The organism is Ferruginibacter lapsinanis (assembly GCF_020783315.1).
Lineage (GTDB): Bacteria > Bacteroidota > Bacteroidia > Chitinophagales > Chitinophagaceae > Ferruginibacter > Ferruginibacter lapsinanis.
In genome coordinates this window covers 2,585,242-2,642,912 of sequence record NZ_CP086063.1, presented here as the reverse complement: position 1 = coordinate 2,642,912, position 57,671 = coordinate 2,585,242, and the positions used below count along the sequence as shown (strand labels likewise).

The 57,671-nt window shown below is 36.8% G+C and carries 47 protein-coding genes (2 of these 47 only partly in view); 18 read left to right on the top strand and 29 right to left on the bottom strand.

What is annotated here, in order from left to right:
• Positions 1-1,497, bottom strand: partial view of a ribonuclease R gene (rnr, locus tag LK994_RS11130; protein ID WP_229760157.1) — the 5' portion only. 507 nt of this gene lie to the left of the window's left edge; the window shows 1,497 of its 2,004 coding nt (coding positions 1-1,497); the start codon lies at positions 1,495-1,497; the stop codon falls past the left edge of the window.
• Between the two features lie 113 nt (positions 1,498-1,610).
• On the opposite strand from rnr, the gene LK994_RS11125 reads away from it, so the two are divergent.
• The 5 genes from LK994_RS11125 to LK994_RS11105 all read left to right on the top strand — a co-directional run bounded on the left by LK994_RS11125 (position 1,611) and on the right by LK994_RS11105 (position 3,996).
• A complete protein-coding gene (locus LK994_RS11125; RefSeq protein ID WP_229760156.1) occupies positions 1,611-1,916 on the top strand; it encodes a phosphoribosylpyrophosphate synthetase in 306 nt (101 codons plus the stop codon).
• A gap of 7 nt (positions 1,917-1,923) precedes the next feature.
• A complete protein-coding gene (locus LK994_RS11120; RefSeq protein ID WP_229760155.1) occupies positions 1,924-2,442 on the top strand; it encodes a hypothetical protein in 519 nt (172 codons plus the stop codon).
• Between the two features lie 154 nt (positions 2,443-2,596).
• Positions 2,597-2,854, top strand: a complete 258-nt coding sequence (locus LK994_RS11115) for a hypothetical protein (RefSeq protein ID WP_229760154.1) — start codon at positions 2,597-2,599, stop codon at positions 2,852-2,854.
• 32 nt (positions 2,855-2,886) lie between these two features.
• Complete coding sequence (locus LK994_RS11110; RefSeq protein ID WP_229760153.1) at positions 2,887-3,069, top strand: hypothetical protein; 183 nt, start codon at positions 2,887-2,889, stop codon at positions 3,067-3,069.
• A 270-nt stretch (positions 3,070-3,339) separates the two neighbouring features.
• Entirely contained in the window at positions 3,340-3,996 is a 657-nt protein-coding gene (locus tag LK994_RS11105; RefSeq protein WP_317206750.1) for a class I SAM-dependent DNA methyltransferase, read from the top strand.
• 108 nt (positions 3,997-4,104) lie between these two features.
• Here the strand turns inward: LK994_RS11105 and LK994_RS11100 are convergent, their stop codons facing one another.
• Positions 4,105-5,376, bottom strand: coding sequence for an NAD(P)/FAD-dependent oxidoreductase (locus tag LK994_RS11100; RefSeq protein WP_229760151.1), 1,272 nt, complete (start codon positions 5,374-5,376; stop codon positions 4,105-4,107).
• 122 nt (positions 5,377-5,498) lie between these two features.
• A complete protein-coding gene (gene serA, locus LK994_RS11095; protein WP_229760150.1) occupies positions 5,499-6,737 on the bottom strand; it encodes a phosphoglycerate dehydrogenase in 1,239 nt (412 codons plus the stop codon).
• 53 nt (positions 6,738-6,790) lie between these two features.
• Here serA and LK994_RS11090 point away from each other — a divergent pair, with 53 nt between their 5' ends.
• Complete coding sequence (locus LK994_RS11090; RefSeq protein WP_229760149.1) at positions 6,791-8,077, top strand: serine hydrolase domain-containing protein; 1,287 nt, start codon at positions 6,791-6,793, stop codon at positions 8,075-8,077.
• A gap of 45 nt (positions 8,078-8,122) precedes the next feature.
• On the top strand, positions 8,123-10,198 hold the full coding sequence (locus tag LK994_RS11085; RefSeq protein WP_229760148.1) for a T9SS type A sorting domain-containing protein: 2,076 nt from the start codon (positions 8,123-8,125) through the stop codon (positions 10,196-10,198).
• Between the two features lie 56 nt (positions 10,199-10,254).
• Here the strand turns inward: LK994_RS11085 and LK994_RS11080 are convergent, their stop codons facing one another.
• The 5 genes from LK994_RS11080 to LK994_RS11060 all read right to left on the bottom strand — a co-directional run bounded on the left by LK994_RS11080 (position 10,255) and on the right by LK994_RS11060 (position 16,635).
• Positions 10,255-11,655 (bottom strand): nucleoside recognition domain-containing protein, encoded by a 1,401-nt coding sequence (locus LK994_RS11080; RefSeq protein ID WP_229760147.1) that lies wholly within the window; start codon positions 11,653-11,655, stop codon positions 10,255-10,257.
• A 98-nt stretch (positions 11,656-11,753) separates the two neighbouring features.
• Complete coding sequence (locus tag LK994_RS11075) at positions 11,754-12,299, bottom strand: SRPBCC family protein (RefSeq protein ID WP_229760146.1); 546 nt, start codon at positions 12,297-12,299, stop codon at positions 11,754-11,756.
• Positions 12,300-12,446: 147 nt separating this feature from the next.
• On the bottom strand, positions 12,447-14,351 hold the full coding sequence (dnaK, locus tag LK994_RS11070) for a molecular chaperone DnaK (protein WP_229760145.1): 1,905 nt from the start codon (positions 14,349-14,351) through the stop codon (positions 12,447-12,449).
• A 124-nt stretch (positions 14,352-14,475) separates the two neighbouring features.
• Positions 14,476-14,970 carry a GtrA family protein gene (locus LK994_RS11065; protein ID WP_229760144.1) on the bottom strand — a complete coding sequence of 165 codons (495 nt, stop codon included), beginning with the start codon at positions 14,968-14,970 and terminating at the stop codon, positions 14,476-14,478.
• A gap of 39 nt (positions 14,971-15,009) precedes the next feature.
• Complete coding sequence (locus LK994_RS11060; RefSeq protein ID WP_229760143.1) at positions 15,010-16,635, bottom strand: ABC-F family ATP-binding cassette domain-containing protein; 1,626 nt, start codon at positions 16,633-16,635, stop codon at positions 15,010-15,012.
• A 202-nt stretch (positions 16,636-16,837) separates the two neighbouring features.
• On the opposite strand from LK994_RS11060, the gene LK994_RS11055 reads away from it, so the two are divergent.
• Together LK994_RS11055 and argS are read left to right on the top strand one after the other, a co-directional pair.
• A complete protein-coding gene (locus tag LK994_RS11055; protein ID WP_229760142.1) occupies positions 16,838-18,505 on the top strand; it encodes a DUF4139 domain-containing protein in 1,668 nt (555 codons plus the stop codon).
• A gap of 68 nt (positions 18,506-18,573) precedes the next feature.
• Positions 18,574-20,475 carry an arginine--tRNA ligase gene (gene argS / locus LK994_RS11050; RefSeq protein ID WP_229760141.1) on the top strand — a complete coding sequence of 634 codons (1,902 nt, stop codon included), beginning with the start codon at positions 18,574-18,576 and terminating at the stop codon, positions 20,473-20,475.
• Here the strand turns inward: argS and LK994_RS11045 are convergent.
• On the bottom strand, positions 20,453-21,064 hold the full coding sequence (locus LK994_RS11045; protein ID WP_262907797.1) for a pseudouridine synthase: 612 nt from the start codon (positions 21,062-21,064) through the stop codon (positions 20,453-20,455). The genes argS and LK994_RS11045 overlap by 23 nt on opposite strands.
• A gap of 117 nt (positions 21,065-21,181) precedes the next feature.
• Here LK994_RS11045 and LK994_RS11040 point away from each other — a divergent pair, with 117 nt between their 5' ends.
• The 3 genes from LK994_RS11040 to pyk all read left to right on the top strand — a co-directional run bounded on the left by LK994_RS11040 (position 21,182) and on the right by pyk (position 24,468).
• The gene (locus LK994_RS11040) at positions 21,182-21,694 is read left to right on the top strand and encodes a hypothetical protein (RefSeq protein WP_229760139.1); all 513 of its coding nucleotides are present in this window, start codon (positions 21,182-21,184) and stop codon (positions 21,692-21,694) included.
• Between the two features lie 267 nt (positions 21,695-21,961).
• The gene (gene pfkA / locus LK994_RS11035; RefSeq protein ID WP_229760138.1) at positions 21,962-22,948 is read left to right on the top strand and encodes a 6-phosphofructokinase; all 987 of its coding nucleotides are present in this window, start codon (positions 21,962-21,964) and stop codon (positions 22,946-22,948) included.
• A gap of 29 nt (positions 22,949-22,977) precedes the next feature.
• Positions 22,978-24,468, top strand: a complete 1,491-nt coding sequence (pyk, locus tag LK994_RS11030) for a pyruvate kinase (RefSeq protein WP_229760137.1) — start codon at positions 22,978-22,980, stop codon at positions 24,466-24,468.
• A gap of 132 nt (positions 24,469-24,600) precedes the next feature.
• On the opposite strand, the gene LK994_RS11025 is transcribed toward pyk, so the two are convergent.
• Both LK994_RS11025 and LK994_RS11020 read right to left on the bottom strand, forming a co-directional pair.
• Positions 24,601-25,074, bottom strand: coding sequence for a nuclear transport factor 2 family protein (locus LK994_RS11025; protein WP_229760136.1), 474 nt, complete (start codon positions 25,072-25,074; stop codon positions 24,601-24,603).
• Positions 25,075-25,092: 18 nt separating this feature from the next.
• Complete coding sequence (locus tag LK994_RS11020) at positions 25,093-26,760, bottom strand: sodium/sugar symporter (protein WP_229760135.1); 1,668 nt, start codon at positions 26,758-26,760, stop codon at positions 25,093-25,095.
• Between the two features lie 123 nt (positions 26,761-26,883).
• On the opposite strand from LK994_RS11020, the gene LK994_RS11015 reads away from it, so the two are divergent.
• Entirely contained in the window at positions 26,884-27,450 is a 567-nt protein-coding gene (locus LK994_RS11015; protein WP_229760134.1) for a GNAT family N-acetyltransferase, read from the top strand.
• A 68-nt stretch (positions 27,451-27,518) separates the two neighbouring features.
• Here LK994_RS11015 and LK994_RS11010 read toward each other — a convergent pair whose 3' ends face one another.
• The 12 genes from LK994_RS11010 to LK994_RS10955 all read right to left on the bottom strand — a co-directional run bounded on the left by LK994_RS11010 (position 27,519) and on the right by LK994_RS10955 (position 46,454).
• Positions 27,519-28,568, bottom strand: a complete 1,050-nt coding sequence (locus LK994_RS11010) for an outer membrane beta-barrel protein (RefSeq protein ID WP_229760133.1) — start codon at positions 28,566-28,568, stop codon at positions 27,519-27,521.
• A gap of 81 nt (positions 28,569-28,649) precedes the next feature.
• Positions 28,650-30,047 carry an ammonium transporter gene (locus LK994_RS11005; RefSeq protein WP_229760132.1) on the bottom strand — a complete coding sequence of 466 codons (1,398 nt, stop codon included), beginning with the start codon at positions 30,045-30,047 and terminating at the stop codon, positions 28,650-28,652.
• Between the two features lie 332 nt (positions 30,048-30,379).
• Positions 30,380-31,855, bottom strand: coding sequence for a glutamate synthase subunit beta (locus LK994_RS11000; RefSeq protein WP_229760131.1), 1,476 nt, complete (start codon positions 31,853-31,855; stop codon positions 30,380-30,382).
• Between the two features lie 82 nt (positions 31,856-31,937).
• Positions 31,938-36,449 (bottom strand): glutamate synthase large subunit, encoded by a 4,512-nt coding sequence (gene gltB / locus LK994_RS10995; RefSeq protein WP_229760130.1) that lies wholly within the window; start codon positions 36,447-36,449, stop codon positions 31,938-31,940.
• A gap of 102 nt (positions 36,450-36,551) precedes the next feature.
• Entirely contained in the window at positions 36,552-37,805 is a 1,254-nt protein-coding gene (ilvA, locus tag LK994_RS10990) for a threonine ammonia-lyase IlvA (protein WP_229760129.1), read from the bottom strand.
• Between the two features lie 87 nt (positions 37,806-37,892).
• Positions 37,893-39,377, bottom strand: coding sequence for a ketol-acid reductoisomerase (gene ilvC, locus LK994_RS10985; RefSeq protein WP_229760128.1), 1,485 nt, complete (start codon positions 39,375-39,377; stop codon positions 37,893-37,895).
• An 88-nt stretch (positions 39,378-39,465) separates the two neighbouring features.
• Complete coding sequence (gene ilvN / locus LK994_RS10980; RefSeq protein WP_229760127.1) at positions 39,466-40,131, bottom strand: acetolactate synthase small subunit; 666 nt, start codon at positions 40,129-40,131, stop codon at positions 39,466-39,468.
• A gap of 11 nt (positions 40,132-40,142) precedes the next feature.
• The gene (gene ilvB, locus LK994_RS10975; RefSeq protein WP_229760126.1) at positions 40,143-41,891 is read right to left on the bottom strand and encodes a biosynthetic-type acetolactate synthase large subunit; all 1,749 of its coding nucleotides are present in this window, start codon (positions 41,889-41,891) and stop codon (positions 40,143-40,145) included.
• Between the two features lie 26 nt (positions 41,892-41,917).
• The gene (gene ilvD / locus LK994_RS10970; protein WP_229760125.1) at positions 41,918-43,597 is read right to left on the bottom strand and encodes a dihydroxy-acid dehydratase; all 1,680 of its coding nucleotides are present in this window, start codon (positions 43,595-43,597) and stop codon (positions 41,918-41,920) included.
• Between the two features lie 63 nt (positions 43,598-43,660).
• On the bottom strand, positions 43,661-44,776 hold the full coding sequence (gene leuB, locus LK994_RS10965; RefSeq protein WP_229760124.1) for a 3-isopropylmalate dehydrogenase: 1,116 nt from the start codon (positions 44,774-44,776) through the stop codon (positions 43,661-43,663).
• Between the two features lie 23 nt (positions 44,777-44,799).
• Positions 44,800-45,258: a DinB family protein gene (locus LK994_RS10960; protein WP_229760123.1), complete on the bottom strand. Its 459-nt coding sequence runs from the start codon at positions 45,256-45,258 to the stop codon at positions 44,800-44,802.
• 32 nt (positions 45,259-45,290) lie between these two features.
• Positions 45,291-46,454: a 2-isopropylmalate synthase gene (locus LK994_RS10955; protein WP_229760122.1), complete on the bottom strand. Its 1,164-nt coding sequence runs from the start codon at positions 46,452-46,454 to the stop codon at positions 45,291-45,293.
• Positions 46,455-46,657: 203 nt separating this feature from the next.
• Between LK994_RS10955 and LK994_RS10950 the strand changes: the two genes are divergently transcribed.
• A complete protein-coding gene (locus tag LK994_RS10950; protein WP_229760121.1) occupies positions 46,658-48,208 on the top strand; it encodes a hypothetical protein in 1,551 nt (516 codons plus the stop codon).
• A gap of 2 nt (positions 48,209-48,210) precedes the next feature.
• Here the strand turns inward: LK994_RS10950 and LK994_RS10945 are convergent, their stop codons facing one another.
• On the bottom strand, positions 48,211-48,981 hold the full coding sequence (locus LK994_RS10945) for a DUF6089 family protein (RefSeq protein ID WP_229760120.1): 771 nt from the start codon (positions 48,979-48,981) through the stop codon (positions 48,211-48,213).
• A 310-nt stretch (positions 48,982-49,291) separates the two neighbouring features.
• Here LK994_RS10945 and LK994_RS10940 point away from each other — a divergent pair, with 310 nt between their 5' ends.
• The 3 genes from LK994_RS10940 to LK994_RS14545 all read left to right on the top strand — a co-directional run bounded on the left by LK994_RS10940 (position 49,292) and on the right by LK994_RS14545 (position 51,634).
• Positions 49,292-50,116: a universal stress protein gene (locus tag LK994_RS10940; RefSeq protein ID WP_229760119.1), complete on the top strand. Its 825-nt coding sequence runs from the start codon at positions 49,292-49,294 to the stop codon at positions 50,114-50,116.
• Positions 50,117-50,309: 193 nt separating this feature from the next.
• On the top strand, positions 50,310-51,389 hold the full coding sequence (locus tag LK994_RS10935; protein WP_229760118.1) for an AI-2E family transporter: 1,080 nt from the start codon (positions 50,310-50,312) through the stop codon (positions 51,387-51,389).
• A gap of 110 nt (positions 51,390-51,499) precedes the next feature.
• On the top strand, positions 51,500-51,634 hold the full coding sequence (locus LK994_RS14545; RefSeq protein WP_262907795.1) for a hypothetical protein: 135 nt from the start codon (positions 51,500-51,502) through the stop codon (positions 51,632-51,634).
• A 357-nt stretch (positions 51,635-51,991) separates the two neighbouring features.
• Here the strand turns inward: LK994_RS14545 and LK994_RS10930 are convergent, their stop codons facing one another.
• A complete protein-coding gene (locus tag LK994_RS10930; protein ID WP_229760117.1) occupies positions 51,992-52,498 on the bottom strand; it encodes a hypothetical protein in 507 nt (168 codons plus the stop codon).
• A gap of 216 nt (positions 52,499-52,714) precedes the next feature.
• Between LK994_RS10930 and LK994_RS10925 the strand changes: the two genes are divergently transcribed.
• The gene (locus LK994_RS10925) at positions 52,715-53,692 is read left to right on the top strand and encodes a YARHG domain-containing protein (RefSeq protein WP_229760116.1); all 978 of its coding nucleotides are present in this window, start codon (positions 52,715-52,717) and stop codon (positions 53,690-53,692) included.
• Positions 53,693-53,908: 216 nt separating this feature from the next.
• On the opposite strand, the gene LK994_RS10920 is transcribed toward LK994_RS10925, so the two are convergent.
• The 4 genes from LK994_RS10920 to LK994_RS10905 all read right to left on the bottom strand — a co-directional run.
• Positions 53,909-54,910, bottom strand: coding sequence for a chorismate synthase (locus tag LK994_RS10920; RefSeq protein WP_229760115.1), 1,002 nt, complete (start codon positions 54,908-54,910; stop codon positions 53,909-53,911).
• Positions 54,911-54,949: 39 nt separating this feature from the next.
• Positions 54,950-56,233 (bottom strand): 3-phosphoshikimate 1-carboxyvinyltransferase, encoded by a 1,284-nt coding sequence (aroA, locus tag LK994_RS10915; protein ID WP_229760114.1) that lies wholly within the window; start codon positions 56,231-56,233, stop codon positions 54,950-54,952.
• Between the two features lie 17 nt (positions 56,234-56,250).
• A complete protein-coding gene (gene aroB / locus LK994_RS10910; RefSeq protein WP_229760113.1) occupies positions 56,251-57,270 on the bottom strand; it encodes a 3-dehydroquinate synthase in 1,020 nt (339 codons plus the stop codon).
• 242 nt (positions 57,271-57,512) lie between these two features.
• Positions 57,513-57,671 carry the final stretch of a chorismate mutase gene (locus tag LK994_RS10905; RefSeq protein WP_229760112.1) on the bottom strand. It continues 930 nt past the right edge of the window, so 159 of the gene's 1,089 nt are visible here — the last part of the coding sequence; the start codon falls outside the window, past its right edge; its stop codon occupies positions 57,513-57,515.

Genomic DNA, 57,671 nt, shown 5'->3' with positions numbered 1-57,671 from the left:
ATGACAATAATGTTCAAATCCTAAACCATAATGACCGATATTTTCTGACGTATACACAGCTTTGGCCATCGTACGTATGCCTAACTGCTCCAATACATGTTGCTCTGGTTTTCCACTTACATCTTTCAATAACTTATTAAATGAACCGGCTACAGCTGCTTCGTCTTTAATATCAAATGTGTAACCAAATTTTTTTGCAAAAGCTGCAAATGGTTTTAGTTTTTCTTCATCAGGTGTGTCATGTATCCTATATGGAAAAGGGATAGGTTGTTTATTTATTTTTATCTTGGAGATATATTCAGCTATAGTTCTGTTTGCCAACAACATAAATTCCTCAATGAGTTTATGTGCGTCTTTACTTTCTTTCACTACAATACCCAAAGGCTTACCATTTTCATCTAATGTAAAACGAACTTCCTGTGAAGAGAAATTGATCGCTCCATTATCAAACCGCTCTTTACGGAAACGTTTTGCCAGGTCATTCAATAATAAAATGGCTTTAAAATTTACGCCATCCTTTGTTTCGATGATCTGTTGTGCATCTTCATAAGTATACCGATGGTTACTATTGATAATAGTACGACCGATCCACTTATGTTTTATCTCTGCTTTATTCGTAATTTGAAATATCACTGAGAAAGTGTATTTATCCTCATTAGGACGAAGAGAACATAATTCATTACTGATCTTTTCGGGTAACATCGGATTTACTCTATCGGGCAAATAGACACTGGTAGCCCTTTCATAAGCCGCTTTATCCAACACACTATCCGGTTTTACAAAATGACTGACATCAGCTATATGAACGCCGATCTCATAATTGCCATTATCTAAATTTCTTATTGAAATAGCGTCATCAAAATCTTTTGCATCAACGGGATCAATGGTAAAAGTTAATATGTCTCTGCAATCTTTACGTTTCTTTAGCTCCTCCCTGGTAATTTTATCAGACATCTGCTTTGCCTCCTTCATCACCTCATCAGAAAAAGATAAAGGGAAACCTCCATCTATGAGCAATTCTTTCATCGCCATATCATTCAGATCCTCTGCTTTCAAAACGTTCAATACTTCACCCTCGGGCTTCTTATCTGCTTTATCCCATTTAACTAATTTCACTACTACCCTGTCGCCGTTTACAGCTCCGTTCAATTTATCTACCGGCACATAAAAATCAGGAATCGGTTTTTCTCCCGCTGCAACAAAAAATGCAAAATTCTTATTAGCTTCTATATTCCCTACAAATGTTGTTTTACTTCTTTCGGCTACATCCACCACTTTACCTTCTGTGCGTTTGCTACCGCCACCTTCTTTATTGATCTGCACCCGTACAATATCCCCATGAAAAGCTCTTCCAAAATCGTTAGGTCTTACAACAATATCTTTTTCAACTCCTTCTACAATTACAAATCCCATTCCGCTACGACTGATATCTAATCTCCCCTTAACTATAGCTGTTTGTGATGATTTTTTTGAATTTGATTTTCTGTCTTTACTCATATCGTGCAATTTACATAAACTATTGCTTTAGAAGGAAATTATGACCAGAGTATTAGCGAAATATTGAAATATCATGAACAAATATGCTGTAACTTTAGGATAAACTTAAACAAATGGAAACATATGAAACCGTAGTGGATGCATTAAATGGGCTAAAAGCAAAAGGGTATACACTCGACTTTAATATTGCATTTGACAAATTAATGTGCTCTAATAATGAAATATGTCTTAATCCGAATGAGTTTGAAATAACTGAAGTATATCGTTTTGAAGGAGAAACCAACCCTTCGGATGAAGATATTGTATATGCTGTTGAAGCCAAAGAAGGGAATATTAAAGGAGTAATCACCAGTGCATTTGGAATGTATGCCGATGCCTTAAGCACAGAAATGATACAGAAATTATCCATGCATAAATAGTCAGGTGTTGGCAGCATTTAATTTAATCGACGAAATAATAAAAGAACATACAAAAGCTCAATGTGAAAAAATTGTACATTGGGTAGGTGCTTCGCAACTCAGATTTGATCAGCTTTTTAATTTGTTTTTACAGAATCAGGGAAAAATAACACAAAGATCAGCCTGGCCGGTAAGCTATTGTATAGAAGCTCATCCTGAATTGATACAAAAACATTTTCCAGCACTATTAAAAAACTTACAGCATACCAATTTACATGATGCTGTTAAACGAAACAGTATCCGATTGCTTCAATATACTGACATCCCTAAAAAGTACCAGGGCCGTGTTATGGATATTTGCTTTCAATACCTTGCTTCTCCTGCAGAAGCAGTAGCCGTTAAAGTATTTTCGTTATATGTATTGATCAAACTTTCCAGGCTATACCCCGAAATCTTACCCGAAATAAAATTAATGGTAGAAGAACAGCTTCCTCATCAAACAGCAGCATTTAAAAGCGCCGCTAAAAAAGTATTGACGAAAAAGTAAAGTTATAACCGGGATCTACCTCTACCCCATCATCCAATACCTGTCCCAGGTATGTGAATCTTATAACTATTTTTAAAAATTGTGTAACGATTTACCCGAATAAACTTTGCATTTTTACCTGACAATAATTTCAAGTAAATAAATTAAACGCAAAATGGAAACAAATCAAACAGGTGGCCACGGTCTGCATACAGATCACAACCTGAATAGAATAATAAACGAAGATTATAAAGATAAACAACCTGAACCAACTGCACCAAAACCAGACATCAAAAATCCGGACGAAGCGGACGATGGCACGAATGATGACGAAGAGGTTACGGCCAACACTACTAACGGTAATAAGGAGTTGCAGGAAGACGAAGCAGACAATACTGAAATAAATGAGAACTTCAACGCAGAAACGATATAGATAACAAGGTTCGTTTTATTTTCTTATAATCTATGAAAAATGCAAATCGTCATATAATTTTCATATTGGTCTCTATCTCTTTACTGGTCTCTTCTTGCAAAGATGCAGGAGAAATCCTCAATGAAGGGATGAGTATTGTGATTGCCATATTATTTGTGGTGGTAGCAATCATTTTTGTAATAATAATGCGTATCAGAGAAAAAAAAGACATTTGAAAACAAATTAATAGTTTTAGAAATCGACAGTTTTAAACATACTAGAAAAGTGAATTATTTATGAATAACTTATTCAGAGGACTGATTGCAGGAGTTGGCGCAAAAAAGATGGGATTTGGATGTGTTGGTACTGTATTAGCATTTATTGTCATCTGGGTTATACTCGGTCATTGCAGCTAGCATTGAATATATTTTGATATCAATCGTGATACACACATTATCACAATTTTTTTTTGCGTCGAACTATAACTCCCATTCTAAAAAGTCTGTATTTTTATTACACAAATAATTGCAACAGAAATGAATGTACAGCAAGCATACAATATCTGGGCTGACCAATACGATACTAACGATAACAAAACCAGAGACCTTGAGGCCATTTCATTAAAGGAAAGCTTGGCTAATATTACATTTAATAACTGTCTTGAAATTGGTTGCGGAACAGGAAAAAATACCGAATGGCTAATTACAAAAGCTACTCACATTACAGCAGTTGATCTTTCGGATGAGATGCTGGCAAAAGCAAAAAGTAAGATAAATGCAGACACGATCGAATTTCACAAAGCTGATATTACTCAAGAATGGGAATTCATAAATAAACAATATGATCTGGCCACTTTTAGCCTTGTGCTGGAGCATATAGAAGATCTTGATCCTATCTTTAAAAAACTATCTACTGCAATTATTTCCGGTGGTCATGTATATATCGGAGAACTCCACCCATTTAAACAATACGGTGGATCAAAAGCCAGGTTTGATACCGATAACGGTCAGCAGATCGTAACTTGTTACAACCACCACATATCTGATTTCACAGATGCCGCTACGAATAATGGTTTTGCTATTGTTTCAATCAAAGAATATTTTGATGATAATGACCGAAAAAATATTCCAAGAATTCTTACGATACTTTTACAGAAGATATAAAAAAGTATAGTTACACTTTGCTTTTTGAGGATTAATTAAATGCAACACCTGCTATTATCTCCATTTACCTATACAATTAAGACTATACTCTATTAAAACTAAATTCTGTTATTTCTTCTTATCTGCTTTTACATTAAATATCAGTCTCAAACTCTGATCGTAAGTAAAATAATTATACAACCAGTTACAAAACACAAAGAAGCGATTTTTTACCCCAAGAATCAGCATCAGGTGTAATCCCATCCATATGAGCCAGGCAGGGAAACCGCCGATACTTAATTTTGGCTTTGGCAGATCAACTACCGCAAGATTTCTGCCAACAGTTGCCATACTACCCTGATTGTTGTATGTAAATTCCTCCAGCAACGCATTGCTGCTTTTCATTTCTATCCGTTTCAAATTATTAGCAATGGTATCTGCCTGTTGCATAGCCACCGGCGCCACTTGTGGATGACCGTTAGGATAAGCAGGCTCTTGCATGTAAGCCACATCTCCTATCGCATAAATATTGTCGAAGCCCTGTACACGGCAATGCCTGTCAACCTTAATTCTGTTTCCTTTTGCTATCAATTCCTGATCAATACCATTCGGCACATTGCCTTTAATACCCGCTGCCCAAATAACAATATTGGCAGGAATAATATTTCCGTTTTGCAATAAAACAGCCTGTCCGTCGTAATCTTTTAAAATACTATCCGTTAATATAGTTACTCCTAATTCTTCCAAATATTTTTTTGAGCGTATACTTGATTTTTCCGCCATAGCCCCCAAAACCTTAGAAGAACCTTCTAACAGATAAATTTTCATTTTGCTAAAATCCAATTCGGGGTAATCTTTCGGCAATACAAATCTTTTCATATCTGCGATAGCACCACTCAGTTCTACACCCGTTGGCCCACCTCCCACGATAACGATATTCATGAATCTTTGCAATGCTTCCGGCTCTTTAACCAATAAAGCATCTTCAAAATTTTGCAACAGTTTATACCGCAACTGTAATGCTTCTACCGAACTTTTCATCGGCAAAGCATTATCTGTAATATTTCGATTGCCGAAAAAATTAGTATCTGCACCTGTGGCAATCACCAATGCATCATACTCAAAATTACCAATATCAGTCACCACCATTTTTTGTTCAGATACTATTTGCTGCACTTCAGCCACCCTGAAACGAATATTTTTCGATTGATGAAAAACCTTTCGCAGCGGAAAAGAAATATTACTGGCATCCAGCCCTGCTGTTGCGACCTGATAGAACAACGGTTGAAACTGATGGTAATTAAATCTATCTAATAAAGTGATCTCAAAACCGGCTTTGTTACTTAGGCTACGAGCCAATCTTAACCCTCCAAATCCTCCACCTATTATTACGAGTTTCATATACAGAATTTTATACCACAAATATACAATATTTTCAATAAATTTTGAAAACTATGGAAATTGTGGAAATTTAAAACCCTGCTGGCAATAGCAGGGTTTTATTAAAAAGATAAATAGAGAGATCAGTACAACACTCTCACTTTTATAGTAGCTTTTACTTTCTTTAATAGTTCTACGGCATTTTTACTGAGTCCTTTATCTACGTCCAGCACTACATATCCTATAGCATCGTTCGTTTTAAGGTATTGACCTAAAATGTTTATTTTATGCTTAGATAACTGAGTATTGATCTCTGAAAGCACTCCCGGAACGTTATTATGTATGTGCAGAATGCGATGAGTTCCTTCCAAAGGTGGCAAACTTAATGCCGGTACAGTCAGTGATCCGCTACTGATACCTTTTTCCAGATAGTTGAATAATTTAGCACTCACATCATCCCCAATATTATGTTGAGCCTCTTGGGTGCTACCACCAATATGCGGCGTAAGCAATACATTACTTAATCCCTGCAACGGCGAAGTGAATGTATCTCCATTTTTTTCTGGCTCCCAAGGGAATACATCTATAGCAGCCCCACCTAATGAACCATCCTTAAGGTATTTGGCCAACGCATCCAGGTCAACCACTTCTCCCCTTGCATAATTGATCAATATCGCTCCTTTTTTGAAATATTTCAGATTGGTCTTATTGATCAGATTACGGGTGCTTGGTAAATCCGGTACATGCAAAGAAACCACATCTGATTTATTCAATAATTCCTTTAGTGAATTACAATCTGATGCATTACCCAAGGGCAATTTGGTTTCAGTATCATAAAAAATAACTTTCATTCCCAATGCTTCTGCCAGCACACTCAATTGGCTACCGATATTACCATAACCAATGATCCCTAAAGTCTTGCCTCGCAATTCGTAGCTGCCTGTGGCATCTTTCATCCAGATACCTTTATGAGCTGCTATATTTTTGTCAATGATCTTTCTTATTAAAATAATTGCGGCACCTATCACTAATTCTGCCACACTTCTTGTATTACTGTAAGGTGCATTATACACCGCAATGCCATGTTTCGTCGCCGCTTTCAGGTCAACCTGATTGGTGCCGATACAAAAACAACCAATTGCCTGTAATTTTTCTGCAGCATCGATCACTTTTGCTGTCATCTGTGTTTTACTGCGGATACCTATTAAATGAACATCTTTAACGGCTTTAATTAATTCCTCTTCGCTCAATGCCCCATTTAACTTGCGTACGTTTACATAACCTGCTGCATTAAAGTATTTTACAGCTACATCGCTTATGTTTTCTAAAAAAAGGATATTGATCTTGTCTTTTGGATAACTTGTTATTTTTTTGTCTGCCATGATTATTACACCTTATTTTGCACAAAGATATTTCATCTACGTTTAATTATTTTATGTTATCGGCAATTATATCACTTTTCAATCAAATTTCATCTCATACTTATCGTATACTTATTGCTGTAAAACCTTACAGGCCCTTATTTTTAATTGTTTTTTCCTGTTCGGCCTGCAATCTTGGCGGCGCTAAAAATAATGCCGGAGAAAACGAAAAAATTGTCATTATTGATCTGCCAGTGCCGTCAATGGTTTCAGCGGCAGAGAAAGAAAGAATTTATAATACCAGTAAATCCTGGTTCGATACGGTATTAAAACCCGGAGGCTTTAATGGAGGGATGATTGTGGCAAAAAATGGGAATATAATTTTTGAAGCTTATAACGGAACAGGACATTTGCCCGGAAATGATACCATTACAGCAAATTCATCTTTACATATTGCATCTGTGAGCAAAACATTTACAGCCATGGCTGTTTTAAAGCTATGGCAAGATGGAAAGCTGAAATTAGATGATGAATTTTCATTATACTTTCCTCAGTTCAATTACCCGGGTGTAACCATTCGCTCATTATTAAGTCATAGAAGTGGATTACCCAACTATACACATTATATGGAGTCCATTCATTGGGATGAGAAGAGAATGGCCACTAATGAAGACATTTTAAATACTTTAATTACCTTAAAAGATCAATTACCCCCTGCCGTTAGCCCAAATACGAAATTTGCCTATTGCAACACAAATTATGCCTTACTGGCTTTATTAATAGAAAAAGTAACAGGTAAGAAATATAGTGATTATTTGTCTCATACTTTTTTTCTGCCATTGCAAATGAAACATACATTTGTTTTCACCATGGCTGATACTGTAAAAGTACCTCCTAGTTATGATTGGAGAAACCGCCTGATGCCTTTCAATTTTTTAGATGCCATTTATGGAGATAAAAATATTTATACTACCCCAGAAGATCTGTTGATCTGGGACAGGGCTTTAAACAGCGGATATATTTTTACTCAAAAAACTTTAGAAGCAGCGTATGCCCCATATAGCAATGAACGGCCTGGTGTAAAAAATTATGGGTTGGGTTGGAGAATGAATATTTACCCTACCGGGAAAAAAATCATATTTCATAATGGCTGGTGGCATGGAAGTAATGCGGTGTTCACCAGAATTTTACAGGATAGTGCTACTATAATAGTAATTGGAAACAAATACAATCGAAATATTTATCATACGATGAAATTGGCTAATTTATTTGGAGATTATTACGAATCAGGTGAAGATGAAAATGAGCCATTAAGACCTGCGGAAACCCCGATAAAAGCGGCGAATGACTATAAAAAATAAGTACCTTTGCCAATCTAAATAACGATTACCTATTGCCTTTTTATTATGAAAAAAAATACTCTTGTTTCCTTATTTATTTTTTGCGTTTCCGGATTTTATACTCAATCTAAGGCGCAGTTAATTGCCTTCCCCGGAGCTGAGGGCTATGGAAAATATGCCACTGGCGGCAGAGGCGGCAAAGTAGTTGAAGTGACTACTTTGCAGGATAGTGTGGCAGGTAGTTTTCGTTGGGCATTAGATCAATATGTTGATACTTTTTATGTTTATAAAGATGCTGCTAACCCAAATGTTCAAATTATTTCTTATCAACCACTAACCATTGTATTCAAAGTTTCAGGCCTTATACATCTTAAAAGCGATATTAAAATAAAAAGAGATAATCTTACTATTGCCGGACAAACTGCTCCATGTGATGGCATTTGTTTTTCTGATCGGTCTATTTTATTGAATGGCGCAACTGGTGGTCAATTATTTTATTGGGGGCCACGTAGAAAAAATGTGATCATGCGTCATTTACGTTTCAGGCCAGGCCCGCCTTTAGATGCTAACGGCGCACCTACCGGTACATTTGTTACATATGGTTTAGACCTCGAAAATTATGAAAATGTAATTGTTGATCATTGCTCAATCAGCTGGGCCAATGAAGAATGTCTGGCTACTTACGACACAAAAAATGTAACGGTTCAATGGAGTATTATCAGCGAAGGGCTCTACAGTGCGGCTCATCCAAAAGGAATACGAGCGTATGGTGGAGTATGGGGCGGACAATACGCTACCTACCATCATAATTTACTTGCACACCAGAACAGTCGTGTACCAAGGTTTAACGGAAGCAGGGCTCATGATACCATAGCATTGGTTGATTACAGGAATAACGTGAACTATAATTGGGTAACTTCAAGCGGAACTTATGGTGGAGAAGTGGAAATACCCGGCGGTTTGTCTCGAATAAATATCATGAACAATTATTTGAAACCCGGCCCTGCCTCTCCTTCCCTTAATAGTCAAAAATTAATGCGTCCGGATTATCCGGGTTCTTCGGTTGCAGTTAGCCGCTATCATGTAGAAGGCAATTATATAGATGGTAATACCGCAAGAACGACAGACAACTGGCTGGCTGTAGATTTTACCAATATACCCTTAGCCAGCAGGGATTCTGCAAGATCAGATACGGCATTTACTGTTGCACAGCCCATCGACATGAAAACTGCACAGCAAGCGTATGATTCTATACTAGCTTATTGTGGTGCAATCTACCCAAAAAGAGATGCAGTGGATACAAGAATAATGAATGAAGTAAAGAATAAAACCACTTCAGGTACCGGTTCTTCCGGTAAAGCAGGCATTATTGACAATCCCAGTGCAGTAGGAGGATGGCCTGTGTACAATGTATGTGGTTCACTTACAGATACTGATCATGATGGTATGCCCGACGAATGGGAACTGGCAAATAGTTTAAATCCTGAAAATCCGGAAGATAGAAATAATATAGATGGCACTTCGGGTTACACCATGTTGGAAGTATACCTCAACAGATTGGCAGCAGGATTAGAAACTACTCCTGTAAGATTAATTTCATTCAATGCAGTTTTGAATGACAAAAGCGTTTTGCTTAACTGGAGTATGGCTAATGAATTGAACAATAAAGGCTGGACCATTGAAAGAACATTGATCAATTCTAACACCTGGCAGTCTGTGGGTTTTGTAAACAGCAGAGGCAACAGTAGCAGTAATACAAATTATTCATTCACTGATAATATGGCTGTAAGCGGTACTTATCAATATAGATTGAAACAAGTGGATCTGGATGGCCAAATTTCCTTCAGTAATATCATTATCGTAAAAATCGGAACATCTGTAAAAGGAATCACCTTAGAAGCATTTCCAAATCCGGCAGGTTCGTTTACAACACTCCGTTATACAATACCTGCTAAATCAACTGTAAAACTTAACATCTTCAATTCTCAGGGACAACTAATATCTAGTGTGGTAGATGAAAAAGCTGACAAAGGTGTTTATCAAAAGTTAGTTAATACCGGTTATTTAGCCGCAGGTAAATATTTATTAAAATTGAGTGTTGATGGAAAGGTAGTTACGAGTTCTCTATTAAAAGGAAAATAAAACAAGGAATTAGAAAGTTAAACAACATTAAACTACTTAACCCCTTTAACGATTCATTATCCAAAAAACAGATAGCACAAAATTATCGAAGTAATAATGCCTACCAGGTCTGCCAGTAACATTGCTCCTACTGCATATCTTGTATTTTTTATTGATACAGCCCCGAAGTAAACAGCAACAACATAAAACGTTGTATCGGAAGAGCCCTGTAAAATGCAACTCAATCTTCCTGCAAAAGAATCAGCGCCATATGCTTTCATTGTATCTACCATCATACCTCTTGCGCCTCCACCACTAAAAGGTTTTATCAATGCAGTTGGTAATCCATCTACAAAACGAGTATCTGCACCCATTGCAGCAAACATTGTTTTCATCCCATTGATCAATACATCAAACACGCCACTATTTCTAAGTAAACTAATTGCCACTAACATCCCAACTAAATATGGAATGATCTTGACAGCTGTTTCAAAACCACCTTTTGCACCATCAATAAAGGAAGAAAAAATATCTATTTTTTTATAGATACCTCCGGCAATAATTGCAAGAAAAATAAATAGTATCAACCCATTGCTTAGCAACCCTGAGAAGGTTTGTACTTCTGTGTACTGCAATGATTTTATGTAAAGCACCAATAATGCAATGATAGCAGATATTCCTAACACCCATCCCATTATCACCGGTGTAAATACATTTATTTTTTGTTTGATAGAAACTATGAACATCGCTGCCATGGTTGCAACAAAGGTGGCGATCATACAAGGAATAAAAATATCTGTAGGATTAACGGCTTTGGTAGATGCTCTTAATGCGATGATGCTTACAGGTATCAACGTTAATCCGGATGCATGCAAACATAAGAACATGATCTGTGAATTAGATGCCCTCGTTTTATCCGGATTGATCTCCTGTAAACTTTCCATTGCCTTTATACCAAATGGAGTGGCTGCATTATCCAACCCTAATAAATTAGCAGAAAAATTCATCATCATATGCCCCATTGCCGGATGCCCTTTAGGCAGTTCAGGAAATATTTTAGAAAAGAATGGCCCAATGATCCTAGATAGTAAATTGATCCCTCCTGCTTTTTCTGCAATGCTCATAAAGCCCATAAACAAAGTCATGATACCAATTAAGCCGATACAAATATTCACCGCACCTTTACAGGTTTCGATGATCCCGTCTGCCGTTTGTTCTTTATAGGTCAGGTATTTATTGTCAGGAGTTTTGGTGATCTTTTGCTCGCCCTTTTTGAATTCTTTATTCGCTCCCAATGAGTTTAAAACTGTTGAAGGCACAGTACTGCTGTCATATATTCTAGTTTGTGTGGTATCTCCTGCCTTACCCACTACCATCTTATTAAAAACTGTATTACCACCTTCAGAGAAAATACAAGTAAATGATGCTGCAAGAATTGCAATAATAATGAACGCACTCCATATCCTGCTTAATGCCATAATCCGATTTTAGATTCTAAGTTATAGGATTTACTTCATAAGTAAAAAAGGACATTTGTTTTATCAAATGTCCTTTAAATAGTATACCTGATTATTGATTATTTTTTTTCCAATAAGTTCTTCAAATTATTTAGTCCGGTATTCAAATCCTTACCGATCACTTTATCCATATTCATGAACATTAATAATATATTCATCGGATACTTCATTTTACTATGAAACCCCCATTTTACTTTTGTTTCTGATGGTGTTACCGGATCAACCGTCATATAAGAATCTGCCATTCCATCGAATGGCTTGATGAAATGTAATGCAAAATCAACTCTTTCTCCTTCTGTCACTTTTACAATTTCCTGTACCCCTTGCCCTACTTCTTTCATATTACTTTCCCATGCAGATTTAAATCCCCTTACTCCATCAATCCCTGTATATTCCTTTTTCATATTAGGATCCATTAAAGCCCATTTACTGTAGTTATTTTGGTTCTTTAATAATTTTATATACTCAAACACTTCCAATTTTGACCTTTTGATACTTATTTCACTCTCAACACTGTAATCTTTTTTAGAAAACAATCCTATGACCAAGAGTAATATTATTATCACAATAACGATGATCAGAATCCTCAATAACAATATTTTCATTTACTATAATTTAAAAATGGTACAACTAAAGTATTAAAAAAATTAAACTTCAGCGTAATATCGTTCTAGAAATAAATACATATTGCTTAAAAATAAAAAGAAACCACCCGACAAACAGGTGGTTTACTTTTATAATTCTCGCTATAATTATTTCACTTCTTCAAACTGTACATCCTCTACATGATCATCAGCTTTGCCATCATTCTGCGGCTGAGCGCCTGCATCACCTTGCGGTTGTTCGCCGGCAGCTGCTTGCGCTTTATAGATTTCTTCACTGGCAGCGGTCCATGCTGTGTTCATTTCAGCAACAGCTGCATCAATGGCAGGAATATCCTGAGATTTATGCGCTGCTTTTAATTTTTCCAGAGCAGCTTCAATCGGTGCTTTCTTATCTGCACTGATCTTATCACCATATTCTTTGATTTGTTTCTCTGTCTGGAATATTAAGCTATCTGCCTGATTGATCTTTTCTACTTTTTCTTTTTCTGCTTTATCGCTTTCTTCATTGGCTTTAGCATCAGCTTTCATTTTTTCAATTTCTTCTTTGCTTAAGCCGCTGCCAGCTTCGATACGGATGTTGTGTGATTTACCTGTGCCTTTGTCTTTGGCAGTTACATGCAGGATACCATTAGCATCAATATCAAAAGTAACTTCTACCTGAGGTACTCCTCTTGGAGCCGGAGGTATGCCATCCAGGTTAAACATACCCAAACTTTTATTTTGATTAGCCATTGGTCTTTCACCTTGCAGTACATGGATCTGTACACCGGGTTGGTTATCACTGGCTGTACTAAATACTTCAGATTTTTTTGTAGGTATAGTTGTATTACTCTCTATTAATCTGGTCATTACGCCTCCCATAGTTTCAATACCAAGGCTTAATGGAGTAACGTCTAATAACAATACATCTTTTACTTCTCCTGTCAAAACACCTCCTTGGATACAAGCTCCAACAGCTACTACTTCATCCGGATTTACCCCTTTGTTTGGTTTTTTACCGAAGAATTTTTCTACGATTTCCTGTACTTTAGGAATACGTGTACTACCTCCAACCAATATAACTTCGTTAATATCATTGATAGATAAACCAGCATCTTTCAATGCCAATTCACAAGGTTTTAAGCATCTTGCAAAAAGGTCATCAGCCAATTTCTCGAAGTTTGCTCTGGTCAATTTCTTCACCAAATGCTTAGGCACTCCATCAACTGCAGTAATGTAAGGCAGGTTAATTTCTGTTTCTGACGAAGAAGACAGCTCAACTTTGGCTTTTTCAGCAGCTTCTTTCAAACGTTGCCAAGCCATCGGATCCTTGCGTAAATCGATTGCTTCGTCCTTCTTAAATTCTTCAGCTAACCAATCCATGATCACTTTATCAAAGTCATCACCACCTAAGTGTGTATCACCATTGGTAGATTTCACTTCAAATACACCTTCGCCCAATTCAAGGATAGAGATATCAAAAGTACCACCTCCAAGATCAAATACGGCGATCTTTTGATCCTGGTGTTTCTTATCTAAACCATAAGCTAATGCCGCAGCAGTAGGCTCATTGATAATTCTGCGAACATTCAAACCAGCAATTTCACCTGCTTCTTTAGTAGCCTGACGTTGAGCATCATTGAAATAAGCCGGAACGGTAATTACCGCTTCGTTCACTTCATGGCCTAAATATTCTTCGGCAGTTTTCTTCATTTTTTGAAGAACCATTGCTGATATTTCCTGTGGAGTATATAATCTTCCTTCGATATCGATACGTACGGTATCATTATCCCCTTTCACAACTTTATAGCTGCTATGACTGATATCTTCAGATACTTCATTCCATTTGTGTCCCATAAAACGCTTAACACTCATGATCGTGTTGTGCGGATTAGTAATAGCCTGACGTTTTGCAGGGTCTCCTACTTTACGTTCGCCATTCTTCAAAAATGCCACAATGGATGGCGTTGTACGTCTCCCCTCATCGTTTGCTATAACTGTAGGTTCATTACCTTCCATTACGGCAACACAACTATTGGTTGTTCCTAGATCTATCCCTATAATCTTTCCCATGATAATTATATTTTTTGTTCAATGAAGATTGTCAATGATTATGCCATTACTGTGTGGGGTGAAAAAATGGCAGATTTACACGTAAAATAGCCGTCTGAAGTATAAGATGGCAGTAGTTAAAGTACTAACTGTCAATAGCTTTATCAGGTTTTACTGTGAATGTGTATTTACGTTGAGTAATATAACTAATGATCACCACTATGATTGTAACGATCAACTGTGCCAATACCGGGTACAAATGCAGTTGAGTAACAAAAAACTTAAGCAGCAAATAGTTAATGAAAAGATTTGAGGTAAAAGAGACAAAATAACGAAACAACTGTATCCTTCCTTTGAGGTTAGATTCTTCGAAAACGATGTATTTGTTAAGAAAAAAGCCTACAAAAAACGATAGCACACCTGCAAGAAAAAGGGCCAAACTATAAGACTCAAAACTATAAAACCCCAAATGAACAATCTTATACTTAGCAACAAAAAAATGATACAAAATAGTGAATACAGAAAAATTCAATACCATATTTGAACCACCACAAGCCGCATAACGAAATGTTTGCAAGGGCATTATTCGCTTAAAAAGCGGATAAAATGAATCGATGACTGATACTATTTTATTTTTCATTTTGAACTATACTCCTTAACAAACATCCAACTTTCCCTATTAACTGTAATATTCTTCCTTCAACGCTTTCACCCTTTCATCCGCCAGATATTCATCATAGGTCATCAACCTGTCAATAATTCCTTTAGGTGTTATCTCAATGATCCTGTCAGCAACCGTTTGCATAAACTGGTGATCATGCGTGGTAAACAAAACTATACCCGGAAAAGTGATCATACCATCATTGAATGCAGTGATACTTTCAAGATCCAAATGGTTCGTTGGTTCATCCAAAATTACAACATTCGGATTTTGCAGCATCATTTTGCTAACCATACAACGCACTTTTTCTCCTCCGCTTAATACATTGGTTTTCTTTAGAATCTCATCACCACTAAATAGCATCTTACCCAAAAATCCTCGTAAAAAATCTTCATCTACATCGGTAAAATGTGGCGGCACAAACTGGCGTAACCAATCCATAAGGTTTAGTGAACCTGTAAAAAATTCAGTATTATCATTTGGCAGATAAGCACTGGTAATAGTTGTACCCCATTCGTAGGTCCCAGAATCAGCTTTCATTCTGCCATTTATAATTTCGAAGAAAGATGTCAATGCAACATGATCTCTACTTAAAAAAGCGATCTTCTGTCCTTTAACCACATCAAAGTTTACATCTTTAAAAAGCGTTCTGCCATCTAATGTTTTTGATAATTTTTCAACCATTAAGATCTGATTACCCACTTCTCTTTCAGGCTTAAATATAATGCCAGGGTATTTTCTGCTGCTTGGGGTAATATCTTCAAACACCAACTTATCCAACGCTTTTTTACGGGAAGTTGCCTGTTTACTTTTCGATGCATTCGCACTGAATCGGGCAATGAAATCAAGAAGATCTTTTTTCTTCTCTTCCATTTTCTTATTCTTATCAGTTGCCTGACGTGCAGCTAATTGAGAGCTTTCGTACCAGAAAGTGTAGTTACCAGTGTAAATTTTGATCTTCATTTTGTCTACATCCGCCACATGCGTACAAACCGCATCTAAAAAGTGACGATCATGACTCACTACCAATACAATATTTTCGTAATCGGCCAGGAAGTTCTCTAACCAACTGATGGTTTCAACATCCAGGTTATTCGTAGGCTCATCCAGTAATAAAATATCCGGATTTCCGAAAAGTGCTTGCGCCAATAAAACCCTCACTTTGATATTACCGCCAATATCTTTCATCAGCATCTGGTGCATTTCTTCCTTTACCCCCAATTCATTCAGGAACTGTGCGGCATCACTTTCTGCAGTGTACCCACCCATTTCACCAAATTCATGCTCCAGCTCTCCGGCTCTCATACCATCAGCTTCTGTAAAATCTTCTTTTAAATAGATGGCATCTTTTTCAATCATCACATCCCACATTTTTTTATGCCCCATCATCACAGTATGTAATACCGTGATCTCATCAAACTCAAAGTGGTTCTGCTTTAAAACAGCCATCCTTTCACCGGGACTGATACTTACAGTACCCTTATTAGGTTCTATTTCACCACTTAATATTTTAAGGAAGGTAGATTTACCGGCACCATTGGCACCAATAACACCATAGCAGTTCCCTTTCGTAAAACTGATATTTACTTCATCAAATAACACCCTTTTACCGTAGGCCAACGTAACATTACTTACACTTATCATAACTATTAAAAAGTGTGCAAAGGTAACGTTAATAAGTGAAAAGGTAAAGGTGAAAATTGAAACCCTCGATAGAAGCTATTAGCAAGGCTTTCAACACTATCCAATATCTCATATTTACAAAAACAGTATATCTGCTGTTAAAGTTCTTTAACAGTTTATGTAATTCTTTCAAAATTGGCATCCGGTTAAGAAAATCAAGCGTATGCAAAAAATACTATTACTAGCCTTACTGGGAATTTTCAACATTGCCAGGGCACAAGACACAGCCAAAGTTGAAGCCAAATTAACTACTGCAACTGTCTATTACGGCTATGGCGCAGAGCTCACCCACGAAGCAAAATTGAATGTCAATCCGGGCATTAAGCAAATTGTAATAAAACAACTAAGTACTGTTATTGATGTAAATAGTTTGCAGATAAGCGTGCCTGAGAATGTAATGTTGCTGTCACAAAAGTATAGCGTATTTTATCCCACAACTCCTCCGGTGGCTGTAAACCCTGTGGTAAAAGCCTTTCAGGATAGTATTACAGCTATTAACAAATTAATACGCCGCAATACTAACCTGATCTCTATTGAAGAACAAACGTTGGAAAAAACAGGAAACCTGATAGAAGCGGTAATTAATAATAGCGGTAATAAAACTGTTAGCTCTGATGAAACATTGAAACTTGTTAGCGCATATACAGTAAAGATTGAAAAAGCTAAAACAAATATTTTCAATTTAAAAGAAATAGAAACAGGACTTAATAACAGAATCGCTGATTTTCAAAAGAAAATAAACGAAGCCGCTAACCCGATAGTAAAAACGGATAAACCTTACGGACAACTAATCTTACAGGTTATCTGTAAAGCCAGTGGTGAAATACCGGTATCGCTGAGTTATTTTACCAATACCGCCGGCTGGACTCCATTGTACGACATTAGAGTGAATTCAAAAACCAATGAACTGAGATTAGTGTACAAAGCATCTGTAACACAATCTACCGGCATAGACTGGAAACAAACCAAACTTACGCTTAGCACAGGAAGCCCTAATTTGGCAACTACCGCCCCTATTCTAAGTGCCTGGTATTTACAATTATTTGTTCCACAATTGTATAATGAAGTAGTAGTAACAGGCTATGCAACAGCCAAAAGAGATGTTCGTAACAGTATACAATCTACTTACAATGATGATAAAAAACTAAGTGAGTATAGTATACGTGCAGATGAAAGCATTGACCCTAGCACCTTACAACAGTTTACAACATTAAAGGAAAGTCAGCTTAACACAAATTTTGAAATTGACCTCCCCTACGATATTGAAAGTGATGGCCAAATACATGCAGTGAATATCAAGGAAGAAAAAATAAATGCCACACTAAAAAATTATGCTGTTCCTAAATTAGATAAGGATGCATATTTGTTAGCAGAAGTAAGCGATTGGCAAAACTTAGACCTGTTGCCCGGCACCGCAAATATCATTATGGACAATACTTATCTCGGTAAATCTTTTATCGACCCTAACAGCACCGCCGACACCTTGAATCTATCATTGGGCAAGGACAGAAGAGTTGCTATAAAACGCAGTACCGTAAAGGATTTTACCAGTACAAAAACAAATGGTAATACAACTAAACAAACCTTTACTTATGAAATCACCGTTAAGAACAATAAACTTACAACTGTTGACCTATTATTAAAAGATCAATACCCCATCAGTAATGTAAAAGATATTGAGGTAAAATTAGAAGACAACGGCAATGCCGCAGTAAATGAGGAAGTAGGTGTACTAACATGGAAACTACAATTGAAACCCGGAGAAAGCAAAAAAGTAAGGTTTACTTATACGGTGAAATATCCAAAAGATAAAAAGGTAAGCAATTTGTAAAAAGTACTAGGTCGGCCATCTTTAAAGGTGGTCGACCTTATTTAAAAAACTCGCCTTACTTTTGCAGCATGTCAATAGTAACAAAACTGCAGAAAAGTGTAATTGAAAGCCTAACAAGCTTATATAATCAAGCATTTACAGAAAAAGATTTTCAGATCAACCAAACCAAGCCTGAGTTTGAAGGCGACTATACCGTTGTATTATTCTCATTGGTAAAATCATTGAAGCTATCTCCAGATGCAATAGGGAATAGTTTAGGTGAACACCTTGTCACAAATAATCCGCATCTTTTTACTCATTACAATATTATAAAAGGGTTTTTAAATTTAACCGTAAGTGATATTTATTGGTCAGATCTGTTGAATCAAAATTACACAGATGTTGCATATGGTAAAAAAAGCAGTAATGGCAAAAAAGTAATGGTTGAGTACTCCTCCCCCAACACCAATAAACCATTACACCTTGGACATTTAAGAAATAATTTTTTAGGATGGAGTGTTGCTGAAATTTTAAAAGCCAACGGATACGAAGTAATCAAAAGTTGTATTGTAAACGACAGAGGTATTCATATTTGTAAAAGTATGATCGCATGGCAATTGTTTGCCAATGGAGCAACTCCGGAAAGCACCCGTATAAAAGGAGATCATTTTGTTGGCGATTATTATGTAAAATTTGAAAATGAATTAAAAAGACAAGCGGTTGAATTAGCTACAAATGAAGAATCGGGCAACTTTTCTCATTATTCTTCAGAAGAAGAAACCAAAGTAAAGGAGTTAAAAAATCTATACTTAAAACTAAATACCGAAAATGCTGAAAAAGATAAGTTGATAAAAATAAATGAAGAAGTAAATGATATAAGAAGAGGCGCAACAACAATAATGAAGCAAGCAAAACAAATGCTTTTTGACTGGGAAGCTGGAAAACCTGAAGTACTTGAATTGTGGAAAACAATGAACAGTTGGGTGTATGCAGGATTTGATGTAACCTATAAACGTATTGGTAGTGATTTTAATAAAACTTATTACGAAAGCAATACCTATCTTTTAGGAAAAGATATTGTGCAACAAGGGCTGGATAAAAAAGTCTTTTATAAAAAGGAAGATGGCAGTATCTGGATCGATCTGACCGCTGAAGGATTGGATGAAAAACTGGTGCAACGTAAAGATGGCACCTCTGTTTACATCACACAGGATATTGGATTGGCTTTGCAGAAATACGAAGAATATAAAATTGATAGCAGCATTTATGTTATCGGCAATGAGCAAAACTATCACATGAAAGTGCTGCAATTGATCTGTCAAAAATTAGGAATGCCTAATGCTGACAATATCTACCACTTAAGTTATGGTATGGTAGAATTGACCACAGGGAAAATGAAAAGTCGTGAAGGGACAGTAGTAGATGCTGATGACCTGGTCGATGAAATGGTGGCAACATCACAACAACATACTGAGGAATTAGGAAAAGTGAAAGACTTTACTCCAGCTGAACTGACCGAATTATATGACACTATCGGTTTAGGGGCTATGAAATTTTATTTATTGAGGGTTGACCCGAAAAAAACAATGGTATTCAATCCTGCAGAAAGTATCGATTTTCACGGATTTACAGGGCCATTTGTGCAATATACTCATGCAAGGATCAAAAGTATTTTAAGGAAGAATCCGATGACAGACAACAAACCATTGACCAATAATGGGTTACTTAAATTGGAAAAAGAAGTGATCGTAACACTCGAACAATATCCCACAGCCATTAACCAGGCATGTACCGAACATAACCCATCGGTGATTGCGAATTACGTTTTTAACCTGGCAAAAACATTCAACTCATTTTATACCGAACATTCTATTGCTAATGCAGAAACAGATGACAAAAAGCGATTGCGTTTACAGTTAGCTGTTATGACCAGCAATGTACTGAAAAGCGGCATGGAATTACTAGGGATCAGGGTGCCGGAGCGGATGTGATTTTCAACAGCCTGAAAATTTCCTCTTCTTTCATTTCCCGGATAGAGCCCGGAGCTAAATCATCTAATCTAAGGTCTTCGATAGACACACGTATCAGGCGTTTACATTTATGCCTGACTGCATTTACCATTTTACGCACCTGATGAAATTTACCTTCGGTAAGTGTTATCATTAACCAGGTAAATGGCGGATAAGCAGTTAAACGATCTCCCGGATCACAATACATTTCCGGATCATGAACGATCTTTACCTCACATGGAGGAGTTATATACTCCACCCCTCCCTTTATTTTTATGGGGACACCGGTTTGTAATCGTCTAAGGTTTTCCGGGCTAACTTCTTTATTTACCTGCACTAAATAGGTTCGTTTATGTGGAATATCACTTGAAAATAATAACCGGGTAACCTTTTTATTGGTGGTCAATAATAATAAGCCTTCGCTATGGTTGTCTAATCTTCCAATAGCATGAGTACCTTCCGGAAAATCAAAATCAATATCTCCCAACAAACCAACATTATGTGTACTCACAAACTGTGATACCATATCAAATGGCTTATTGAGTACGAAGTATCTGTTTGGAGAGGACATCTGCAATATTACGCCGGAATAACTGAATTGAAAGGTGGCTGGTACTTCAATCCAAAATTTTGTTATTAAATGTGATAATTTTTATCTTAGTAATCCATTATACCCAAACAAGTTTTTATGAAACAGACAATCATTTTTCTTTTTTCTGTTATTTCTTTAACACCATTTTACTCTTGTGTAAGTACACAAGCCTTTTCTAAAACATCTTATATCAGTAATGATGCAGTATATCTTCCTAAAGAAAAAACAAACGAGGTCTTAATTATTGCTATCTGTAATACAGCAGATAAAAAAATGTATGAAAATATCACTGATGCATTACAATCTTCATTCTCCGCAAAAAATATCAAAAATGACAAATTGTTTTATGCCGCAGAAAGTGACGCTCCCGGTATTGCTGGAACACTATCCTACTCTCTCATTATCAATCCTGTAAAAGATGAGTATATAAAAGATGAACTAAACAACCCGATGATCATCAAACAAATAACTGTCATATTACAAAAAAATAACGGCGAAAAAATAGCAGCCTTTGCTATCGCAATTGACAGAACTAAAAGCGACACAAGATCGGGTAATGAAATTGCGGGTCTTATCTTAAGCTATCTTAAAAAGAAAAATTTTATTTAATTAGTTTCTGATTACAGTTGGCACCCCTTCAGACATCTATTCAGCAAATAATTTTTTATCCAAAAAACAAAAGCTCATTTCAGCTATATACAGTATTAATGCGTATTCTGCTTTTTTAAGAAAAAAATTATAAGGTTACATCATATACTAATTATTGATAATTTAATTTTTTAATTATTAAATGGTGTATTTTTGACACATTGATAACGATTGCGTTGATATACTTGTACTAGTGAATCAATTGACCGAAATTTAATTTTAATTGAAATGGCAGTAAAAAAAATAACAAAAATTGGAGTAATGACATCCGGTGGTGATTCCCCGGGAATGAATGCAGCAATAAGGGCGGTAGTAAGAACAGGAAACTATTATGGTTTGGAAGTTTTTGGCATTGTGAGAGGTTATCAGGGATTAATTGATGATGATATTTATAAAATGGATAATAAGAGTGTTGCAAATATTATCCAAAGAGGTGGTACCATTTTAAAAACAGCCAGATGCAAAGAATTTTTTGAATACGAAGGCCGTAAAAAAGCTTACGAAAATTTAAAAAAACGAGGCATTAACGGGTTGGTTATTATAGGCGGAGATGGTTCTTTCAGAGGTGGAAAAAGATTTCATGAAGAATTTGACATTCCAAGCGTAGGTATTCCGGGCACGATTGATAGAGATATAGTTGGTACGGAGTTTACTATTGGCTTCGACACCGCTGTAAATACGGCTGTGGAGGCCATCGATAAAATACGTGATACCATGGATGCACATGACCGTATGTTTATCATTGAAGTGATGGGTCGTGATGCCGGGTTTATAGCATTGCACAGTGGTATTGCTACCGGTGCAGAGAACATCCTGATCCCGGAACGTAAAACGGATATTCAGGATATGATTGCCAGTTTGAAAGAAAAAGAAAAACGTAAAAAATTAGTAAATCTTATAGTTGTTGCCGAAGGTGATGAATTTGGTGGCGCCGAAGGGGTAAACAAAATTATTAAGGAACATTTGCCTGAGATGGACACAAGAATTTGTGTATTGGGTCATATTCAAAGAGGAGGATCTCCTACCTGCATAGACAGGGTTATTGCCAGCAGAATGGGTTACCACGCCGTTGAGTGCCTCATCAATGGTACTTTTAATATCATGATCGGAATTAAAGAAAACCGGATCAACCACACTCCCCTTGAAAAAGCAGCAAAATTAAAAACCAGGGTCAGTGATGAATGGATGAAAATTGTAAAAATATTAGCCTCATAAAAACAAACGATTAACCATAAACGAAATTCATGAGTAAACACATCGGCAAATACCTGCACAGAGAAATGGATAAACAGGCAGGTATTGCACACTCTCAAAAACGTACTAAAATTGTTGCTACGGTTGGACCTGCCTGTAGCAGCTACGACAAACTGCTGGAATTAGTAAAAGCCGGCGTAAATGTTTTCAGATTAAACTTCTCACATGGAGGATATGACGGTAAAATAGAAGTAATTAACTGGATAAGACAGATCAATAAGACAGAACCTTATAATATCGCCATACTTGGAGATCTGCAAGGGCCCAAACTAAGAGTAGGCGATCTGGAAGATGGCAAAATAGAATTGGTCCCGGGTAATACATTCATTTTTACTACAGAAAAAATTATTGGCACTAAAGAAAAGATCTATGTTTCTTATCCAATGCTATCATCCGATGTAAAAGTGGGAGAACGTATTTTTTTGGATGATGGTAAAATGGAAGTAAAAGTTCAGGAAATTTTAAATGATAAAGAAGTAAAAGTATCTGTTACATTAGGTGGTACTCTTACTCCAAAAAAAGGTGTAAACCTGCCTGACTCTGCTTTATCTATGCCTTCGCTGACAGAAAAAGATAAAGAAGACCTTGATTTTATCATCGACCAAAATCTTGATTGGGTTGCCTTATCTTTTGTAAGAAAAGCAATAGATATCATCGACCTTAAAAAAAGAATTAAAGAAAAAGATAGCAAGATAAAAGTTATCGCTAAGATCGAAATGCCTGAAGCATTAAAAAACATCAGGGATATTATTGTTGAAAGCGATGGAATCATGGTAGCCCGTGGAGATCTGGGAGTTGAAGTACCTATCGAACAAGTACCATTGATACAAAAAGATCTGATCCAAAAATGTATGCATAGAGCTAAGCCGGTAATTGTGGCAACACAAATGATGGAAAGTATGCTCGATCGTACCAAACCCAATCGTAGTGAAGTAACTGACGTAGCAAATGCTGTTCTGGAAGGTGCTGACGCAGTAATGTTAAGTGCAGAAACTGCCATGGGCAGCTATCCTACTTTAGTGGTAGAAACAATGAGTAAGATCATTTTAGAAGTAGAGCGTAACGTTTACAACTATGACAGAGATGACATACTAACTCCTCAGCCACATTCTCCTTCATTCTTAAGTGATGCATTGTGTTACAGTGCATGTAAGTTAGCGAAGGATCTGCAGGCAAATGCATTAATAGGTATGACACAAAGTGGCTACACTGCGTTTATGCTTAGTAGTTATCGCCCTAAATCTCCTTTATATATTTTTAGTAAAGAAAGAACACTGATCAATCAGCTGAGTTTAAGCTGGGGAGTTCGGGCTATATTTTATGCAGAGGAAGTAAGTTTGGATGATATCTTCTTTGACCAGATTAACATTCTGAAAGAAAGGGGATTCCTGAAAAAGGATGACACGGTTGTTAACACCGGTAGTACACCGATTGAGATGCATTTACCTACCAATATGCTGAAGGTTACTAAAGTTGAATAGAAAAAAATACAAGAAATAAAAAGGGGGCCAGTTCATAGAAATGAAAGCCCCTTTTTTTATTACTAAAATATTCTCTAGCATTAACGAGCAGTCAATACAATTATTGTACAAAACGCTGAATAATGATAAAAATCATGTTTTTGATTGCATAAAAGTCAACAAGTTCCTTTTAGCCTTATTCTTTATCTTATTTTGAAAAAAAGAATTCCAGCCAAAAAGTACGCCGCTTAACCCCAAAGCCTGTTTACTCCATTGATGTATACTGAACCCATCACTGTGTTCTACTATCTTTCCATCTGCAAAACGCATGTTTGCTTTAATTTTGTTCACTACTCTTTTGCCAGTAGCAGAAAAAGTGTAAGTAGCTACCCACCGGCAAGTACTATACTCTTCATCCAGGTCGGTAATATCTGAAAAGGTTAACGAAAAGTCTTTGGCATTTTTACATAACATTTCCCACATAAGCTTCACCTCATCCCCTCTTAATAATCCAAATACAGGGTCGAAAAAGACAATATCATCGCTATAACAACTATTCATTGTTACATAATCCAGCTTACTAAACGCAGTATAAAACTTTTCTAATACCTGAGCATTTGAACTCATACAACCGATCATTTTTTATTACCAAAATATTGTGTACAAAGCTGCCAATATGCCGCAAACAATTAATGCGCCTACGGTAAATGAAGTATTCAATCCAAACATTTTTCTATCTAGTTCTAATGCATTAGGTTTTACTCCTTTTTTATTTTCATACATACTGATAAAATACATACCAATAACACTAGCACAAAATACAAACCCCATCCTATCCAAGAATGGAATTTCATAAATCCCTTTCTCATTCATTTTTGAAAATCCTATTGAAGACAAAAATGAAAGATTTACTGCAGCAGGAATGAATTTTAAAACGAATGAAAAAATAACCCCGCCAATAGTAGCGAACAATGCCGCATTAGAAGTAGTTTTTTTCCAGAAGAACCCTAAAATGAACATTGCAAAAATACCCGGACTTACAAAACCTGTGTATTCCTGCACATATTGAAAACCTCCTTTCTTATCAATGCCCATTAATGGAGCAATGACAACCGCCAATAGCATTGCGACCAACACAACAAGTTTCCCAATTTTTACTAATTTAGTTTCATCAGCACTTTTATTAATCTTTTTATAAATATCCAGTGTAAAAATAGTAGCAATGCTATTAGCTTTGCCAGCAAGAGAGGCGACGATTGCTGCTGTTAAAGCAGCGAATGCAAGGCCTTTTAAACCTGCAGGTAAAAGATTCAATAATACCGGATAAGCTCTGTCAGGATTCAATTCTCCATTTTGTAACAATTCTGTTTGAAAATTCCCTCGTTGATGCAATACATACGCAGCAATACCAGGCAGAACAACAATTACCGGCATTAATAATTTCAAAAATGCAGCAAACAAGATTCCGCCTCTTGCAGTCTTTAAATCAGCTCCTAAAGCTCTTTGTGTTATATACTGATTACAGCCCCAGTAATTCAAGTTTACAATCCACATACCTCCTATTAAAACTGTTAGTCCGGGCAAGTCCATGTAGTTAGCATTATTCTTATCAAAAATCATATGAAAATGATCATCTGCATGCTGTGTTAATAGTCTAAAACCATTGATGGTACCAGTAGTACCAAATTCTTTCGATACAAGATTCAACGCAATATAGGTTGTTACCAACCCTCCCAGAATTAGAAAGAAAACCTGTATTACATCCGTGTAGCCAATCACTTTCATACCACCCAATGTAATAATGATTGCAAATATTGCCAAGAATAACATACAGGTTGTAATACTTATTCCCGAAATGCTGCTGATAGCTAATGCTCCTAAGTAAAGTATAGAAGTGAGATTTACAAGCACATACAACAAAAGCCAAAATATAGCCATAATCATAGCCACCGTCCCATTATACCGCTGACTTAAAAATTGCGGCATTGTATAAATTTTATTCTTCAGATAAACAGGAATAAAAAATATTGCGACGATCATCAGCGTAGCCGCAGCCATCCACTCATATGTAGATATAGCTAAGCCCATTTTAAAGCCACTCCCACTCATTCCTATAAACTGTTCGGCAGAAATATTAGAGGCGATTAAAGAGGCTCCAATTGCCCACCAGGTCAACGAACCCTCTGCCAAAAAATAATCTTTGCTATCTACTGATATTTTTTTCTTTCTGCGATATACAATATATCCATATCCGGCTACCACCAAAAAGTAAATAAGAAATACAATATAATCTTTCGTTTGAAGTGAATTCATAAGCAATGATCGATAAGATAAGTATAAAAAATTTTGATAAATATAACAGTATATTTATAGGTAATCGTAATTTTTTACACTTGTTTTTTGAATGGAGTTAAAATTATATTTTCGACGTTAATTATGGACCAGTTTCAATCAACCGCATTATTAGTTTTTACTACTGAAAGATTATTATTAAGGCCACTCTTGCCGGATGACGCAAAGGGCATTTTACATATCAGATCCAATGATATAGTGAATAGGTATATTGACAGACCAAAAGCCAATACAATTGAAGACGCCAAAGAGTTTTTAACCAGAATTGAAAATCTTACAAATAACAAGGGATGTTATTACTGGGCTATATTCCTCAAAGAAACGCAAGAACTAATAGGCACTATTTGCTATTTTAATTTTGATAATGAAAGAAGAATGGCAGAGATCGGATATGAACTGTTACCTGATCATCAGCGTAAAGGGATCATGCTGGAAGCAATCTCTACCGTGATTAACTTTGGCTTTGAAACACTCAACCTTAGTGTAATCTATGCCTTAGTAAAACCCGATAACGAAAGGTCTGTTTTACAACTTTTGAAAAATAATTTTAGCAAAGACATCAATTTTGAATATATCAATAAAGAAAAGAGTGGGAATTTCAACGCCTATATATTAACTTATGACAATTACACAAAAGCAAAAGCTTCCTGAATAATCAGGAAGCTTTTGCTTTTGTGTAACATGAGAACAATCTTAATAGAAGATATAAATCATATCAATTAGAAATGATAGATACCTGCGATCAAAGCAGTAACTGTGCTTTTTGTTAAGCCTCCATCTGCTTTATTGAATAATTTGAAAGTACCGTTATCAACACGTACTTCAGGTACAAGTGTAAATCCACCAACTTTGTAATTTGCAGATAATGTTGCAGCAAAAATATTATCGCCTAACAAAATTGCATCTTGTTTGTCGCTGAAATATTCAGTACGAAGTGTAAGGCCTAAATCAGCTTTAGGATCGTAGTTGAAGTATAAAGCAGAACCCCACCAATTAGCAGAAGAACCACCGCCAGAATATAATTTGATTGTACCATCATACCCTAAGCTGAATTTGCTTGCAACTGCTGCTGTAGCAGTAACGCCAATTTGGTTTTCGCTTCCGCTTTTGTAGAAAGTACCAACATAATTTACCCAAACTTTGTATTTATCATCTTTAGATGCAGTACCGAATTGAGCGATAGCAGCTTTAGGAACCTTTTGATCATCAGTTACCTGATCTGTTGGGTTTGCAACTCCAACCATCAAAGTATTTTTTCCACCTAAGCTGATATCAGCTTTGATACCTGTATGAAAAAACGGACCGTTAGTAAACATATAGCTCATGCTATAGTTTCTGTTTAAATAAGCATCTAACAATTCGTATCCAACGTGTGTACCCCATTTACCAGCAGTAAATTTAATTTTAGAACATGGCGCATAAGAAATGTAAGCTTGTTTAACAGCTTGCATTAAAGTACCGTCATTGTTAGACGAGCCTCCGTCGTTATAAGAAAATTCCTGCGCTCTTTTACCAAAACCCAAATCGATTGTTCCGCTAACTTTTCCTGCTGTGTGTTCAGCTTTCAAAGAAGCCATACCCAATTCGAATGAATTTTGTGAATTGGTAAAAGAAGTTAAGTTGTTAGAGATCCCATAAGACTTACCAAAGTTATAACGGTAGTAAGCATCAAGAGAACCAGTAATGGTTGTTTGAGCAAAAGCAGCATTTAAGCATAAAAATGCAGCTACAATTGATAAAGAAATTTTTCTTGTCATAGTGTTTGTCATTTGTTTTAGTTTTTGGTTAAAATAAAAGGGAATTGGTAAGGCACAATCCCCTTTTATCAAATGTTGTTTTATTCTTTAGTACTAGTAATTAGCTTTTTCTTGTAAACCAGATTCAGTTTTAACAAGCAATGTTCCTTGAACATAATTTTCATCATGTTGAGAAGCATCCAACCCTTCATCTTCTTCTTCGCTAGTAACACGTAATGGAAGAATAAGGTTGATCAATTTGAAGATAATGAACGCTACTACAAAGCTATAAGTAGCAGATATAAGCATTCCTTTTAACTGAATTAAAAATTGACCCTCAACAACTAATGAGTTAACATTTTTATCTCCGAATACACCTGTTAAAAGCATACCTGTCATACCACCTAAACCGTGACAAGCAAATACATCTAAAGGATCATCCAATTTTGTATGACTTTTCAAGAATTCGGCTACTACATTAGAAACGATAGCAGCGATAAAACCGATAAATAACGCCTGAGGAACACCTACGAAGCCTGCAGCCGGTGTGATAGCAACTAATCCAACAACAGCACCGATACAGAAACCTAATACTGAAGGTTTTTTGCCTCTAAATACATCTAAGAACATCCAAGATAGACCAGCAGCAGCAGCAGCAGTATTTGTTGTAGCAAAAGCATAAACAGCTAATGACCCAGATCCAACAGCACTACCTGCGTTGAAACCAAACCAACCGAACCATAGTAAACCTGTACCTATCAACACGTAAGGAATATTTGCCGGAGGAATAGGCCCGCCTGCAATAACATTTCTACGACGTTTTAAAACGATAGCACCTGCCAAAGCAGCCATACCTGCTGAAATATGCACCACAGTACCACCAGCGAAATCTAACACACCCATTTTGAACATGTATCCATCAGGATGCCATGCCATATGGGCTAATGGAGAATATACCAATACAGCAAACAATACAATGAATAAAGAATAAGAACTGAAACGGATACGTTCTGCAACAGCACCTACTACCAGACCCGGAGTAATGATCGCAAACATTAATTGAAAGAAAGAGAATAGCGGTAAAGGAATAGTAGTAGCTAAAGACCATGGCTCACCATTCATTACATTTTTAAACATAAAGAATGTTCTTGGATCACCGATAAAACCACCAATTGATTTACCAAAACAAAGACTGAATTGAACAACAACCCATAAAACAGAAACGATACCAGCAGCTACCGTACTTTTGATCATAGTAGAAAGTACATTCTTACGAGCCACCATTCCTCCGTAAAAGAAGGCTAAAGCCGGAGTCATTAAAAATACAAAAGCACAAGACACCAACATCCAGGCAATGTCACCACTATTATAAGTGTATTTTGGAGCTTTCGTTGCTTCATCAATTACAGAATTAGGATCAAAAGAAGCACCCGGTGCAACAAACAGTGCACCAATTACTACTGCTAACAGCACCAGGAAGGGAGTTACATTTTTAATTGATTGTTTACTCATATCAGTTGTTTTTTTGTTAAGTAATTAACACATTAAATAAATTATTTATTTGTGTTGTTATAACAAAAATACAAGTAAAAGGCAATCAAACAATCAAAATTATTATATTTTTATTTATTTAATATTTAATATTTATATATAAAATACTAATAATTCAAGGTTGTTGATCTATTTTTTTAAAAAAATTGAGAATATATCCAATAAAAAATAAAATAAAAGCAATAAAAATCATTTTTTTGTATCAATTTGATAAAAATATCATTATATAAAATGATACTAAAAAGGGGATAAAATTAAAAATTTTATCCCCTTTAAAATAAACTTAGCCTTTTTTACCTAAGGTATCGTGCAATGGCATCTCCATCTGCAGTTTCTAATAATGATTGCCCCATTAAAAATTCGTCTACCTTTTGAGCACAATCTCTTCCTTCTTTTATAGCCCACACTACCAAAGACTGCCCTCTCCTTACATCCCCTGCAGCAAATACTTTATTTATATTAGTCTGATAATTCTTTTCGGTGGCTTTTACGTTCCCTCTTTCATCCAATTCAACATCCAGCTGATTTACCACTCCCTCATGCTGAGGATGCACAAAGCCCATTGCAAGGAAAGCGTATTCACAAGGAATCTCTCTTTCTGAACCGGCGATCTCTACAAAGCTGGCTGGTTTACCATCCACAATTTTCCATTCCAAATCTACCAGTTTAAGTGCTTTTAAATTACCCTTACCGTCACCGATGAATTCTTTTGTAGCAACAGCCCATTTCCTTTCGCACCCCTCTTCATGCGATGAAGTTGTTTTCAATACCATTGGATAAGTGGGCCAAGGCATTTGTATATTTCTTTCCGCAGGTGGCTTAGGTAATAATTCAAACTGAGTAATACTTGCAGCTTTTTGACGGTTAGACGTACCAACACAATCACTACCAGTATCTCCGCCACCAATCACAACTACATTTTTACCAGTTACAACAATATCTTCTCCATTAACCTTTCTTCCGGCTACTCTTTTATTTTGTTGTTTCAAAAAGTCCATTGCGAAATAAATGCCTTTCAATTCTCTGCCAGGTATCGGCAAATTTCGTGGAATAGTTGATCCTCCGGCCAAAACGATCGCCTGATATTCTCTCAAAAGATCATTTACTGATATATCTACTCCTACGTTGGTATTATTTCTGAAAATAACACCTTCTTCTTCCATTAATTTTACACGTCTGTCAATTACCCATTTTTCCAATTTAAAATCTGGTATGCCATAACGTAATAAACCTCCGGGAGCATCGTCTCTTTCGAATACAGTTACTAAATGGCCGGCAGCATTCAATTGTGCCGCTGCTGCTAAACCTGCCGGACCACTTCCTACTACCGCAATTCTTTTTCCTGTTCTGGAAATTTGTTTTTGCGGTTGTACATACCCTTTTTCAAAAGCAATTTCTATGATATGTCTTTCTATTTCTTCAATAGTAATAGCAGGCTGATTGATCCCTAACACACAAGCTGTTTCGCAAGGTGCCGGGCATATTCTGCCGGTGAATTCAGGGAAATTATTTGTAGAAGATAATATTTCATACGCTTCCTGCCAGCTTTTACGATATACAGCATCATTGAACTCAGGGATAACATTACCTAATGGGCAACCACTATGACAAAATGGAATACCACAGTTCATGCATCTGCCCGATTGCTGGTTCAGCTTATCATCAGGAAATCTTTCTATAAATTCTTTATAGTCATTTACTCTTTCCGCTGCCGGACGCTTTGCCGGTAATTCTCTCGTAAATTCTAAAAAACCCGTTGGTTTACCCATTGTTGAATTAAAAAATAAAAATTAAAAATTAAAAATTCCGAATCCTATATTCGATCTTCTGTATTCTAGATTTTTTCTCTTATTATGCTTTCACTTTAGCACTTTTGTTTTGCAACACTTTTTTGTAATCTGTAGGGAATACTTTTACAAAATTCTTCACCTGATTTTCAAAATCATCAATTACGAATTTGGCCACTGTACTCTTTGTGTTTTGATAATGATTAGTGATCAATTGCAATAGATCTGCTTTATCATCATCTCCTACCGGATCAAGATCAACCATCTCCTGATTACATTGTTCAGCAAAATTTCCTTTTACATCATATATATATGCAATACCACCGCTCATACCAGCTGCAAAGTTTCTTCCTGTATCTCCAAGAATAACGATCGTTCCTCCTGTCATATATTCGCAACCGTGATCTCCTACACCTTCTACAACCGCTCTTACACCTGAGTTACGTACAGCAAACCTTTCTCCTCCTTTACCTCTGATATAGGCCTCTCCGGATGTAGCCCCATAAAAAGCAACGTTACCAATGATGATATTATCTTCAGGAACAAAAGTTGCTTTTGTATTAGGATATACGATCAATCTTGCTCCACTTAAACCTTTACCAAAATAATCGTTTGCTCCACCTTCTAATTCTAGTGTCAGTCCTTTTGCATTAAATGCACCAAAGCTTTGTCCGGCTATACCTGTAAACTTAAAGTGGATGGTATCATCAGGTAATCCCTCGCCTTTATATTTTTTAGATATTTCGTTAGATAAGATAGTTCCAACCGTACGATCTAAATTTATGATAGGGAATGATGCTGATACTTTTTCTCCTTTCTCCAGAGCAGGTTTAGCAGCTGCCAATAATTTCCAATCTAGTACTTCAGTCAATTCATGATCCTGAATCTCACTGTTGTATAAACCTACATGTGGTAATGAGGGTTCTTTGTATAATATTGGAGAAAGATCCAGTTTACTGTATTTCCAATGCTTGATATCATCTTTTGCTTTTAAGCAATCAGCCTGTCCAACCATTTCATTGATCGTTCTGAAACCAAGTTCTGCCATTATCTCTCTTAATTCCTGTGTTAAGAATTTAAAAAGATTTACCACATGATCTGCATTACCGGTAAAACGTTTACGTAATTCAGGATCTTGTGTAGCCACGCCAACCGGACATGTATTCAAATGACATTTACGCATCATGATACAACCTTCGGTAACCAATGCAGCTGTTGCCACACCCCACTCTTCAGCACCTAATAAAGTTGCGATCGCAATATCTCTACCGGTCTTCAATTGACCATCGGTTTGTAATACAACCCTGCTGCGTAATTTATTTCTTACTAATGTTTGTTGTGCTTCTGCCAAACCAAGTTCCCAAGGTAACCCAGCATGTTTGATAGAACTAACCGGAGACGCTCCTGTTCCACCATCAAAACCAGAGATCAACACTACATCTGCTTTAGCTTTTGTAACACCTGCAGCAATAGTACCTACGCCGGCTTTAGAAACCAGTTTCACATTTATTCTTGCAGCTCGGTTAGCATTTTTTAAATCGAATATTAACTGAGCCAGATCTTCAATAGAATAAATATCATGGTGCGGTGGTGGAGAAATTAACCCCACACCCGGTGTAGAGTGACGGGTTTTACCGATCCAGTCATCAACTTTATGACCAGGTAATTGTCCTCCTTCACCCGGCTTAGCGCCTTGTGCCATTTTAATTTGCAATTCGTCTGCTTCAGTAAGGTAGTAACTCGTCACACCAAATCTTGCAGAAGCCACCTGTTTGATCGCACTACGCATACTATCACCATTAGGTAATGGCGTATAACGCATTTCATCTTCTCCTCCTTCTCCCGTATTACTTTTACCGCCTAAGCGATTCATTGCAATAGCTAATGTACTATGTGCTTCATGAGAGATAGAGCCAAAACTCATTGCACCTGTGGCAAAACGCTTATAGATATTTTCTGCAGGTTCTACTTCATCAATTGAAATAGATTTACGATTTGGATTGAATTCAAACAAGCCTCTCAACGTACAAGCCTTTTCGCTTTGATCGTTTACAAGTTTCGAATATTTTTTGAACGTATTGTAATCATCCGTTCTTGTAGAATATTGCAGTAAGTGAATGGTTTGCGGATTGAATAAATGGAATTCACCTTTACGTTTCCATTGATACACACCACCTACAGATAACCTGTCTACAGGCACCTCTTTTCTACTGTATGCATATTGATGCTTCGCTAAATTCTCTTTAGCAATTTCATCCAGCCCCATACCTTCGATACGAGATACCGCACCGGTGAAATATTTATCAACTACCGTTTTATTTAAACCGATAATTTCAAATATCTGTGCTCCCTGATAAGATTGTAATGTTGAAATTCCCATTTTTGAGAACACTTTCAACAAACCATCTTTAACGGCCTTGGTATAATTCTTTTTAAGTTGTTCTACATCCAGATCTGTATCCAATTTACCAGATAGTTTCATATCACGTATGCTGGATAATGCCAAATATGGATTGATAGCAGTTGCACCAAACGCTAACAAACAAGCGAAGTGGTGTACTTCCCAAACATCACCGGCTTCTACCACTAAACCAACACTTCCACGCAATCCTTTACGGATAAGGTGATGATGAATGGCTGCTGTTGCTAACAATGACGGGATAGGAGCATGATCTGAATCGATCGACCTGTCGGTCAAAATCAATACTTCAAAACCATCCTGCGCTGCATCTACTGCATAACGACAAATTCTATCCAATGCTTTTTTCATTGAATCGGGTTTGCCATCTGCTCTATAATATATTTGTAATGTTTTTGCCTGAAAGATACCGGTATCAATACTCCTGATCTTTTCTAATTCATGATTAGACAGAACAGGATGTTTTAATGCTACTGTATGACAGCTTAATGGATCTTCTACCAATACATTTCCATTATTACCAACAAAAGTTGCCAGAGACATTACCAGTCTTTCTCTGATAGGATCTATCGGAGGGTTAGTAACCTGGGCAAATAATTGTTTGAAATATGAACTTAAATGTTGAGGCTGATCGCTTAAGATGGCCAAAGGCGTATCTGTACCCATTGAACCGATCGGCTCTTTACCATCCAATGCCATTGGAGCAATGATAGTATCCAGATCTTCGGTAGAATAACCAAATGCTTTTTGATATTTGAAGATCTGATCATGTTCCAGATGAGTGAACATTACTCTTGGTTCAGGCAATTCTTCTAAACGAATTTTGTATTTATTCAACCAATCCCCATAAGGTTTTTGTGAACAGATAGTATGCTTAACTTCTTCGTCACTGATGATACGTCCTTGCTCCATATCAACCACAAACATTTTACCCGGTTGCAGCCTTCCGTTTTCTTTCACTAATTTAGGATCGATGATCAATGCGCCAGACTCAGAAGCCATAATAACTCTGTCATCATGTGTAACACAATATCTTGAAGGACGTAGTCCGTTTCTGTCTAATGTTGCTCCAATAATTTTACCATCGGTAAATGAAATAGAAGCCGGGCCATCCCATGGTTCCATGATAGAAGCATGATATTCGTAGAAGGCTTTTTTAACCGGATCCATTTTATCATCACCATCCCATGCTTCAGGGATCAACATCATCATTACATGGGGAACAGATCTACCTGAAAGTACCAGCATTTCTATCATGTTATCCAAACAGGCAGAATCTGACTGATCGGGAACAGTGATAGGTGTAAGCATTTCCATCTCTTCTTTAGTAAAAAGAGGAGATTCATAACTATTTTCGCCAGCCTTTAACCAGTTAAGATTTCCTTGTAATGTATTGATCTCCCCGTTATGAGCAATATACCTGAATGGTTGCGCCAATTTCCATGAAGGGAATGTATTGGTAGCAAAACGTGAGTGTACTAAACCAAATGCTGATACAACTCTTTTATTAGTAAGATCTGTAAAATAATTACGAACCTGTATACTTCTTAATTGTCCTTTATATACAACTGTTTTGCTTGATAAAGAGGCTATGTAGAAACCAATGGCATCTTTACGAACAGTATTACTGATAGTATGGCTTGCATAGTTACGTAATACAAAGAGTTTACGCTCAAATTCATCCGTATTTTGAATATGATCCGGACAAGCGATGAATACATGCTCCATTACCGGTTCTACAGACAACGCTGTTGGACCGATATCGGTTGTATTTACCGGAACACTTCTGTAGCATAATATCTCAAGCCCTAATTTCTCAGCAGCTCTGGCAAAAATTTCACGGCACTCTTCTCTAAGTTTGATCTCTTTGGGAAAAAATACAACACCAACTCCATATTTGCCAAATGCAGGAAGATGAACGCCTAATTTTACGCATTCATCAAAGAAGAATTCGTGAGGGATCTGTATAAAGATACCTGCGCCATCGCCGGAATTCTTTTCACTTCCGGTTGCACCTCTATGCTCCATATTTTCTAATATGGTTAACGCATCCGAAATGTTCTGGTGAGATTTATTGCCTTTAATATTTGCTACAAATCCGATACCACATGAATCATGTTCTAACTGGGGTAAATATAAACCAGTACTGTTTGCCATAAGTATATAAAAGTATTAGGTTAATCTTTTTTTACGGCAGCAATCGTTAGCTGCGAATTTACTTAAAAATTGTTAAAATTTATTGATTTGTATCATAAATAACTACACTAAATGATCGAAAACGATGTCATCGCTCTTTAATTCGGTATAATTTATCAGATATTTATTTAGATTATGAATCAATTCTTCATAATGCTCTTTTTCCTTTAATTCTAATCCTACCAAAGCCGGTCCTGTTTCTTTATTATGCTTTTGTATATATTCAAATCTTGTAATATCATCATCCGGCCCAAGTACGTCATTCACAAATTGTTTTAATGCTCCGGGCCTTTGAGCAAACCGAATCAGGAAATAACGTTTTAATCCTTCGTATTGCAAGGATCGTTCCTTAATCTCCTGCATGCGGTCTATATCATTATTTCCGCCGCTTAGCACACATACAACATTCTTCCCCTTTATTTGCTCTGCAAAATCATCCAGCACTGCAATTGATAATACTCCGGCGGGTTCGGCCACAATTGCATCTTCATTGTACAACTTTAAAATAGTGGTACATACTTTACCTTCAGGAACCAGGTGCACTTCATCCACCACATGCTTACATATATTATAAGGAATATCTCCTACCCTTTTAACTGCCGCTCCATCTACAAAACGATCCATCGTTGTGAGTGTTACAGGATGACCGGCTTTTATAGACTCGTACATTCCGGGAGCACCGGAGGGTTCAACACCAATTATTTTTGTTTTAGGAGAAACGGACTTAAAATAAACTCCCATTCCTGCGCTTAATCCGCCACCGCCTATCGGTACAAACAAATAATCGATATCCTTGAGGTCTTCCAGAATTTCAACAGCAACTGTACCTTGTCCTTCTATGATCTTGTAATCATCAAAAGCTGATACAAAGGTCATATGATGCTCGTGTGTATATTTCTTTGCAGCTGAGGCACAATCATCGTAAGTGTCTCCAACCAGTTTGATCTCAATATTATTCTCACCAAACATTTTTGTTTGATGGATCTTTTGATTGGGAGTTGTAACCGGCATAAAGATCACTCCCCTGACATTTAATTTTTTACAACTAAATGCAAAACCCTGTGCATGATTTCCTGCACTGGCACACACCACCCCTTTTTGCAATTGTTCAGTAGGCAATGTGCTCATCATATTATACGCACCCCGTAATTTATAAGAGCGTACAACCTGGAGATCTTCTCTTTTCAGGTAAACATTACAATTATACCTTTTAGAAAGATTCTGATTGAGTTGCAATGGAGTTCTTACTACAATATCCTTTAATCGCTGCATTGCTGCAGAGAAGTCAAGCCCGATATTATTTGTAGTAGTACTCATTCGTTTAACGTTAGAACGTTTAATGGTTTATATCTTTTAAGGTTAGGGAACCGTTAAACGTTAAACCATTAAACGTATACAACGATTTTATGCATTCGTAGCGATCGTCTTCATATCCGTCATAGCCTGACGCAATACGGCACCAATTGATTCAATTGGATGTTGACGAATCTCTTTATTTACAATAACCAATTCTCTGTTATCTACTCCGCCATCTTTACCGGCATTGAAATTTTTACCGATGATATCTGTATCTACGGTTTTCATAAAATCAGCTAACAATGGCTTACATGCATGATCGAATAAATAACAACCATACTCAGCAGTATCAGAAATCACACGATTCATTTCGAATAATTTTTTACGTGCAATGGTGTTAGCGATCAATGGTGTTTCGTGCAATGATTCATAGTAAGCTGATTCAGGTTTGATACCGGCTTCTACCATTGTTTCAAATGCCAGTTCAACACCGGCTCTGATGAAAGCAACCATTAATAAAGCGTTATCAAAATATTCCTGCTCTGCAATTTTCATATCCCCTGCAGGCGTTTTTTCAAAAGCGGTTTCGCCTGTTGCTGCTCTCCATGCTAATAAATTTTTATCTCCATTAGCCCAATCTTCCATCATTACTCTTGAGAATTCACCGCTCATAATATCATCCTGGTGCTTTTGGAATAATGGACGCATGATCACTTTTAATTCCTGAGAAATTTCAAAACATTTAATTTTTGCAGGATTAGACAATCTGTCCATCATACCGGTAATACCACCTTGTTTCAAAGCTTCAGTAATTACTTCAACACCATATTGTACCAACTTAGATGCATACCCTTTGTCAATTCCTTTCTCAATCATTTTATCAAAAGAAAGAATCGAACCTGTTTGTAACAAACCGCAAAGAATAGTTTGTTCTCCCATCAGATCAGATTTTACTTCCGCAACAAAAGATGATTTCAATACACCCGCTCTGTGACCACCTGTTCCAACTGCATATGCTTTTGCCTGTGCTAAACCTTTTCCTTCCGGATCATTTTCAGGATGCACAGCGATCAATGTAGGTACACCAAAACCTCTAACATATTCTGCTCTTACTTCAGAACCCGGACATTTAGGAGCAACCATGATCACAGTGATATCTTTACGAATTTGCATTCCTTCTTCTACTATATTAAAACCATGAGAGTAAGAAAGCGTAGCACCTTTTTTCATCAAAGGCATTACTGCACTTACTACAGCAGTGTGTTGTTTATCCGGAGTCAAATTGCTAACTAAATCCGCAGTAGGAATTAACTCTTCGTAAGTTCCAACAGTAAATCCATTTTCAGAAGCGTTTTTCCATGATTGTCTTTTTTCAGCGATCGCATCTGCACGAAGCGCATATGATACATCCAATCCAGAATCTCTTAGATTTAATCCTTGGTTAAGACCTTGAGCACCTGCTCCTACGATCACAATTTTTTTACCTTTTAGAACATTTACACCATCCGCAAATTCGCTGCGGTCCATAAATTCACATACACCTAATTGATTTAGTTTTTCTCTAAGCGGTAATGTGTTAAAATAATTAGCCATTTGTTTTTTATTTTTTGTTTTTGTTAGATGAATATTTATATGCTTTATTACACGAATTTTATTTCATTTTTTTCCGGGAATCAACATTTTACATAGTAAAAATATGATCTTGCTGATTCAGGTATTCATTTTCTATTACATCTTCGCCTGGTTCTCTGGCCTCAAACTGACGAAGTTTTTCATGGAAACCGCTACTGTCTTTTATAATAGCAACTCTTGCACTTCTTACAAACTCTATCAGTCCGAACTGTCCAAACACTTTTATTAACCTGTCTGTTTCTTCTCTATGCCCGGTTGTTTCAAAAATGGTATAATCTTTCGTGATAGCAATAACTCTTGCTCCAAATTGCCTGAGCAATCTTTCTACTTTTACGATATCAGCGATAATACCGGTTGGCACTTTATACAAAGCAACCTCCTGCCATACCAATTCATCGTTTGTATTATAATAGACTTTCAATACCTCTACCTGCTTTTCTATCTGGCGGCAAAGTTTACGTACTACATCTTCATACTCATTGATCACAATGGTAAAACGATGTATGTTCTCAATTTCAGAAGGAGATGTATTTAAACTTTCTACATTTATTTTTCTTCTTGAAAACATAATAGCAATACGACTCAATAGACCTACCTGATTTTCAGTGTACACTGTAATTGTAAATTCCAGTTTACCAGATTTGTCAACAACTACATGCCCGCCGGGAGGTGTAGTAATATCCAGATTTTCGATACCGTTATTTTCTTTTGACATAAAATTCGTTTTTACAATTCTTCTTTACTTAAAATAATTTCAGCAACCCCTCTGCCTTGTGGCACCATCGGGAACACATTGTTTTCTTTACCGACCATTACCTCTAACAAATAAGAACCTTTATGTGTAAGCATGGTATTCAATGCATTTTTAAGATGCTCTCTTTTGCAGATACTACGCCCCTCAATCTTATATGCTTTTGCTAATTGTATATAATCAGGACTGGTGATATCGACAAATGAATATCTTTTTTCATGGAATAGTTGCTGCCACTGACGTACCATTCCAAGGAATTGATTGTTCAGAATAATTATTTTAACATCTACGTCAAATTGCATGATCGTACCCAGCTCCTGCAAGGTCATTTGAAAACCACCATCACCGATAATTGCTACTACTGTACGTTCTGGCGCTCCGTATTTTGCACCAATTGCTGCAGGCAAAGCAAACCCCATAGTACCTGCTCCACCGGAAGTAATATTACTTTTTGACTGATTGAATTTTGCATAACGACAAGTTACCATTTGATGCTGACCAACATCGGTTACAATGATCGCATTCCCATCAGTTAACTCATTCAATACTTTTATTACTTCTCCCATTGTAAGCACCTCTCCTGTCGGATTCAGTTCATCTTTAATGACTACTTCTGCTTCCTTGCGAATGTGTTCATGAAATTTACTGATCCAATCTTTGTGATTTTTTTTCTCGATCAATTTGGTCAACATCGGCAATGTTTCTTTACAATCGCCCCAAACAGGAACAGTTGCTTTTACATTCTTATCAATTTCTGCAGGATCAATATCCAAATGAATCACTTTTGCTTGTTTTGCATATTTATCTAAACGGCCGGTTACACGATCATCGAAACGCATACCAACGGCTATCAAGACATCACATTCGTTGGTCAATACATTCGGGCCATAATTACCATGCATACCTAACATCCCTACATTTAAAGGATGATCTGTTTCCAAAGCACTCAATCCTAATATTGTCCAGGCAGCAGGTAATCCTCCTTTTTCGATGAAAGCTTTAAATTCTTTTTCTGCTTTACCTAGTATGATACCTTGTCCGAAAATTACAAATGGTCTTTTTGCTTCATTGATCAGCTTAGCAGCTTCCTCTACATACTTTTTACGTACAATTGGTTTTGGACGATAGCTACGAATGTGATCACATTTTTTATATCCTTCGTAATCGAATTTTTGTAACTGTGCATTCTTTGTAATATCGATCAACACCGGCCCCGGACGACCCGTTGCCGCGATATAAAAAGCTTTTGCCAATACCCCGGGGATTTCTGTAGCATCAGTCACCTGATAGTTCCATTTGGTAACCGGAGTTGTAATATTTATTACATCCACTTCCTGAAAAGCATCTGTACCTAACAAATGTGCAAACACCTGTCCGGTGATACATACTAGCGGAGTACTATCGATCATAGCATCAGCCAAACCAGTTACCAGGTTAGTTGCACCCGGTCCGCTTGTTGCAAACACCACACCTACCTTGCCTGATGAACGGGCATAACCTTGTCCGGCGTGTATTCCCCCCTGTTCGTGACGAACGAGGATATGTTTCAATTTATCAGCGTAATCATACAATGAATCATATATAGGCATGATAGCACCTCCGGGATATCCAAAAATGGTATCCACATTTTCTGCAACCAATGCTTCTAACACAGCTTGCGAACCACTGATGTTTTGAATAGATGCAGTCGCTTTTTCTTTTTCTTTTATTTCAAGAGTTTCCATAACTCAAATTTTAGTTGTTAATTATTTTATGCTTCATCTGTTACACATCCCTGAGAAGCATCTTTCACACACATTGCATATTTATACAACACTCCTTTCGTTTCTTTCAATGCCGGTTGCTTCCAGTTTTTGCGTCTTTCTGCTATCACTTCGTCAGCAACTTTCAGGTTGATCTTGTTTGCGCTTGCATCCAGTTCTATGATGTCATCATCCTGCACCAATGCAATCAAACCTCCTTCAAATGCTTCCGGAGTGATATGCCCGACGACGAAACCATGAGAACCTCCACTGAATCTTCCATCTGTGATCAATGCAACATCTTTACCCAAACCGGCACCCATAATTGCTGAAGTTGGTTTCAGCATTTCAGGCATACCCGGCGCACCTTTCGGACCTTCATATCTTATTACAACAACATCGCCTTTTTTTACTCTTCCACTTGCAATTCCTGCCACCAGATCTTTTTCACCATTAAATACTCTTGCAGGTCCTTCAAAACGTTCACCTTCTTTACCACTGATCTTTGCTACACTACCCTTTTCTGCCAGGTTTCCGTACAAAATTTGCAAGTGCCCCGTTGTTTTCAATGGTTGCTCTAGAGGGAAAATGATTTTTTGAGTATCGAAGTTTAGATCCGGAACATTTGCCAGGTTCTCTGCAACTGTTTTACCCGTTACCGTTAGACAATCTCCATGCAACAATCCTTTTTGTAACAAGTATTTCATTACAGAAGGAACGCCACCATGCGCATGTAATTCCTGCATCAAATATTTTCCGCTTGGTTTAAAATCTGCTAACACAGGCGTTTTATCACTGATGCGTTGAAAATCATCCTGCGTAAGATCCACATCCACACTTTTAGCCATTGCGATCAAATGCAATACCGCATTTGTACTGCCGCCAAATATCATAACCGTAACAATCGCATTTTCAAATGCTTTCTTGGTCATGATATTCCTTGGTTTGATATCTTTTTCCAATAATATCTTTATTGCTTTTCCTGCATCTAAACATTCTTTGCTTTTATCATCGCTGATTGCAGGGTTAGATGAGGAATAAGGTAAACTCATGCCCAATGCCTCAATTGCCGCAGCCATGGTGTTAGCTGTATACATACCACCACAAGCTCCTGCTCCCGGGCAACTATGTTTTACTACTTCTTTAAAATCTTCCGGTGTAATAGTCCCCGCAAGCTTTTTACCTAAAGCTTCAAAAGAAGAAATAATATTCAGTTCTTCTCCTTTATAATGACCCGGAGCAATTGTTCCACCATATATCATAATTGATGGACGATTTAAACGGCCCATTGCCATGATAGCACCCGGCATGTTTTTATCACAGCCCGGTAAAGCGATCAAACCATCATAATAAAATCCACCACAAACACTTTCAATACTATCTGCGATCAGATCACGGCTTACCAGCGAATAACGCATACCGTCAGTACCATTACTGATACCATCACTGATACCGATCGTATTAAATATCAATCCCACCAGATCATTTTTCCACACGCCTTCTTTCACCACTTTTGCCAAGTCATTCAAATGCATGTTACATGTATTGCCATCGTAACCCATGCTTGCAATACCTACCTGTGCTTTTTTCAGGTCAGCTTCTGTTAATCCTATACCATACAACATTGCTTGTGCAGCCGGTTGAGTTTCATCCTGTGTAAGTACCTTACTGTATTTGTTTAGTTCCATTCTTTTTTTCGTTTAAATCGTTTAAATCGTTTAAAGGTTCAGCGTTAAACGTTAAACGCTGTTTTATATGATCGTTGATTTTCGTAATTCTACATTTTCTAAATTAACATCCCCTGACACTCTGCCGTGGATGTACTCTGTGATCAATTCTCCCACTGTACTGGTAAAATAAAAATTGATCGGATCGACATCTTTTGTTACAAATAAATTTTTGATCGTCCATTCAACACCACTACGAACCAATTTAGCTTCTTCTTTCATTCCAAAATACTCCAGCATCATTGCGGCAGATAATATTGACCCGATAGGGTTAGCAATATCTTTACCTGCAGCCTGCGGATACGAACCATGAATAGGCTCAAACAAAGCGGTTGAATTACCAATAGACACAGAAGGCAATAAGCCTAATGAACCACTTATCACACAGGCTTCCTGGCTCAAAATATCTCCAAACAGATTCTCTGTAAGGATCACGTCAAATTGTTTTGGGTTGATGATGATCTGCATGGCTGCATTATCTACATACAAAAAATCTACCTGTACATCAGGATATTGTAACGCAATATCTTTTACTATTTTCCTCCACAACTTTGATGTTTCTAATACATTTGACTTATCTATTAACGTTAGTTTCTTTCTTCTTTTTTGTGCATCCTTAAAAGCCAGGTGACTGATACGTTCTATTTCGGCAGATGTATATGTGCATTCTTCTGTTGCCCATGTATGATCTTCATTTGTCTTTTTTTCTCCAAAATAAATCCCCCCCATTAATTCTCGGTAAATAACAAAATCAACTTCTTCTAATCTTTTCTCTTTAAGTGGCGATAAATGGTGCAAAGAAGGATAGGTTGCTATCGGACGGATATTGGCATAGAGTTGTAAAGCCTTTCTTAATTTAAACAAAGCCTGCTCCGGTCTTACTTTAGCTGTTGGGTCATTATCGTATTTAGGATGACCGATTGCTCCGAAAAGAATAGCATCACTGTTTAAACAGATCTCTATTGTTTCATCAGGTAAAGGATTCCCTGTGGCATCAATAGCTACAGCCCCCATTAAACAATTAGTATAAATAAATTCATGCTCGAACTTCTCAGCGATCGCATCCAATACTCTAATGGATTGCTGCGTCACTTCCGGTCCGATCCCATCGCCTAATATTACTGCTATATTCTTTTTCATATATGTATTGCGATTGACGAATATTATTTAATGAACTTTTTTAGGGCTAAAATATATCCGCTATGTAAACCTGCATGCATGATTGCATACTCGATGGCTAATTCTATATTCGTCAACTCAATGCCACTCATTGTTTTAAAACCCTGAAAGCCTGCGAACTTGTGAGCTGCATAATCCTCTCCTAATTTTTCTACTCCAAGCTTAGCAAATGCTTTGTATTGTTGATACTCTTCTGCTGATACGGTTCCTTCCGGTTTTGTTCCTATTTTATACCGATCGATAAACCCCTGATCTAAAACCGGTTTAATACCTGCTCTAACATAACATAACATTTGAAGAGCAGAAATAATATGTGCATAATTCCAGATCAGGTTATTTTTAAAGCCTTCCGGAATTTGGTTGATCTGTTCATTTGTATATCCATCCAGTGTTTTTTCGAACGTCTCTTGTATAAAAGCCAACACTTTTAATTGGGTCTCCATGAATCACTCAAGTTTATTAAGGATAAAAAAGATTAAGCTGTTACTGCGATATGATTTTTTGCCAACACCTCGAGATCTGCATCCTCCACTTCTTTTTTAGTATCTGCTACATGCAGAAAAACTTCATACAAAGCATCTATATCATTTCTATTGAACTCGTACCCTAATTTTTGGAAACGGTAAGCCAATGCACTTCGTCCACTCCTTGCCGTTAAAACAATTTTAGACAGATCAGCTCCAACATCTTCAGGATTGATGATCTCATAAGTGATGGCTTCTTTTAAAAATCCATCCTGATGAATACCCGAAGAGTGGGCAAATGCGTTTGCACCAACGATCGCCTTATTTGGCTGGACCGGCATTCGCATGGTATCACTGACCAGATGACTTATAGGATTTAATTTTTTAGCATTGATATTTGTATAGAACCCTAGAGCCTCGTGCTGTTTTATGATCATCACTACTTCTTCCAGAGAAGTATTACCGGCTCTTTCGCCAATGCCGTTGATGGTACATTCAATTTGTCTTGCCCCATTGATAATACCGGAAATAGAATTAGCTGTGGCCAGCCCCAGGTCATTATGGCAATGACAGGATATGATCGCCTTGTCAATATTGGAAACATTGTTTACCAGGTAGGCTATTTTTTCACCATACTGATGAGGTAAACAATAACCGGTAGTATCGGGAATATTTACAACGGTAGCACCGGCTGCTATTACGGTTTCTACCAGTTTAGCTAAAAATGCATTGTCAGCCCTACCGGCATCTTCACAGAAAAACTCTACATCAGGCACCAGGTTTCTTGCGATCTTGGTGGCTGCAGCAGCTCTTTCGAGAATTGCCTCACGTGTTGTATTGAATTTATATTTTATATGTATGTCTGAAGCGCCGATACCAGTGTGAATTCTTGGTTTAACTGCATGCTTTAATGCAGCTGCAGCTACTTCGATATCTTTTTGAACAGATCTTGTCAATCCGCAAACAGTAGCATTTTTAATTACTTTGGAAATGGCTTCTACAGAGGCGAAATCACCAGGACTGGAAATAGGAAACCCGGCTTCGATTATATCTACACCTAACTCTTCTAATTGAAGAGCGATCTCAATTTTCTCATCAGTGTTCAATTTACAACCTGGGACTTGTTCCCCGTCTCTAAGGGTTGTATCGAAAATATATATCTTATTTTGTGGCATACAATTACATTGTTTTTATACAAATGAGGTTAAATGTTTTACATTTGGCAACCGCTTTTATATGGCTGATAAACATGGATTGCTAATTTACAACTAAACGTTCAGTTAGCAACAATAAAAAACGCTATTTTTTACGCTATATAAAGGGGGAATTTATGGCTAAAAGCCTTTACTGTATAGGATTTTAAACTATTTCAATTACGATGCCCAACCGCAGTACAGACCCTCTATTCCAACTAATAAAATCGCTTGAAAAGAGCGAAAAACGCAATTTTAAGCTTTACGCCACCAGAAACACTGCATCCGACGATCTTAAGATCATACAACTATTTGATGCACTTGACAAAATGGATACGTATGATGAAGGCATCTTATTAAAGAAAAATGAGTCGATCAAAAAACAACAACTCAGCAATTTAAAAGCACATTTATACAAACAACTTTTATCCAGTTTGCGATTGATAACGGACGAAAGCAATATCGATATTCAGCTACACGAACAAATGGATTATGCCCGTATATTGTATAACAAGGGATTGTACCTGCAAAGTCTGAAAGTGCTGGATAAACTCAAAGAACAGGCCAAAGTAAAAAATCAATTTACTTATTTGCAACAGGCGTTGTTTTTTGAAAAAAATATCGAGGCACTGCATATTACCAGAAGCATCCAAAACAGGGCCGACCAATTAAGCAAAGAGGCTGATGAAGTTAATGACACGTTATCTTTAGTTTCGCAGCTTTCTAATCTGGCTTTACAATTATACAGTTGGTACATTAATCATGGCCATGCCCGTAATGAGCAGGAAGCAAATGAAGTAGAAAACTTTTTTGTTCAAAAACTGGGAGACAAAGCGGGCAAATGCAAATCTTTTTTTGAAAAATTATTTTTATACCAGAGTTATTGCTGGAACGCCTTTATACGCCAGGATTTTTTACAATATTATCGCTACACTCAAAAATGGGTGAATATTTTTGAAGAAGAGCCATATATGATCGCCATTGAAAGTGGCCACTATATTAAAGGCATGCACAACTTGATGGGATCACATTTTGACCTGGCCAATCATCAGAAGCTAAAAGAAACACTTGATAAATTTGATCTCTTTTGCGATAGCGACATTGTTAAAAGCAGTATCAACAACAGCATTCAGTGTTTTGTATACAGAACGATATCTGTCTTCAACAAACATTTTTTAGAAGGAAGTTTTTCAGAAGGTATTGAATTGATACCGGAAATTGAAGCCAAATTAAAAGAGTATGAAATATACCTGGACAGACACCGTATTTTAGTTTTTTACTACAAAATTGCTTGTTTGTATTTTGGTAGTGGCAACTATGAAAAAGCCATCGATTACCTGAATAAAATAATCAACTGGAAAATGGACCTGCGGTCGGATCTTCAGTGCTACTCTCGTTTGCTGCATCTCATTGCACATTATGAACTAGGAAACGAAAAAATACTGGACCATCTGATCAAATCAGTATATCGCTTTATGGCAAAGATGCAGACCCTTAGCGTAGTGGAAGAAGAGATATTCAAATTCCTACGCAATTCCTTTCATCTATCTGTAAGAACAATTAAGCCTGAACTGGAAAAGCTTTTATTAAAACTAAAACATCATCAAAACAATCGCTTTGAAACCCGTGCTTTTATTTACCTAGATATCATTTCCTGGATAGAAAGCAAACTTGAAAACATACCGGTGCAGGAAGTCTTAAAAAAGAAATTCAGCAATAAAAGAAACTACTCCTAATATTAATAAACATTTGCAGGACACCCTGTCTTATTGCCTTTACCACTGCCTTCATCATCATTGTTATTGAATCTATACCTTAACCCGATCGTTGCACTATAATAATGATCTTTCTTGTCGGGGCCTGCAGCAAGACTGAAGCCATCTATATAGTCTGTGAATGAGAACCGATACGATGCTTCTGTAGTAAGAAATAATTTTTGTGAAAGCGGAAATTCTACTCCCCCACCAATTGGTATCACAGGGATCACCCTAGGTGTGCCGTGATTTACATCTCTGGCAATATTAGCAAACACTGTGGGATCTTTATATTGAGAAGTATCTAACCTGCTATAATCTATTTGAGTTCGTAGAAAAGAGAAAGTTATGCCACTTAATAAGTAAGGAGCAGCTCCATTATTACTGAAATTACTCCCTTTGATATTCCATAAAATAAGCCCGGATAATTCTTTCAATGGTGTAGAGAACATAAAATTCCGTTGTTGCCTGTATGCAGGAGAACTGTATTTACTTTCATCCCCTCTCAATTTAGCAATACCAACATTGAAACGAAATGACAGATAATCACTCAATGCTTTTTGAGCATAAATATTAAAGCCTGCTGTGGTAGTCTTTAATGACCCCATACCAGACGGCGCAAGATCTCCCTGGTAAACATATGCACCTCCATTTGCGCCAATGCTTATATTGCTGAATAATTGTGCTTTTGCAGAAACAGTATTGAATGCTACTGCAATAACAAATAGTGAGAGGAGTTTTTCATTTGCTTTCATAATTATACATTTTAACGTGATGAATGAAAGCAGTTGCTTTGGAAACCTTAATGTATAATTAATGCATGGGATGGATTTAAATTCAACCCTAAACTAAAAAAGATTTTCAATACAATATGTTAAAAGATCATTGACGCAATCTAACCAACAAGCAATTATTTGATACAGTAATGCCATGACATAACACAACTGCAATGTCTGACCAATGAGATTGGGTGTAACCTATTCTTATTACCTACCTGTAAAACTGATATTAGTTGTTTTAATTGGCACAATTTTGTTGTAGCTTCAAGTCATAAAATAAACTATAATGAAAAAGATCCTCATTGCTACCGATTTTTCCAAAGTGGCTACAAATGCCGCTTATTATGGAGCTGAAATGGCAAAAGCCATCGGAGCTGATATCATTTTATTTCATACCTATCATATACCAGTAAGCGCTGCAGAACTTCCATTGCAATCTGTAAATGTATTGGAGATGAAGCATGCTGCTGAGGAAAGCATGGCTGCATTAGAAGAAAAAATAAAATCAATTACAGGCAATACCGTTAATGTTAGTACAGAAGCTATACTTGGTTATATGCCTGAGGACCTGGAAACCTATTGCAAAAAAATTAATCCCTTTATTATTATAATGGGAGCAAAAGGACAAACCGACCTTGAAAATATATTTTTTGGAAGTACTACCCTCTCCACGATCAGGCATTTAACCTGGCCAATAATTGCTATCCCCGAAGTGCAAAAATACAGCAGCATAAAAAACATCGGATTTGCCTGCGATTTTACAGAAGCCGTAGAAACAACACCTGCAGACAGAATAAAGGAAATTGTAAAAACATTCAATGCAAGACTTCACGTAATTAAAATATCTACCCATAATCGATTTATAGAGATCACCCCACACGAGACCGTTTTGCTGCATACAATGCTAGACGACATAAAGCCTGTGTATCATTATATCGAGCATACGGATGTTGAAGCTGGTGTTCATCAGTTTGCAAAAGAACATAATATGGACATGATCATTGTGATCCCTAAAAAGCATAGTTTAATTGGAAAACTTTTTCATACAAGCAATACAAAGAAATTTATTACCAAATCAGAGATACCTGTGCTGTGTATGCATGATGAATAAATCGGAGGAGCATTATTGGTAAAATTGAAGGGCTAACAATCTGAAGAGAATATAAAACTGTGAATTATGTAATTCTCCGAATAAATATTGTAACAGTTCCCATAAAGCTCTATTCTACATTTGTAAGTGTTTAATGGTAAGGACGTGATAAATTTTTACCCTTCCGCTCTTTTACCTGTTATGCAAACCACAAATGAATAATTTATATAAACAACTTGCCAAGGCTATTTTTTTAGCGGCTGCTGTAATAATACTGATGTGGTTCTTTTATACGATCATAAGTGTGATCTTACTATTCCTTTTTGCCATTGTTTTATCAATTGCCATAAACGATCCTGTTGTACGATTGGAGAAGAGAAAGATAAAAAGAATCTGGTCTACAGCTATTGTGTTTACTATAATATTTATTGCATTTGCCGGCATAGCAATACTTGTAGGCCCAAAGATTACTGACCAGATCTCTTCTGTGGCAAAAAATCTTCCGGCCTATTCCATACAGGCTTCAAACAATGTAAGTTCATGGTTTGCTGCATATCCTGAGCTTCAGGAAAAAATCAGGATCACCCCTGCAAGCGTTTCATCATGGTTTCCCTCTATGCCCAGTACCTTAATGCAGGCAGGAAATTTTTCTCTTTCAGTGTTATCATCTATTATAGTTATTATTGTATTCATAAGCCTGATTGTATTCATGGTAGCAACCCCACAACCGTTATTAGAATTGTATCTGCAGGTATTTCCCCCAACACAAAGGAACAAGGCCACCATTGCATTTACACAAATATCTGTAATGATAAAAGGATGGATGAAATCTAATTTGATCGGAGGTTTCTCCAACGCAGTTATGGTAACTATTTTCTTGAATTTATTGGGCATCCCCGGAGCATTTGTATGGGGTGCACTTGCATTCTTCACAGAATTTATACCAAGGATAGGCTTTTTCATAAAAGCAATACCGCCAATATTAGTCGCATTATCCATCAACGGATACGTAGCTACCTGGGTGATCGTTTTCTATTTTGCAACTGATGAAATAATGGCTGATTTTATTATGCCGAGAGTACGGTCAAGTACTATGAAAATACATCCGGTCTCTATACTGTTTGTTGTAATGGCAATGGGTGCAGCCTTCGGCTTCATAGGCATCTTATTGGCCACTCCTTTAACTGCCATTGTCAAAGCATACTTTGAAGTATTTTATCTAACCAAATATGAAGACGATCAATCAATGGGAACAAGAGTGCAGCAAATGCTTTACCAGGATAAAATAATATAGAGAGTTATTTATGAATTCTACTATAGTTACCTGAAGTTGTGCATCAAAGTGAGATAGCCCCTACTATTGCATCATTCAATTTTAATAACTAACTTTCTATAAATATTTATATGAGAAAATATCTGACAGGTGGTATAGGAGTAATTTTAATTTTACTGGTAGTGTTCATGCTAAGCAAATGCAATACCTGTAAATCGGCTAAGACACCTGTTGTAGCTAATGCTGTTGCTGGTCATAAAGCCTAATCCACTATGAATTATTTTCTATCTTCTTACTTTGTCTAAGCTGCTCGAGGGCAATTATAAGAATTATGCCAGGACAAGACAATATTAGTAATTGAATTTTATTTCCTGAAAGATATACGGAGATCAAAACGGCAATAATTGATATCACACAACAACCAACTCCTACTAGTAATAGTTTTTGTTTTAGTTTTTCTGTGAACGGCTTCTTTTTGAACAATAATACGCCTACAAAAAAAACTATTGCGATAAACAGTGGAACAAAGAGTAATACTTTCATATTACAAGCTACGTTTTATTTTTTTGACCATTTAAAATGTGATATTGACACAATTTATTGAATATAACTATTTTGTCTCACTATCGTATTTTTTTCAGATCGATCATCTTTGTATCCTCATCATAATACATAGTTTTATTTGAATAGCTGGAACTGATAAACTCATTTAGCTGCGCTGAATGATCATATTTATCAGCAGGTGGAAGTGACAGTAACTTTACCGTAAGTGCGCCATGCTTAATTTCCCATTCGGCGAAATAATAAATCAGTGAAGAACTTTCATTAAGTGACATGAGACTTCTGTTACCCACTTTAGATATCCAGCCTACAAAATCTGAAGATGTATATCCATACCCTTCAGTGTTTACTTTACTTAGAATACGATATTGTTTCTTGTTTAATTTTTCAATAACTATTTCAGTAGAATCTTCAGAGTAATGCTGTGAACGCCATGTTCCCAGTAATTCGGTATCAATTGTGACGGTTCTTTCAGCAGGTTCTTCCAACGCCAGATAATACATTGATGGGCAACCGGGAAGTATGATGGATAGAATTGCAAGGCAGAAAATACTATAGATCGTTCTCATACTGTTGGTTTGGGAATGAAGGTTATAAGAGTAATATATGATTAGTTTTTCATTACAACGATATTTATTTATGCTTTACATTTTTAGTATGCAGGTTTTCGTGAAGTGTAGATTATGAAGGAAGACTCGTGAGACAGAATCCCAATCGAAAATGATACAAGATGTCAACAAAAATATTATCTGAATAATTTATATTTGAACATAAACAATACACACATGTCTAAAGCAAAAATTCTCATCATAGGATTCTCCCTAATCGTAATATCTCTTTCTTCCTGTAATAATTTGGTAAAGAATGACAACGTAAAAATTATTGTGGAAGAAGGCACGCAAATAGACAGCATACAAAGTAAAAAAATAAAAAAGGAAATTGATATTACAGGTACTTATGTTGGCATATTTGAAGTTGATCTTGATGATTCAACGAAATGGGCTAAATCTGTAACCGCTGGTGAGGCTTTTCATTGGACAAGAGAAAATAAAATCACCTTATTTATTGACAGTATTGATCAAAATAATATCAAAGGACATACTGTAGTGGCAGGAAACAACAGACCGTTTGAGGGAACAATTTCCAAAAATGATACAGCCTCTTTTGTAGAAGCTAAAGAACCTGGCAACAATAAAAACGATGGTACTTTTTCTTTTATTTTAAAAGACACAATCATAAATGGCATATGGAAAGCTTTTGCAAAAATCGAAATAGAAAAGAGAAAATATTCCTTAGTAAAAAAACAATTTAAATATGATCCAAATCAGGCATTAATAGCAGACTCAAGATACATAGATTGGAACAAACCTGAAATGAGTGAAGCAGAAAAGAAGCGAATATTATCAAAAATGAGTAAAGAAGAGAGAGAAGAATTTTATGAGTTTGAGGAAGACACTCACTTCGCTTCTGCAACAAAAAAAATATATTTGATTAATGCAAGTAGTACCCTACTAACTGAAAATGATCTTACTAACCTTAATAGAGGAGATCTATTTATCATAAGAAACACCATTTATGCAAGGCATGGTTATTCTTTTAAAAGCAGGCCCTTACGTGTCTTTTTCGATAGACAATCTTGGTATATACCTGTAAGCACAGACATTAAAGCAACTTTTACAGATACTGAAAAAAAGAATATTACGCTCCTGTTAAAATATGAAAAAATAGCTAAAGAGTATTATGATTATTTTGGAAGAGGTTAGGTATTTTCCCCGTTGTTGGTCGCCTGACCAACAACATACGCTTCAATTAAAGTTCAATAAAGATATAAAGTACAAGTCCCGAAGTAAATTCGGAATGCCGATTTAACATCGGCAAGTGCATGACGCCACCTAAGTTCAACAAAGAACAAATGCCCGTAACATAAAAATCCCTGCTATGCTTTGCATAGCAGGGATACTATTTTTTAAGAGATGATATTATTTAGTGTTGAGTACTCTTGGTATTCTTTGTTCCAATAACATAAGATCGGCCAAAACGAAGGCTGTAACGGCTTCTAGCACTACAGGTACACGAAGAGCAATACAAAGATCGTGACGGCCACGTACGGCAAAGGTCTCCATTTGTTGTGTTTCCCAATTCAGCGTAAACTGATCTTGTGGTGTGCTTGATGTTGGTTTGATGGCAATGCGATACACCAGTTCGTTACCATTAGTATACCCACCTACTACTCCACCTGCATGGTTGGTAGTTGTTTTGCCTTCCATGTTTTCGATGGGATCATTATGTTCTTTACCCAGCATTTTTGCTGCGGCAAAACCGGTTCCGAATTCTACGCCACGTACGGCAGGAATGGCGAATACGGCGTGTGCTAACAATGATTCTACCGAATCGAAAAAATGTTCGCCTAAACCGATCGGCAAACCTGTAACACGACATTCTACAATACCGCCAACAGAATCTTTTGCATCGATGGCTCTTTGTAAACCTCTTTCAGTATCAGTATCACCACCAATTTCTGTGATGGTTGCTTTAACTTCTATATTCTGCAATAATTTTTTTGCGATAACACCTGCTGCAACCATGGCTACCGTTAATCTGCCACTGAAATGTCCGCCACCTCTGTAATCTTCGTTGCCTCCAAATTTTTTGCTGGCTACAAAATCTGCATGCCCCGGACGTGGGTGACTGCGTTGTTTTGCATAATCGCCGCTACGGGTATTGTTGTTTTCAAATAAGATCGTGATAGGCGCACCAGTTGTTATATCGTTGAAGATGCCGCTTTTAAAAATTGGCAGATCTGTTTCCTGACGAGGTGTAGCTCCTTTTTGTGTGCCTCCTTTTCTGCGTTCAATATCGGGTAAGAAATCGTTTACTGTTAACGGTAGGCCTGCAGGGCATCCGTCGATATTGATACCAACGCTTTCGCCATGCGATTCGCCGAAGATGGTTAATTTGAAAAGACGTCCGAATGAATTCATAAAATTTTACCCCCAACCCCTAAAGGGGCTTTTAGATTATTATAATTTAACGTTCTTTATTTCTTCAACACTTGCTCCCAATTGTTTTATGTGTTCATAAAAATCAGGATACGATTTATTGATGGCTTCTGCTTCTTCTATGGTTGTATCACCATCTGCTTTTAACGCTGCTACTGCACATGCCATTGCAATACGATGATCGTGACGGGAATGAACGGTAGCGCCTTTTACACCAGTACCGCCATATACAAGCATCAGATCATCCTGCAGATCTATTTTGATACCCATCTTGCCAAACTCATCTTGCAAGGTAAGTCCTCTGTTGCTTTCTTTATGCGCCAATCTGCTTACGCCTTGTATTACCGTTGTACCATTGCAATATGCTGCCAATGCCACTAATGGAGGAAAAAGATCCGGGCAATCGGTTGCATCAAACTGAAATGGTTTCAAACTTAATGGCGGCGCCACTTCTATTTGTGTATCGGTAATTGATAACAATGCTCCGCTATCTCTTACTGCTTCCAATATTTTTTTATCTGCCTGCGTTGATTGAACATCTAACCCCTTAATGATAATACCACCGGCAATAGCACCTGCTACAACTAAGAAAGCCCCTCCACTCCAATCACCTTCTACTGTGTAGCTTATAGGGGTAGCATTTAGGGGTTTAGGGTTTATAGTGAACGATTCGTAATTATTGTTGACCACATCATATCCAAAATGTTTCATTACCTGTAAGGTAAGATCTATATATGGCTTGCTTTTTAAATTCCGAACGGTGATGGTTGAAGGCTTAGTTGCTGCTTTGCCATAGGCCATTAATAAGCCGGTTAAAAACTGTGAGCTTAGTGAACCATCTATAGTAATATCATTAGGTTGTAGTGGCCCTTGAATTTGCAAGGGCAGTTTACCGCCATTAGAGGTTATTGCAATACCCAGCTGGGGAAATATTTCATCGAAGAAATCCATCGGACGGGTTAATAAACTTCCTGTGCCGTTGATGGTGATGGGCTGAGCGCTTAACGCAGCCAACGGAGTAAACATTCTTATTCCGAGACCACTTTCGCCACAGTTCATCTCTCCACTTACCGCACCTGTTCCGGTATTTTTAATTTTTACTTTTTCGTTTTGAATTTCAACGACGGCTCCTAATTTTTGAATAACATCAATTGCTGCTACATCATCATTACTTTTTCCCGGATTGGCAATCGTTGTTTCTCCATCATGCAACAAAGCCGCAGCACATGCTCTTTGCATACTACTTTTAGATGTAGGTGCCAGTATATTGCCTTTTATTACTGATGGGTGTACTGTTACAATCATTTTATTCTAACTAAACTTTATTTAATTAATTGTTCTAATTGGGTCATCGGGATGGCACGTACAGTGGCATCCCCAATTTTATTCAGCAACACAAAATTCATCTCATTGCTTACTTTCTTTTTATCTAGTTTTAATACTTCCCAGATCTTTGCTTTATCATATTCCATTTGTGTGGGCAGATGATATTGTGCCAACAATTTTTTTACTCTTTCGAGATCTTCAGAATAAAAATTATTTATTTCTTCTGATATAGCTCCGGCTGCAATCATACCAATGCTGATTGCATGGCCGTGTAATAATTCGTAAATATTTTCTATCGCATGACCGAGCGTATGCCCGTAGTTCAACAATTTTCTATCCCCTTGCTCAAATTCATCATGTATCACTACATTGGTTTTGATATTTACGTTTCTTTCTATCAACGCAGCCAATGCAGCTTTATCTTTTTGTAAATTTTCTAACGTTGTATTTTCCAAGAGGTCAAACATTGCAGCATCTTTAATGCAAGCATGTTTTATAACTTCAGCAAAACCATTTACCCACTGTGTTTGTGGCAATGTTTGCAATAAAGAATAATCGAATAATAAAAAATCAGGTTGTTTGATCAATCCTACCAGGTTTTTATACACACCAACATCTACCCCATTCTTACCACCAATAGAAGCATCTACCATTGCAAGGATCGTTGTTGGTACAAAACCGAACTTCAATCCTCTCATGTATACTGACGCTGCATAGCCTGTAATATCAGTTACTACGCCACCGCCTACCCCTACGATAAAAGTTTTTCTGTCTGCCCCCAGGCGAATTAATTCGCTGATGATAAAATCTACTGTAGATTGTTGTTTATGCTCTTCTCCTGCCTTGATCACAACGGTTTTCCAACCATCAAATTTTACACTGTGAGATTTGAAAACATTGTCATCGGTGATGATAATAGTATTATTTTTTGATGTGATGTTTTCTAAAAAAGAAAAATTGGCATCAAAATAATAATTGACCTGTTTATTGCCGATGGTAACGTTGGTTGTTTGCATATGGAGTAAATGTCTGAATCAGGATTTTGAAGATTCGACGATGAATAGGATTACAGTATTAAAGTTGAAATGATTTTCAATTAAGCAGAGCTACATGTTTGCTAGCTCAAATCCTGAAAATCTATTAACCTTCACAATCCAGATTCAGACAAAAAAAGTTCAATAATGGTATACCGTACAAGTGAGTGACACAACGATGATGCCATGAAAAACAAATGCCGGTAACAAAAAAAAAGAAAATCTTACGAGTTCATTATTTTATTCTGATGATTGATACTTTCTAAATGCACCGCATCAAAATATTTAGTGATAAAATCTTCGCTCAAACCAGCTTTAGCACCACGTTGGATTCCTTTTTGTAAAATTTCATTCCAACGATTGGTTTGTAAGATCGTAATGTT

Bases quoted from the DNA above. Each gene is read 5' to 3' on its own strand.
- LK994_RS10950 (WP_229760121.1), top strand. From the start codon at position 46,658: ATGCCCAACCGCAGTACAGACCCTCTATTCCAACTAATAAAATCGCTT.
- LK994_RS11040 (WP_229760139.1), top strand. From the start codon at position 21,182: ATGAAACAGACAATCATTTTTCTTTTTTCTGTTATTTCTTTAACACCA.
- LK994_RS10940 (WP_229760119.1), top strand. From the start codon at position 49,292: ATGAAAAAGATCCTCATTGCTACCGATTTTTCCAAAGTGGCTACAAAT.
- LK994_RS11020 (WP_229760135.1), bottom strand. From the start codon at position 26,760: ATGAATTCACTTCAAACGAAAGATTATATTGTATTTCTTATTTACTTT.
- LK994_RS10945 (WP_229760120.1), bottom strand. From the start codon at position 48,981: ATGAAAGCAAATGAAAAACTCCTCTCACTATTTGTTATTGCAGTAGCA.
- LK994_RS10935 (WP_229760118.1), top strand. From the start codon at position 50,310: ATGAATAATTTATATAAACAACTTGCCAAGGCTATTTTTTTAGCGGCT.
- LK994_RS11125 (WP_229760156.1), top strand. From the start codon at position 1,611: ATGGAAACATATGAAACCGTAGTGGATGCATTAAATGGGCTAAAAGCA.
- pfkA (WP_229760138.1), top strand. From the start codon at position 21,962: ATGGCAGTAAAAAAAATAACAAAAATTGGAGTAATGACATCCGGTGGT.
- ilvD (WP_229760125.1), bottom strand. From the start codon at position 43,597: ATGGAACTAAACAAATACAGTAAGGTACTTACACAGGATGAAACTCAA.
- LK994_RS11060 (WP_229760143.1), bottom strand. From the start codon at position 16,635: ATGATAAGTGTAAGTAATGTTACGTTGGCCTACGGTAAAAGGGTGTTA.
- argS (WP_229760141.1), top strand. From the start codon at position 18,574: ATGTCAATAGTAACAAAACTGCAGAAAAGTGTAATTGAAAGCCTAACA.
- ilvA (WP_229760129.1), bottom strand. From the start codon at position 37,805: ATGAGTACTACTACAAATAATATCGGGCTTGACTTCTCTGCAGCAATG.
- LK994_RS11090 (WP_229760149.1), top strand. From the start codon at position 6,791: ATGTTATCGGCAATTATATCACTTTTCAATCAAATTTCATCTCATACT.
- LK994_RS11045 (WP_262907797.1), bottom strand. From the start codon at position 21,064: ATGTCCTCTCCAAACAGATACTTCGTACTCAATAAGCCATTTGATATG.
- pyk (WP_229760137.1), top strand. From the start codon at position 22,978: ATGAGTAAACACATCGGCAAATACCTGCACAGAGAAATGGATAAACAG.
- LK994_RS11080 (WP_229760147.1), bottom strand. From the start codon at position 11,655: ATGGCATTAAGCAGGATATGGAGTGCGTTCATTATTATTGCAATTCTT.
- LK994_RS11075 (WP_229760146.1), bottom strand. From the start codon at position 12,299: ATGAAAATATTGTTATTGAGGATTCTGATCATCGTTATTGTGATAATA.
- gltB (WP_229760130.1), bottom strand. From the start codon at position 36,449: ATGGCAAACAGTACTGGTTTATATTTACCCCAGTTAGAACATGATTCA.
- LK994_RS11110 (WP_229760153.1), top strand. From the start codon at position 2,887: ATGAAAAATGCAAATCGTCATATAATTTTCATATTGGTCTCTATCTCT.
- LK994_RS11100 (WP_229760151.1), bottom strand. From the start codon at position 5,376: ATGAAACTCGTAATAATAGGTGGAGGATTTGGAGGGTTAAGATTGGCT.
- LK994_RS11000 (WP_229760131.1), bottom strand. From the start codon at position 31,855: ATGGGTAAACCAACGGGTTTTTTAGAATTTACGAGAGAATTACCGGCA.
- LK994_RS10930 (WP_229760117.1), bottom strand. From the start codon at position 52,498: ATGAGAACGATCTATAGTATTTTCTGCCTTGCAATTCTATCCATCATA.
- LK994_RS10925 (WP_229760116.1), top strand. From the start codon at position 52,715: ATGTCTAAAGCAAAAATTCTCATCATAGGATTCTCCCTAATCGTAATA.
- LK994_RS11005 (WP_229760132.1), bottom strand. From the start codon at position 30,047: ATGAGTAAACAATCAATTAAAAATGTAACTCCCTTCCTGGTGCTGTTA.
- LK994_RS11015 (WP_229760134.1), top strand. From the start codon at position 26,884: ATGGACCAGTTTCAATCAACCGCATTATTAGTTTTTACTACTGAAAGA.
- LK994_RS10920 (WP_229760115.1), bottom strand. From the start codon at position 54,910: ATGAATTCATTCGGACGTCTTTTCAAATTAACCATCTTCGGCGAATCG.
- ilvC (WP_229760128.1), bottom strand. From the start codon at position 39,377: ATGGCTAATTATTTTAACACATTACCGCTTAGAGAAAAACTAAATCAA.
- aroA (WP_229760114.1), bottom strand. From the start codon at position 56,233: ATGATTGTAACAGTACACCCATCAGTAATAAAAGGCAATATACTGGCA.
- aroB (WP_229760113.1), bottom strand. From the start codon at position 57,270: ATGCAAACAACCAACGTTACCATCGGCAATAAACAGGTCAATTATTAT.
- LK994_RS11010 (WP_229760133.1), bottom strand. From the start codon at position 28,568: ATGACAAACACTATGACAAGAAAAATTTCTTTATCAATTGTAGCTGCA.
- dnaK (WP_229760145.1), bottom strand. From the start codon at position 14,351: ATGGGAAAGATTATAGGGATAGATCTAGGAACAACCAATAGTTGTGTT.
- LK994_RS14545 (WP_262907795.1), top strand. From the start codon at position 51,500: ATGAGAAAATATCTGACAGGTGGTATAGGAGTAATTTTAATTTTACTG.
- LK994_RS11055 (WP_229760142.1), top strand. From the start codon at position 16,838: ATGCAAAAAATACTATTACTAGCCTTACTGGGAATTTTCAACATTGCC.
- ilvN (WP_229760127.1), bottom strand. From the start codon at position 40,131: ATGTCAAAAGAAAATAACGGTATCGAAAATCTGGATATTACTACACCT.
- leuB (WP_229760124.1), bottom strand. From the start codon at position 44,776: ATGAAAAAGAATATAGCAGTAATATTAGGCGATGGGATCGGACCGGAA.
- LK994_RS10955 (WP_229760122.1), bottom strand. From the start codon at position 46,454: ATGCCACAAAATAAGATATATATTTTCGATACAACCCTTAGAGACGGG.
- serA (WP_229760150.1), bottom strand. From the start codon at position 6,737: ATGGCAGACAAAAAAATAACAAGTTATCCAAAAGACAAGATCAATATC.
- LK994_RS11065 (WP_229760144.1), bottom strand. From the start codon at position 14,970: ATGAAAAATAAAATAGTATCAGTCATCGATTCATTTTATCCGCTTTTT.
- LK994_RS11025 (WP_229760136.1), bottom strand. From the start codon at position 25,074: ATGAGTTCAAATGCTCAGGTATTAGAAAAGTTTTATACTGCGTTTAGT.
- ilvB (WP_229760126.1), bottom strand. From the start codon at position 41,891: ATGGAAACTCTTGAAATAAAAGAAAAAGAAAAAGCGACTGCATCTATT.
- LK994_RS10960 (WP_229760123.1), bottom strand. From the start codon at position 45,258: ATGGAGACCCAATTAAAAGTGTTGGCTTTTATACAAGAGACGTTCGAA.
- LK994_RS11085 (WP_229760148.1), top strand. From the start codon at position 8,123: ATGAAAAAAAATACTCTTGTTTCCTTATTTATTTTTTGCGTTTCCGGA.
- LK994_RS11115 (WP_229760154.1), top strand. From the start codon at position 2,597: ATGGAAACAAATCAAACAGGTGGCCACGGTCTGCATACAGATCACAAC.